Consider the following 57,671-nt stretch of genomic DNA (forward strand, 5'->3'; position numbering starts at 1 on the left):
CGATCGCACCGACACTCGTGTCCCGATATGTGGACACACCGTTATTATATAACGCTCCGGCGCAACACATCAGAATTAATGACATGAACTACTAGCAGCAGCACCCATTCTGTTTGCACTTCGGCTAGTATGAATTGAGAGCTTTACAAACAACCTCTTAAGTATGGTGTGCAGCGAGTCGTTGGAATGCCGACGGTGCTGGATTATCTGCGAGGTGCTGGCGGATCACCTCGGCACACGCACCCGAACTTAACAACGATGTATCAACTTCCAGGTCATATATGCCAGGGATGTGGACTTCACGTTGCCATAACTGAACCGGACGTGGCATCGAGGAGTCGGCTGCACTGATCACGTTCCATGCCGTGTTTTGTCGTCGTTCCATAATGCTCTCGATGGAGCAGCGAACGCTTACGAACAAGGTTAGCGATCGGCAACTCCATTAGCTGACGGTGTAGCATTATCAGCATAACTGCGCTCTCTGACAATTAAATCTTGATTAGAACCACTTGATGTGTTATTATCACTACCTAACTCCACACTTGAGAGAAATTCGTTGAATTCATCTTGGATAGCGATCGCTTTTTCTAATCCAAAAGAGTCCTGAGTTTGAATAAATTGACTCTCATCTATTGCTAAGGAAACTCTTCCTCTGAAATTGGATAAGTTTGCATGTTTCCATTTCTCACTTTATATAAGGTCAATGTAATCTTGCTAAACCTTACACCTTGATCGGTTCGATACTCTTCAAGATCAAATGGGTCTGAGCATGATAAATATCCAGAGTCAAGATTGCGATACCTAACGTCGTATTTTCCAGCTCTCACATTTTCAACCGTGAATTTTCCATTAGCAAGTATAAAAAACACCCGTATTGGTGTCGGTCGTTGAGAATCGAGTGAGAAGAGTTTGATAAATATATCTGAGTCATTCTGTGAATTGTCAATAGTTAAAGAAGAATAACCATCCGAAAATTTGAGTGGATACCCACTGATGTAGCTTGACTTTGTGGGAAAAGGGGAACCATTATCCGCAAATTTTGGCCGAACATATACAGGCTTCGCTAAAGGCGTTAATGCAGGATTGGTAACTGTTTTATTGGATGACAAACTTGGTATTGGCTTTTGTGAATCAAAATAGAGAAAGCCCACGATGAGCGCAACAGCTGCAACCAAGATACCACCCTGTATATAAAAGGGACGAACCAATAAAGACCATGTTTTCTTCAGGCGTTTAATTGGTACTCCCGTATCTATGGAAGTAAGAAGTTTACTAATTGCACTTCTTAATTTTGCTCCCTCGTCTTCTATGGAGTATCCGGGGGTATTTCTAAGAATTGAGGTATTTTCTGGTTGTATTTTATCTGCTAATTCATTAGCATCTGTGGCAACAGCGCGAGCAAGTTCGAGTTTCCCTTGTGTAGCAAAGACCCATGCTTGATAAGCTAACAAGCGTGCATTTACATCATTGGGTTGATTCGCCCGTTGTATCAGGATTTTATCTGAAATCTTGCTCAAAAATCAAATATGAGTCCTATAGATGTGTTAGCACCGTTAACAATTAATAAAAATGATCATAACTTTATTTTTTTAATATGTTGCTGCTTAAAGTGATGTTTTTCATTACATCAAAGCCAAGTCTTCTGGTGTATTACAGTTAAACAGCATTTCGGGTTCTACTAAGGGCAAAACTTCTATAGGATGTTGCCGAAGCCACTGCTGAAACGATCGCCCCCCTTGGTTGATAAACTCTAGGAGTTGTGGCAAACAGCGACGGCGATAGAAACCACACAGAGGTTCCCAGCCTTTGGGATGATCAGCTAAAGCTGCGATCGCATCATCTCCCACACTATCAAGTTTAGTTACCCAATTTTGCAACACCTCAACTCGCAACCTCGGCAAATCGCAAGCTAGCAGCAGCACCCATTCTGTTTGCACTTCGGCTAGTCCTTGGGCAAATCCAACTAGAGGCCCGTGGGCTAGAGATTCTCCAGACAAAGACACTTCCCCGATAAACTGACAACTAGGCAAAAGCAAGTCTTGATAGCGTTCTGGCCAGGGAGTTACTACATAAACAGCATCAGCACAGCTTTGAGCAATCCCACAAACTCGCTGCAATAACGGCACTCCTTGAATGGGAATCAAGGCTTTATCCTGACCCATGCGAGAACTTTTACCGCCAGCTAACACAATTGCTGTTAATTTGCAACAGGTAAAGCTAACAGCGCCACCTTCTTCATCTCTACCCACTCCCTACTCCCCTATTTTGACTTTCCTGCACTTGCTGCAATAAATCCTCTGCACTTTCTGCTGGTGCAAGACACTTCAAACCTTGGCAAACTAACCCAACGCTTCCCTGTGGTAAATCAGATGTGACGGCAAACAGAGACGTCGGTAAATACTTGGGGATCAAAGCGTTGATTTGCTCAGTTGTGCTGCGAATCAAGGTAGAGTTACGATACCAATCTAAAGCTGTAAATAAACTGGGGCAAGCCTGGGGAGCGCGATGCATCACACTTCTAAAAGCTTTTAAACCTTGTTCAGCTAAATCTAAATAATCTAGATTATCGGTGAGTAGGGACAGACGCACAAGGTTAGCGATCGCAACTCCATTCGCTGATGGTGTAGCATTATCCGCGTAACTCCGCTCCCGCACAATTAAATCTTGACTTGAATCATTAGATGTGTTATGATAACCACCTAATTCTACACTCCAGAGAAATTGGTCGAATTCATCTTGGATAGCGATCGCTTTTTCTAACCATTGCTTCTGCTCAGGGTTGGAAGCTTGTAAATCTAGCAAAGCTTTAATAAAAAAGGCGTAATCTTCGGATTGCGCTAAAACGCTTGGTTCACCTTGATAGTTGAGTCGGTGGAAACGCCCATCGACAAACTGATTTTCCAATATAAAATTCGCTGCTCGTGCTGCTAATTCCAGATATAACGGTTGTTGGAAAACCCCAGCAGCCCTAGCAAGCCCAGAAATCATCAAGCTATTCCAAGCGACAATCATCTTCGTATCTGTCACCGAGGGAATGCGACCTGGCCAGTTAGCAGTTTTTGCTTCCTGGTTATTACGAGCCGGCGGAAAAGTTTCTAGTGACTCAGAACTAACGCCATAGCGAGCGGTAAACAGCTTGCTCAGTGCCGTTTCCAGCGTTGCACTCAGTTGCCCTGAATAACGTCTTTGCAACACATTACGACTTTCAAAGTTGCCGTTAGGTGTCACCGTAAACTGTTCTAATTCCCTTAGTTCTTCAGGTGTTAACAGTTGTTGTAGTTCGCTGTAACTCCAGACGTAAAAAGTTCCTTCTTCTGGTTCTACCGCCGTGGATTCCGTGAAGCTATCGGCATCTTGAGCAGCATAGAAGTAACCTTCCGGCGCGGTCATTTCCCGCTTTAGCCATAATACAGTACCAGCAACTGCCCTCTCAAACGCTGGTTCTTGTACTCCTGTACTCCACAAAGAAGCCAGAAACTCCACAATCTGTCCATTGTCGTAGAGCATCTTTTCAAAATGGGGTACTGTCCAAGTCGGGTCAACAGTATAGCGATGAAAGCCACCGCCCACATGATCATAAATACCTCCCAGCGCTAAGTCTAGTCCCCGTTGGGTACAAACTTGCTTGCCATCATAGCGAGATTCAAAATTAAATCGAGTTCCCCGGAGTGCTAATTCTGTATAGGGAATCATCGGAAAACTGTTGCCAGATTCACTAGGAGTAATTACACCTGTACTGATTTCCCAACCTTGACGGAGTAATTCATGGTCTTCAAGCTCGGTTGTTGTAGAGTCTTGCATCACCGCAGACGTGAGCAGAGACTCAATAATTAGGGCTTTGCGTTGCTGTAAATCTTCTTTTTCTGTATCGTAATAACGGCGAAGGGTTTCCAACACCTGCAAAAATCCCGGACGACCATAGCGCGGGTCTACAGGGAAATAAGTACCAGCGTAAAACGGCACTAAATCTTCTGGGGAAAGAAAAATATTCAAAGGCCAACCCCCTTGACCGCTCATCAATTGCAAAGCCTGCATATAGATGCTATCGAGGTCAGGTCTTTCTTCCCTGTCTACTTTGATCGGAAGATAATTGGCATTCATGTAGTGTGCGATCGCAATATCAGAAAAAGCCTCGCCTTCCATGACAGTACACCAATGGCAACTAGAATAGCCAATGGAGAGAAAAATCGGTTTATTTTGCGTCCTTGCAATTGCAAGTGCTTCGTCACACCAAGGCCACCAATTAATCGGGTTTTCGGCGTGTTTGCGGAGATAGAGGCTCTTAGCTTCAGCAAGGCGATTAGTCATGATCAAATGCAAATAGTTGCCTTCTTTGCTCAGTCTACCGTGTTCCCAGGAATCTTACTGGTCTATATTGAACTTAACAAACAAAGGCTATAGTTGAGTTTATTTGCGCCGACTTACTTACACCTGTACAATTTATGAAACATTCTTAGTGAAAAGATCGCAATACCAAACTAACAATATTTGCTGGTGTTTCTCGCACAGGTGATGCTGTCTTTGTCTGAATTAAAATATTTGGGCTAAGTCCTGCTATCAGGTGGAGCAAGAAGGTGATGATGGCGGCTTGTACAAATTTTTCCAACATGGCACGTCTCTCTCTGAGTGGATAGCATTTCAAGTAAAACTGGTTATTCTAAATACACCTCGTACTATCGATTTACCGAATTTAACAAAAATAACTTAATAATTGCTGAGGGAAATCTTAAAAAAATGTTTCAAATATTACTGAATTCAGATATTACTGAATATTGAAGGTAATTCCCTAAGCAAGTCGGATTTCGCTTATCAGTCTAATCAGCACATCGCCAAGGTTGTGCAGCAAAGACCGAGACATAACATTGGCGACAATTGGAGTTTTTTGATTTGTTCTTCCCTAAATCGGGATATTCTCTTAGACAGCTTTTGCCGCTAAAAGTGCCCTTAGGGGTTAAATCTATTGCATAATCACCTTTTGCCCTTTGTTGGATAAGGCAGAATGGCAAAGATTTACTTCTATGTACCTGGGAAGAGTAGAGATCAGCCCCAGTTTCGTGCTGTCACCGATAAAATGTATTTATAAGTAGCCACAAACACGCTTCCATGATTCCTATCGTTATTGAACAATCGGGTCGAGGTGAACGCGCCTTTGACATCTACTCACGGCTGTTACGTGAGCGCATCATCTTTTTGGGACAACAAGTTGATAACAACATTGCTAACTTGATTGTTGCCCAACTGCTGTATTTGGATGCTGAAGACCCGGAGAAAGACATTTATATGTATGTTAATTCTCCCGGTGGTTCGGTGACGGCTGGTATGGGCATTTTTGACACTATGAAACACATTCGCCCTGATGTCTGTACAATTTGTACTGGATTAGCGGCGAGTATGGGCGCTTTCCTCCTCAGTGCTGGTGCTAAGGGTAAGCGGATGAGTCTACCCCATTCTCGGATTATGATTCATCAACCTTTAGGCGGCGCTCAAGGACAGGCGACTGATATTGAAATTCAGGCGCGGGAAATTCTGTACCACAAGCGGCGGCTAAATGACTATTTAGCTGAACATACAGGTCAACCAATTGAGCGGATTGCTGAAGATACTGAACGTGACTTTTTCATGTCGCCAGAAGAAGCTAGGGATTATGGTTTGATTGACCAAGTGATTGACCGTCACGCCGCCGGTAGCCGCCCAGCAGTTGCTCTTGTTAATTAATAGTCACGATTGGCAAATGGGGAATTACCACTTTTAATTCCCTTAAACCCTAAAAATAATCCCTCTTTATAAGTGAAGAGGGGTTATTTTTGGAATGGGTGGACTTGTTCAGGTACTTAATACCGATTTGGACAAATGACTAACTAAAATCCCGCTAGTAGTCTGTCCCATTAAATTTGCTGGGTTCGTAGTGAGCGCTTTAGCGCTCAAATCAAGGACTAATGTCCTTACTACGAACTTATTCATCCATCAAAGTTGGTCTGGTGGACTTGGCTGAGATTGGAGATATTGGAGGAATTCGTGCAATTCATCATCGGTCAGTAAAGAACGCGATGGCTTCCCATAATTTTTAATCAGATGCTCCCGTCCCTGCTCTATTGTCAAACCTAATCGCTGCATTTCAACATTAATTTTGGCAATCAGAACTTCGAGTAATATCGGTTGAGATACAAGGTATTGGAGGAAGTCCAACAATTCTTTATATGTCAGCAAAGGAAGCGATCGCTTCCCATAATTTCTTTTGAGATACTCCCGTCCTTGCTCTGCTATCCAGCCTAATCGCTCCGTTTCGACATCTATTTGAGCAAGTACTTCAGAAAAATTCACAGGTTCCATAACTTCGTTACTGTTTCAACAGCCTACGTCATTAGTCCTTACTAATGACTAATGACTAATGACAAATCAAAATCCCGCTATTGGGTCTGGCTCAGATTGGAGGTATTTGAGGAATCCGTGTAATTCTTCTTCAGTCAGCAAAGTGCGCCCCCGTTTGCCGTAGGTTTTAATCAGATGCTCTCGTCCCTGTTCTGGTGTCCAGCCTAAACGCTGAAGTTCGACATCTGTTTTAGCAATTACATCCGATAAATCTACGGGTTCAGCTTTCTTGTTTCTCTTTCCTTTCACTGACGGGGTGGCGATATCCTCTTGAGGGCTGTAACTCCGAGGTGTAAATGGTGTGACATTATTGACAGAAATTGCTGGAAAGCTTTGATTTTCCATCTGGTTATCAGAGAGTATTTCCAAGTTTTCAACTGGAGGATCAAATTCTAGCTCCCGGTTGGCAGTCACAGGAAGGTTTTGACCTAAATCCTGGCTATAGGTATCGCTTGCTGGCGGCACAGCATTACTGTACCCGTACTCTTCGTTATTGCTTGTTACTACTTCTGGTTTGATGTTCCGTACTTTAGAAGGCGGCAGAGATATTTCTTTATCGCTGACGACTGACCATTGACTACCGACAAAATCCCCATCTTTTGCAGAGGAATAGGCAGGAGGCTCATTTAATCCACTTTTGGTATTTAAGGAAGGGTTTAACTGCGCTGGGGAAATTGGATTTGAGATAAATGTCACTGATTCTGGTGGCGCATTTGTAATACCCAAAACTATCAGCGCCCTAGTTCTGGCTTGGTCTTCTGCTGCTTCTACTGTTTCTGCTGCGGCCATACCCGTAGCACGGGTTACGCCTTCAATTTGCACGCTTGCCCGGACAATATATTTTCCTTGATAAATTTGCACTAATTCTGAAATCAGATTGCCCTTGGGATACAAGCTCTGGAATTGAGCCAACATAATACTGCTACCAATCTAAATCTTTTGAATAACCGGGTCGATACCTGCCTATATGCTCAAGTGAGGTAAGCTGCCCTTACTTTAATTTACATCTATTCGATACCCAGGATGCCTGTCAATATTACATTTTTTCATTTTTTACCGAAACAGTACTGAATCCTGAGTCAGTGCTGAGTCGCCGTTCGCCTTTGGGAGAAGATTTGATTCTAAGCAAGCCTTAGCTCAAACTTCTCGCTGAGTCCTGAGGCAGTAAATAAATGATATGCGATCGCACTTTCTCTATTAAAAAGCGAAGACAAGTTATGGAAGTTGACTTCCACGTTGTCGATGGTGCTGTTAACCTCACAGGCTTTTGCACCCTTGTCAGAAGTAAAGGTCTAAAGTACCTAGAAAACGGTCGCGCTCAATTCTATGCCTTGATTGTATTTGGGGCAGTTTTGGGCTTAGTGATTGTCTTTGGTGTTACCTGATTTTTATAGGGGTGGACGAATGTCTACCCCTACATTATTTCTTGATTTCCTGGTTTGTTTACTAGATGCCCAGATTACGCAATAATTTATTTTATGGATTACTGTTATTAACTTTTTTCTACAACATCTAAACTCTTTTCTTGAGCTAGTGAGAAGTTATTTACAAAATATAGTGACTTTTATTTAATAAATTCCAAACTCAAGCCTTGTAATTGTATATTCTATATTGCAAACCATTTATCTCTACGTGCTATTTCCCCTACAGGAATTGTTTTAGATGCCACAATATTCTTACATATAGCTTCCGCTACGGCAACCAAAAATCCAGGATAGCGATCAGGGTGTTCGGCAATCTCCTCAGCAAGATCAATTGGCAAAGGGTTTTTTTCTCCTTTTCTAGCAACGCGACGTGCAAACAAGTAGGAAGCATATTCCTCTGATATTGCTCCTTTGGCATAACTTTGAGCAATCACTTCCAATACAGGATGCCAATCAGTTTCATTTTTTTGAAGAAGATCAAGTGCAAACTCCTGGCAAAGTTTTAATACTAATGGATCAGATTCAGTATACGCACTAAGATATGAAACATAAAGCTTTCTTTTACTTTGTTCTTTCGCACGTAAAGTAAATAAAGTAACAGTTCTTGCACCCAAAGTTTTTGGCATTGAATCTACATTAAGGTAGATCATGCGCTCGTGCAAGTCTTGTATTAGAGCAATTGTATCTTCTACAGAGCAATACAGACGCTGCCAGTTGTCAAGGGATAATTTTTCAATGTAAGAATCTATGGATATAGCCAAATTTTCTAAGGTTTTTGAACTACCCCAGGTTACAAGAACTAATGTAATGAACATGGCATCTACTTCGTTATTCACTTTATCTAACTGTTGCTGCCACCAACTTGGCCTACCAGCTTGCAATCTTGCATAACGTGTTCGTCGGCACAAAGATTTTGAGTGTTCAAGAAGTTCAGGGAATTCTTTGCATGTTTCACTTTTAGATTTAATTCCACTACCTATATTTGCAAGATGAAACAATGCCCAATGATCCCCACAAACTTCGCGAACTTTTTCAATAAGATTGTCCCAAGGAACAATATCAGTTGCCCATTCTTGGACATTGCGCTGTGATTCTTGTTGAGATGTTTCTACAATCTTGTAATACTTAGAAACCTGTGGAAATTCCGGGATAGAGTGGACACTATCTTTATTAAGAGCTTGCAAGAAATATCTACCATTATTAACTAGGTGTGAAATCTGATGTTTCCAAATTTCAGAAAGTGTAAAGTTTAAATTCCTTGCCTTGAAAGCTACTGCATATCGACTTGCATCAATCGAGTGACTGAATACCTCTATAAGGCTATTTATTTGAATGTTTCGACGATTATCAACTACAATATTTCTCTGTAAAATTTCATCTATAGTTAAAAGAAAGTTTTGTTCAGTCATTTCGCAATAATCAAATCGCCGCATTTTAAAAAGAAGACACACGCATTTTGCGCGATTAACCTCATCTGATAAAATCTTTTTTATATCAACTAAACTAATTTTATTCAAAATACCTAAATAGTATCCATATTCAAGCCAGTTACCTTGCTCAATAATACTTTGAGTATAAAAATATTTATTCCATAAATTTAAAATTTCATCTGATATGGCATTTGCTCTGATTAAATCTATTATTTCTAAAGCATAGTCTTTAGGAGGATTTTTCTCTAGACTCTTAAAGCAGTGATTTATTAGTTCTTCCTGTCCACAATCTTTTGGAAGTAATAGAGGGTTTCCTAGTCCAAGGCGGCGACTATTGGAGGGTAATACATATCTCAATCCAATCTCATCCAGTATCAGTTCAACAACAGCTTTAACAGACTTAGGATGTTGCTTAAATACCCAATCAGAAAGTAGAGTAGCTGCTAATATTCTTGGATGACTAATTAGTCGATATCCTTCCTGTTCAATTAAATCTTGTAACCTGTCAATGAGTGAAGGGAGTTCACCTTTGGTATAGCAGCCAGCATAAAATCTCGTAACGTTGAACCAGTAAAAATTACGTGCTATGGCATCAAAACGATCAGGTAATGTCCCCGTTTTTTCATTTCCAGTTGGAGAATAAGGAGCAGTATCATAAAGGTATCGCGCTGTGAAGTACTCTCGCAGTGGTTGAACTTCAAATTCATAAGTACCTTCAACACGTTGTACCAATGCCATTATCCGTTCAACCATACCTCTAAATAATTCGTCTAATAATGATTTAGAATGACCTTCATCATCAAGATATTTTGAAAGAAGTTCATAAAGTTTATCTTTGGAGATACTACCATTACCTCCCTGTTCTGCCTCTGTGTGAAGTATCCAAGCAAAATATCTTTGAACATTTATTAAAAGTTCTCGGTGGTCACGAACGATAGGAGTCTTTGCTGCTTCACGATCTAGAAAATGCTTTATATAATCATCGTAAAGAGCCGTTCGTTTTTCTGGAAGCGATAAACCTTGACTACGAATAAGGCTTAGTAATATTGTCAACTGCATTGGATTTTTAGATAAATCGCGCAGATGTGGTTGATTTAGCTTTTCTTTTATAACCTTTCTAATTTCCGCAGCTTCTTTATTATCAAGCTTTCGTGCCTTAATCCAATTGGTTGTATATTCATCAATCAGAGTACGAGTTAGCGAATCAAGCTGATAGTGTGGAAACTTATCCTGTGGAAGACCAGGAGAATTAGCAAACGCTGCTGGACGACTTGTAACGATTACTTGGAGTGATTCAGCAATTGATTCAAGACGATTGACACCATTAATAATTTCATTAACAACTTCTTGCCTTTTCGAGATATCAGCAACTTCATCAAGTCCGTCAAAAACTAGTAGAACTGGACTAAGTTTCATGACGGCACGTAGATCACTAACATCAAACTCACCACCACCCGAATCATGCCGTACCAAGGCAGCAAGAAATGATTCTAAAGATTTTTGCCAATTAGAAGGAAGTTCTTCTTCTTCATCAAGTGAAAAAGGATTTTTTTTGTCAAGCCAGGTTGCCAAATCTCTCAAATCAATTTTCAATGGTAGACGAACTGGAGAGTATCTATGTATTGGAGGCAATTTTTCTAACGTTTCGTCTTTATGATCTGTCGATAAAGAACGTAATACTTCATCATTGCCCAATACTCGCATCCGATGTACCTGGCACACATATTGAGTTATTGTCGATTTACCTTGTCCAGGCGCACCCTCGATAACTATTAGAGGGATATTTTTTTGAACCAAGATATGGAGTAAAAATGTTGCTGCACCAACTATCTCACGTTCTTCTGCTCTAATATTGGAATACAAATTAGCATCGTTCAAAGTAGTATTTGCTTGAGTATTTCTATCTCTTTCAACATTTGAAGCAATATCGTGATATATTCTATATAATTTAATTTCTTTCTTACCAGTAATATCTCTTTGTGGGGGAGAAATTGGAACATCTATGAATAAATCTAACAGCCTATTTTGCAGTTCTACTTGCCTGAATTTGACTTCTTGCTCTTGACAAAATTGATGTTTGACAAAAGAACGAATTGCATCAGACCTGCGCCCACTATTTTCTGAAAGCCTAGACTCAATAACTGATCGAATTAAGTCTGGGCCTGTCATCAACTCAGGATATACCCACTTTAGATCCCAAGAGCTATCCAGTCGGCGGTTTAAATCATCAAGCCACCAGCACATGGATGGTACACCAAGCTTATTAAGTAGTTGGTTAGCTTTATCTATGGAGCCTGAGTCAGGATGTGCAGTTCCCGGAACATTAGTAATCAAGACAAACTGAGTTGCTCCCTTGGGAATTTGCTTCTTAAGTTTTGGTGCTTCCTCTTCTAAAATTCCTACCAGCCATTTATGAGGATCAGGTAATGTAAACGGCCGTTTTACCCACTTAATTTGGTACATTATGAAACTGCGATCAGAATCTATTCCCAAATAGGCCACCGCATCTCGTCCCCCATCTGGTTGTGCAACCGGAAAACATTGGACGTTGGGATACTCTTTTGTCAGTAGTGCTTGGCAGAACTGCTGGAACTTTTCTGGGTTTAGATTCTCAAATGGGTAATTCATGTACCTATAATACTGAAGGGATATTATGCAAATTTATATACTCTCTCTGTCCTTGCAGAATTCAAGAGTATTGTTTCGGTAGTCCTTCTATTTTAGGGTAAATTTTTGACTTAACTGGAAGTATCCCAACCCACATTCCGCACTACCAAGTGTCAAAAGAGACTCCCAAGAGAAAAAATGGGGAATTGCCAATTTAATTAAATCAACCTAACGAGGAAGACTAAATCACCAAAAAGCTGTTACTTAATTACTAGTGACTTTTTGCCAAACATGATTTTGATAGCAGACAAATTGTGATGAATACAGCTAATTTTCCGTGGCTGACGACGATTATTCTGTTGCCGATAGCGGCATCGCTACTTCTTCCCATCATCCCCGATAAAGAAGGCAAAACAGTGCGCTGGTACTCCCTAATCGTAGGGCTGATAGATTTTGCACTAATTGTTTATGCTTTTTCTACCGGGTACGACTTCTCCAATCCCGATTTGCAGTTGGTGGAGAGTTACCCCTGGGTACCACAATTGGGTTTGAATTGGTCAGTAGGAGCAGATGGCTTGTCCATGCCCCTAATTATTTTGACTGGATTCATTACTACGCTGGCGATTTTAGCAGCTTGGCCTGTTACCTTCAAGCCCAAGCTATTTTACTTCTTGATTTTGGCGATGTATGGCGGTCAAATTGCCGTGTTCGCCGTCCAGGATATGCTGTTATTTTTCCTGGTGTGGGAACTGGAACTGGTACCGATATACTTTCTACTGTCGATTTGGGGAGGCAAAAGACGACAATATGCAGCAACCAAATTTATTTTATACACTGCTGGCGGTTCGCTGTTTATTTTGCTGTCTGCCCTGACAATGGCATTTTACGGCGATACGGTGACGTTCGATATGCGATCGCTCGCCCTCAAAGATTTCGCCCTGAATTTCCAACTTGCACTTTATGCTGGCTTCCTAATTGCCTACGCTGTCAAGTTGCCGATTATTCCCTTGCACACTTGGCTACCTGATGCCCACGGTGAAGCGACAGCCCCCGTGCATATGTTGTTGGCAGGTATTCTCCTGAAAATGGGTGGTTACGCCTTAATTCGGATGAATGCCCAATTGCTGCCCGATGCCCACGCTTTATTTGCGCCAGTGTTGGTGGTTTTGGGGGTAGTTAATATCATCTACGCTGCCTTGACATCCTTTGCCCAGCGCAACCTGAAGCGAAAAATTGCCTACTCCTCAATTTCTCACATGGGCTTTGTCCTGATTGGTATTGCCTCCTTCACAGATTTGGGTTTAAGTGGAGCAGTATTGCAAATGGTTTCCCACGGTTTAATTGGGGCGAGTTTATTCTTCCTTGTCGGTGCAACTTATGACCGGACACACACCTTAATGTTGGATGAAATGGGTGGTGTCGGTAAAAGGATGCCGAAGATTTTCGCAATGTTTACCACCTGTGCGATGGCTTCTTTGGCATTGCCAGGGATGAGCGGTTTCGTAGCAGAATTAATGATATTTGTCGGCTTTGCTACTAGCGATGCTTATAGTTCTACCTTCAAAGTCATTGTAGTGTTTTTGATGGCAGTAGGAGTGATTTTAACTCCGATTTATCTGCTGTCAATGTTGCGGGAAATTTTCTACGGAGAAGAGAACAAGGAATTAGTTTCTCACCAAGCTTTGATAGATGCTGAACCTCGTGAAGTATTTATCATTGCCTGTTTGTTGGTGCCAATTATTGGTATTGGTTTCTATCCAAAATTGCTAACTCAAATGTACGACACCACAACTGTACAATTGACGGCAAGATTGCGTAATTCCGTGCCGACATTAGCACTGCAAAAAGAAGAAGCAATAAAGGTTTCTTTGAGTGCGCCTCAAATCGGTAATTAGTTGCGATCGCTAGTTTAGTTTAAATAGTTATTACTTTGAGGGCGGGTTTTCTACCTGCCCTTTTTTGATGTGCTTGACCTATCAAAAACCTAACCCCGTAATACCATTTTACACAAACCTTGATACATATAGATTTCTCGTAGGGACGTTCCCAATCAATTAATGTAGAAGTTTCTGGAAAAAAGAAATGGATTGCTTGGGGAAAATAAACTTCTATAATTTCTTTCCAAAGACTATCAAAATCAGCGCGTAGGCGTAGCCCGTCGTAGACATCGCTAACATTTGTCATATTTATCGAAGTGGCTGATTTGGGTAACATTGATGTGGATTAAAGTATCCACACTCATTTTGCCTTAGTATAGCTACTTAATTATCGATACATTTCGTACAATCAAGCTACAATCAGATTTGGCAAAACCGCTCATGTTAAACTACAATCCGTTGCATTGTTTGCCATCTTCCGAAGAACTACCCGACTCAGATGATACCTCTGTGGATAATGAACTATAAAATTTAATTCCCGGCTTGCTGAAAACGATACTGGCTTTGGTTTGGTGCGATCGCTGGGATTGGTTCTTTGGTATTGACATGGGTATTTATTATCACCCAGAAAAATCAGCAATTGTCCCCGATGGGTTTCTCAGCTTAGGAGTTAAACGCTTCATTGATGAGGACTTACGCCTAAGTTATGTATTGTGGGAAGAAAATAAACCGCCATTTTTAGCACTAGAAGTTGTTTCTCAAATATATCGGGAAGAATATACTACCAAGAAAGAATTTTATGCCAAAGAATTAGGAATTTTGTACTACGTTGTGTATAGTCCCCTTCGTCGTAAAAATCCACCTTTGGAGGTGTATCATCCAGTTGATGGGGAATATATTTTAATGTCAGGAAATCCCGTTTGGCTACCAGAGATTGGTTTAGGGATTGGGCAAGAACGGGGAATTTATCAAGGTATTGTGCGGGAATGGCTTTACTGGTATGACGAGGAAGGGCAAAGATTGCTGATATCAGAAGAACGCATCAGGGAAGCGGAAGAACGCGCGGCTCTTGAAGAACAGCAACGTGTTACAGCAGAACAACAGGTGAAAATCTTAACTCAAAGGTTGAAAGCCCTTGGTGTTGATCCAGAAATTTAGTAATGGTAAGCGATGTCTACGACGGGCTACGCCTACGCGTCTACAACTGACGATACAGAAATTCTAGACTAAAATCTCACATTTGAACCGATCACCCGCCATAGGTTAGAAACCTACGGCTAATAGCCAAAGTCCTCTCAAGAGGACTAAACAAAAATTTCCGCAAGCAAAATGGCATTTGACTTACTCAAAAGGTCTGTTTGCTTTCTCATTTCAGTGTTTTCCGCCTCTCTGTTAATGATTCTTCCCTATTTGATTTACTTGGTGCCAAAACAATAGATTGTTTTTTGGTGGTTGCTACAACTTGCCGGAAGTACAACCACCAATATCCAATTTCAAAAATGGACACTTCTATTTTATGTTCACGGGTTCCGAACTTGAAATCAAGACTATTAAAGAATTACGCGACTTGTGTCGTAGATACGGCATCAAACCAACTGGAAATGCAGGATACAAAACCTCGTACATCGTAACTCTGATGGTATTTCCATTTTTAGCACTGCAACAAATGAAGCAAGGCAAAGGGTTAAAATTCCCTAATTTTAACGCTATCCAGATAATCAGTTCTGCTATAGAAGAGATGAATTCACCTACAGATGAGCAAGCAGAACTAATTCGGATAACGCTGGAGGGCAAGAAAATGAGCTATCCTGACCGATAGACCAGGAGAAGCTGCTGAACTTGCACAAGGCTAAGATGTCGCTTGAACAAGCTATTAATTTGTTGAGCCAAAACTAATCCCATTACCCTATCCCCCACATTTATTAAAAATATGGGGGATAATTTTTAGAGTATTAAGATAAATAAGGTGTGACCTACTGGCTTAGTTGGCGTGAAGATATCTTGAGCATAGTAACAAAGTATAAAAATATGCTCATATTTTTGTTTAAGTATTGCTCAATGATTTTGAGTATATACGAAGCATTTCGAGAACTATAAACCCTGCAACTATTCAATTTAGGTATTTATATGTTTCTGGTAACTGGAGCAACGGGAGGAATTGGTCGCAGAGTTGTGCGACTCCTACGGCAACGAGAACAGTCTGTGCGGCCATTTGTCCGCCTTAGCTCGCGCTACAGCGAGTTAGAACATCGGGGTGCAGAAATTTTCATCGGTGACTTGCTAGAGGAAAAAGATATCCAGAAAGCTAGTCGGGGTGTGCAGTATATTATCAGCGCCCACGGTTCTGATAGCGATGCTCTATCTTTAGATTACCGCGCTAATATTGAACTCATTGACCAGGCAAAAGCCAATGGCGTAGAGCATTTTGTTTTCATTTCTGTACTGGGAGCCGATCGCGGATATGAAGACGCTCCTGTGTTTAAAGCCAAACGAGCAGTAGAGCGATATTTGCAAGCTAGTGGCTTGAATTACACTATTTTACGCCCAGCTGGATTAGCATCTAACTTGCTGCCATTAGTAGAACGGTTTCGGGAAACAGGATTGTATCTGCTGATTGGCGATCGCAAAAACCGTACCTCAATTGTCAGTACTGATGATTTGGCAAAGATAGTGGTGGATTCTGTGACAATTGAAGGCGCTCGTAACCAGATTTTATCAGTGGGAGGACCGGAGATTTTATTACGAGAAGATATTCCCCGAATTTTTGGTCGGATCTTCACCAAAGAACCAGTAATAATTAACTCACCACTATTTGTCATTGATGGGTTACAGAGTGCATTGGGTTTATTTAATCCCCAAATCCAAAAAGCTTTGGGAACTTATCGCACATTGCTAGCAAATGAATTTTTCTGTACAAAAGATGAAATTGCCAATTTAGAGGGGATTTTTAACTTCCAGTTAGAGACATTAGAAAATTTTTTGCGGCGCTATTTAGCAGTTTGAATTAGGTCATGAGGCATGGGGAGAAAAGCTAATACCTAATGTCCAATTCCCAATTTCTAATTCTCAATGCCCAATACTTCTCTACGAGAGGCTACGCCAACGGCTTCGCTCAGTACAAGTGTCCAATACTTTTCTACGAGAGGCTACGCCAACGACTTCGCTCAGTACAAGTGCCCAATACTTCTCTACGAGAGGCTACGCCAACGACTTCGCTCAGTACAAGTGCCCAATAATCTAAAATTCTATGAAATCTTCCCTAGCTGCAAATGCTGCTCAAGCACGTCAGACAAAAGAGCGATTCGCCCAACCAGAGGAACAACTCACTTATGAATTGGGTAAAGCGGTACAGGAATTGCCACCCCTGTACACGAGATTATTAGCGGGAACAATGAGCGTGATTGTATTTGGGGCGATCGCCTGGGCGCACTTCTCGCAAATAGACGAAGTAGCAACAGCACCAGGGGAATTAATTGCTTCCACACAGGTAAGACCGGTGACATCCTTGGGTGGGGGATCAATTGTCGCCGTCAAAGTGCAAGAAGGCGATCGCGTTACTAAAGGTCAAATTCTGATTCAAAAAGATCCAGACTTGCAGAAAACCGATGTTTCCCGCCTAGCCAAATCTACTAAATTAATTCAAGACGATTTACAACGTTTGGATGCAGAACGTACCGGAGGCAAAACGACTGGGACGAAACTGCAAGATGAACTTTTAAGCTCCCGCCTGCAAGACTTCCAAGCGCGTCAAGGTGCGGCGGAAGCAGAAGCAAATCGCCAAATAGCACTGATTAATCAGGCCAAAGTCCGCTTGACTCGATTGCAAGACAACTCAGTTAATGCTAAAAGCAGCGTTGCGAATGCTAAAACCAACCTTGTCAACGCCGATAGCATCCGAATTAAAATTGAAAGTAATTTAGCTCTTGCACAAGAAAGGGAAAAAAGCCTACGCACTCTAATTACTCCTGGCGCTGTCCCTCGTGTCGATTATTTGGATGCCCAAGAAAAATTAACTCGTGCAAAGACAGAAATCACCAGAGCAAAAGATGAAGTTACCAACGCCCAGAATAAAATCACAGAGGCTGAAGATAAAGTCACATCATTAGAAAAAGATATTGCTGGCCAAGTGCAGGAAATTCGCCAAGCAGAACAAGCTTACAAAGCTGCACTCAGTCAGTCCCAGCGCGTAGCATCAGAACGCCAAAGTGAAATTTTGACCCAGTTCAACAAGCGTAAAGAAGAACTGACCACTATTCAAGGTCAATTAGATCAGGCAAGAAAGCAGCAAGCTTTGGAAACGATTGAGGCTCCCGTTGCTGGTACGATTTACAGAGTCAAAGCCACCAAGGGACCAGTACAATCGGGTGAAGAATTGGTGTCAATATTGCCGGAAGGGGAAGAAATGCTTCTAGAGGTAAAAGTTCTCAACCGCGATATTGGGTTTATTCGTCAAGGAATGAAGGCAAAAGTGAAAATGGCGACTTTCCCCTTCCAGGAATTTGGCATTGTGGAGGGCGAAGTCATGCAAGTCAGTCCGAATGCAATTGTTGATAAAGAATTAGGCTTAGTTTTTCCAACAAGAATTAAGCTAAGTAAACACTCCGTCAACGTGCGGGGTCAAGAAGTAGAATTTACACCAGGGATGACTGCTACAGGTGAAATTGTCACTCGTAAAAAGTCAATTTTGACCTTCATCACTGAGCCGGTGACACGGCGGTTCAACGAGGCATTTTCGGTTAGGTAGGTTTGGAGCCTCTCCTGTTTTCATCGCTATTTCAAAAGCGATCGCTGGGTTGGGCTACGCATGAGTAATCCTACAACCCACACCTAAAACGTAGGGGTAAAGCAATGCTCATTGGTGTCAACTTAAGAAAAAATCTGCTTTGAGAAGATGTTTTGCCCTCATCCCCTAACCCCTTCTCCCGACTTGGGATTCGGGGAACTAGAGAATTTGCTCCCCTCTCCCAAAATTGGGAGAGGGGCTGTTCTTGTGAGGGTCAAACCTCGAAAGTATGCCTTGCCTACATTCATTTATAATAGACGAGCGATCGCTCTACAGCTACAGTGGTTTTATATTTAATTCAACTCACCTACTGAGTAGTTTTGCAAAATGAAGATTATTCTCATCTTCATTATCATCATCGCTATCTACATTGGTCCCGCTCAGAATCTTCTCATAGTTTTGGAATTGCGACCATAATTCGGGATTGGCTAATCCGTTATTATCTTCGGCTGATGTCAAATATTTTGTCGTTTCTGTAATTGGCTCACCCATCAGAGAACCGACATTAGAATTATTAAAACTAGAAATTGTCTGTGATGTGAGATAATTTTTAGTTTGTGCATTCATGCGTAGCAGGTTATCGTCAGATATTGCCTGCCTTGCCAGAGAACTGACATTAGAAAGATTCAAACTAGAGCTTGTAGTTGGTGTATTATTTACTGCTGTATCTGCAATCACCTGACTCGCTAGAGAACTGACATTAGAAAGATTCAAATTAGAGTTTGTAGTTTGTGTACTATTTCCGGCGGTGTCTGCGACAATCTCACGGACTTGGGCATCAGTCAGTTTGGAGTTAGCACTAAGCATTAGGGCAACTACACCAGCAACGTGGGGAGCAGCCATCGACGTACCGCTATAAGTAGCATACTGATTATTGGGAACTGAGGAGTAGACGTTAACTCCTGGGGCTGTGACGTAGGAAATTTGATTCGTTCCAGAGCGGTTAGAGAAGTCAGCTAAATTATTATTTCTATCCACTGCCCCAACGGCAATTCCCGATTTGGATGCATAACTGGCGGGATAGTCTGGTGATGAGCCACTATCATTACCTGCTGCCATGACGACAATCACTCCTTTGCTGCTGGCATAGTCAATGGCTAACTCTAAAGTAGGATTGGAATAAGCACCTCCTAAACTGAGGTTAATTACGTTAGCTCCATTGTCCACAGCATAATGAATGCCCTTAGCGATGGAAGTGTAGGAACCGGAGCCAGAGTCATCTAAAACTTTGACGGGCATAATCTTGGCATTGTATGCAATACCAGTGACACCGTAGTTATTATTCTCGCCTGCGATCGTCCCAGAAACATGAGTGCCATGACCGTTGTCATCTAGGACATTATTATTATTGTCAACAAAGTTCCAGCCGTGGATATCATCAACATAGCCATTGCCATCATCATCTTTACCATTGCCAGCAATTTCCTTAGGATTCGTCCAGATATTATCCTTTAAATCTTCGTGGTTGTAGTCAACTCCAGTATCTACAACAGCAACAACAACACCTTTACCTGTGTATCCGTGTGCCCAAGCTTCCGGTGCTTTAATAAGGTCTGCTCCCCAATTATTGCCACCAAGAGCAGGAACATCAGCAAAGGTATTTTGACCAGCAGCTCTAGCCACTGCTGCTGCTGCATTAATTAAGCCATAGCCATTGGTGGAGTTATAATTCCCAGTGCTTAAAGCATTAGCAGTAGCGTTACTGCTATTTTGCGATCGCACATCAGCATTGGCTGAGTTATAGCTACTACGTCTGCTGATATTGAGGCTATAGTCATCTTTTGTATTAAAGGTATCTAATGAGGAGATTGAAGAGACATTTAGCTGTTTATTTGACAACAGATTGTTATTAGCATCATCATGGAGCATAAGTGTTTTCTTCTCAAAGATATCAATCGTTTTTTGACAGTTTGAAGCCTTAAAATCTTTAAAATAAAAAGATTTTAAGGTGTGAATTAGCTCTCTTGTCAATAATTACTATGGAATTTGATCACAAAATGCTAATTCTATTACCAAAAAGCAGAATCAAAACTGGAATTCTTGTTAACATATTAAGTAATAAAATAAATATTAAATTTGTAGTGGTGTAAGTATAAATTGGTGGGATAAAAAATTAATTTTGTTATGCTTCTAAACTTAGAAATTCCAAAGGTTTGAGAGGTTTTGCTGTTACCAACAATACTTTTCAAACATCTTCTTAGATGTGTCACAGCAGTAGGGTACGTTAGACTCCGTTAACGCACCTATTTTTATACGTTAAAAATAATTATTCCCAGTACATTTATCATACTGTTTGACTTTAATTATGATACAAATACGTTGGTAGGGCACGGCAATGCCGTGCCCCTACGCGAAATCTATATGTATCAGGGTTTTAGTGAAATGGTATTAGCTCACAAGTTTGCAACCAAATCAAATGGCGAATGAAGCATAACTCCATTCGCCAAAGACTATCCATCAAGTAGACACAATCTAAAAGCTAGTTAAATCTACTAAACATTTGCTTGCTGCCGTTGATATAATGACCAATACAAACCCTTTTGTTGCAACAACTCTGAGTGAGTACCGCGTTCGGCAATCACACCTTGCTCCAATACCAAGATCAAATCAGCACGTTTGAGGGGGGCAAAGCGGTGAGCAATCAGAAACACAGTACGATTAGCGGAAATTTTTTGGAGGTTTTGCAGTACTTGTTGTTCAGTTTCACTATCCAAAGCGCTGGTAGCTTCATCCAAAACTAAAATCGGCGCTTGGGAAAGAAATAACCTTGCTAGGGCAATACGTTGTCTCTGTCCGCCAGATAAAGCGGTACCGCGTTCACCAACATTGGTTTCGTAACCGTAGGGTAATTGACTGATGAAGTCGTGGGCTACTGCTAATCTTGCCGCCTCTACTACTTGCTCGGCGCTAATGTCGGGCGTACCGAGAGTGATATTTTCCAAAATGGAACCGTTGAATAAAAAGTCTTCTTGGAGAACTACACTAACTTGTTGCCGCAGTGAGGCTAAATCGGCACTTTTAATATCAAAACCATCAATCAGGATGCGTCCTGATTCAATTTGATAGAGGCGTTGCAATAGCTTAGACAGGGTACTTTTACCAGAACCGCTACGTCCAACAATGCCAACAAATTGCCCTGGTTCGGCACTAAAAGAGATTCCCCGCAGAATTGCTTCAAAGTTTGGCCGGTAGCGGAAAAAGACTTGCTCAAAGGTGACTTGTCCTTTAAGCGCTGGTAAAACTAGGCCAGTTCCCAGTTCAGCTTCTGGGGAGACGTTGAGAATATCACCAATGCGATCTACAGAAAGTAGCACTTGTTGGAGGTTTTGCCACAACTGTACTAAGCGCAAAAGTGGGCCTGTAACTCTACCAGACAGCATTTGAAACGCAACTAGCTGCCCGATTGTGAGCTTTTGGTCGATGACTAACTTGGCTCCAAACCAGAGAATCAGCATGGTGGACAAATTAGTGAGAAAGTCACCGATGTTGCTGCTGATATTGGAGGTGGTAGAGGCTTTAAAACCTGTGCGAATGAAGCGAGCAAATAAGCCTTCCCAGCGATCGCGGGCTACTGGTTCTGCTGCATGGGCTTTAACGGAGTGAATCCCGGTGATTGTCTCCACTAGAAACGATTGACTATCGGCACTCCGGTTAAAGGTTTCGTTGAGCCAGTTACGTAGAATTGGTGTTGCAACTATCGTCAATGTGGCAAATAGCGGCAGTACTGCTAAGGCGACAAAGGTAAGTGGGATGTTATAGTAAAACATCAATGCCAGGTATACCACAGCAAAGATGCTGTCTAGAATCACAGTTAAGGCTGTACCTGTGAGAAACTGACGAATTTGTTCGAGTTCCTGAACTCGTGCGATTGTGTCGCCGACGCGCCGCGACTCAAAATAAGCCAAAGGCAGACGCATCAGATGGCGAAATAGCTGTGCTGATAAACTCAAATCCAGACGACGAGCTGTATGGGTAAAGATGAATAAGCGCAGAATGCCCAGTATGGACTCAAATATGGCTACCAATAAAAGTGCGATCGCCATCACATCGAGAGTCGGCAAACTCCCCTGCACCATCACTTTATCAATGACGACTTGGGTAATTAGCGGTGTTGTTAACCCTAAAAGCTGTAAGGTAAAAGATGCTAACAATACTTCTGTTAGCAATCCCTTGTACTTCAAAACTGCTGGGATGAACCAACTCAGGTTAAATTTTTCTTGCTGGGATATCAGTTCTACTTGCCACAATTGTCCATCCCAAGACCCTTCAACTATCGACTGGGGCAAGCTTTCACAAGTCCGTTCAGGATTTAGAGGATTAGCGATAATTAAGCGATCGCCTTTAACTCCGTATGCCACAACCCAGGATGGACTCTGGGGTGAGTCAGAATTCCACAGCAATAACGCTGGAAATGACAGTTGTCGCAACTCACCCCAATTCACTTGTAACCGCCGCAACACTAACCCTAACTTTTCTGCTGCTTCCACAACCTGTTTTGGGCGTTCTCCTCGGAGTTGGCGCTGCACCCATTCCAGTTGCACAGAATTTTCTAACTGTTGCGCCACCATTGTTAAACAGGCTGCTGCGGTGTTCCAGCTAGCAACAAATGGATAATTTGAGATGATTATATTGGCGGTTGGGAGTCCTCTTTGGGGTTGGAGGCTGTGGGGGCTGGAAGTCCCCACTGAGGCTGGCCCTAGTACAGGAGTGGAAGAGAAGGAAAATGTCTCCTTGTCTCTCTCGATGCCCACTGGTAAGATTTGCCAGAACTCCTGAATTTGTGGGTGAGAAAATTCTGCCCACAGCGCACTATCCCAAGATACTAATATCACTTCTTTACTAGCAGCTACAGCTTTAAAATCCGCAGACAGCTTTTGTAAGTCACCAAACCAATCCCCCGCATCTAGGACTGCTAAAGGTTTGCTAACCCCCTCTTCTCGCAAGCGGACTTTCCCGGACACAATTAAGAATTGATAACCGCCGACATCATTTGACCAGATTTTTTCTCCAAGACGATACTGACGGGTTTGGGACTCATTTTGCAACTTGGATTGTTGTTCGGGAGTCAGCCAGCATAACGGTGGCTGATTCCAAGGCAAAGAAGCTAGCACTTTTAATCGTAAAGATTCATTATCCAGAATTTTTAACTCACTTGTAGCTTGACTGTCAGTTTTTGAATTTTCTCTGCTAGCCATTTCTCAAACAACTCATTTTGTAGTGCTTGCTTTAGTTGAGTATCTTCTAAAGACGCTGGCAGAAATTGTTCTACTCGAAACAAACCATAAGGTCCTTCTCCTTGGGGAGAGTCTTTGCCAACGATTTCTATGGGTCCGATCAATTGTCCAGGACTCGCCACATCAATAGCTGCCCGTAATATATCCGGCATACTTCCGCGGCTGATGATTCCCATCATCCCGTTCACAATTCGGTCATCTGCAAGTGAATACTCTTTAGCTAGTTGCTCAAAACTACCTCCTTCTTCAATTTGGGTTTGGAGTTCGTCTGCCAATTCTCGATTATCAACAACAATTCGGCACAGTACTAACCGATCCAAAAAAATTTTGCGTTCAATAAAATATTCTTGAAGTTTTGGTTCTGTCACTACAGCTTTCAGCTTTTCTAACTTGTAACCAAAAGTAACCGATGTGTGAAAGGTAGCGTAATCTGTATTATTGGTCTTTAACCATTCTTGAAAACTTTGAGGGTCAGTCAGTTGATTTTTCAGCCGAAAGTCAATAATTGCCTGTTCAGTTATTGCTGTACCAATCTCAACATCGTCTCGTGTTCGGATTTCTGACTCAATTACGTACTGGCGGAGAATATCCCCAATGAACTGTCCCAATTTTCCAGAGGCTTGCAGATATTTTACTGCTGACTCAATAGAAATTACTTGGCCATTAATTGTCAAAAATGGTAAAGATTCCATGAACTAATTATGTGAAAATGGTTAAACACTTATAGGACTTTTAAATTAAATCATATAGAAATCATCTGGTATTGATCGATAAATATGATAAAGATTCCATGAACAGATTACATCTAGATGGTCAACAAATTATCTAGCTAGGAAATAAGATAATTTTCCCTGATCACTCTTACAGTCTGGCAGGGAGAAAACAGGATTGAAAATCTCAGCTGTAAGGCAAAGGAAGTTCTGTAACCAAATCTTTATAGATTCAGAGAAATAATCAGGTAGGTAGATAGGTGAAAATAAACCAAAATCTATTAAGTATTGTTTCTTGCGAGTTTTCTACGCCAGTTGCTAAAAGTCAAGCCACTGCCTTGCTTTTGTTACTCAAGTTGTAGGAACTGACGTAGAAAAATTCTCTCAGGCGCGATTTTAACGAGTAATTGTTTACTCTCAGCGCTCTACTTAATGATACTTATCCATGTCCAGGCAAGTAGGACAGCCGCGATCGCACCGATTAATGTATTGAAAATATTTACTACTTCATTGGTCAGCCAAGTATATTTAGATTGCAGTGTTGCTCCAATGACGCTTTCGATGTTGGTGGCAATAAATGCTGCCAGCACACACCAAACCACTCCTAATAGATCAATTAAACCAACTGCCCAACCAACAAATGCGATCGCCACAGAAGCCACAATCCCAGCTAAAGTTCCCTCCAAGCTTACTGCCCCTTCTGTACCGCGAGGCACTGGTTGGAATGTGGTAATTAGAAAGGTGCTTTTACCATAAGCTTTACCAACTTCGCTAGCAGTGGTATCAGCCAGCTTGGTACTGAAACTCGCTACATAGCCTAACAATAATAGGGACTGGGGACTTGTACTGAGCGTTGCCGAAGTATTGAGAACTAAAAACTTGTACTGAGCGAAGTCGAAGTATTGGGGACTAGGTACAAAAAATCCCGAATTGAGCAATCCGACTCCCAAGGCACATAGCGCCCCAGTTAAGGCCGAACCCCAAACATTTTCTGGGCCTCTTGCCCCAGAACGCTTTTCAGCAATTCCTTCTGCTTCCTTCTGCGCCATACCGATGCGGGTAACACCAGAACCAACCAGAAAATAGAACATTACTACTACATATCCTTGCCAGCCTAGAATTCCCCAAATTAGGATGGCGAGTAACCAGGCGTGGAATAATCCGGCTGGGGTAAGCAGCTTTTTCGGAGCAATCCCAGCTAAACTCAATAGAATTGTGTTTAATGCTAATCCTACTAACCAGGGGTTGGCATAGTCAATTAAAGAAAACATGAAGAATCAATTGTAAGTAGTTTTGCCAAAATCTTACCAGAATAACTTGTTCCGAATCATCATTGACCGAAGAGGCAGAGGAGTAAAGATCGGGGGAATTTTCTTATTAAAAATATTATCAATTAAGTTATCTATCTTTGATCCGGTATTCAGTTATCCTTTCTTAAGGAAGGGTCGCTTAATCTTAATACGGTCTAAAAGTATTTTCACTACTGCTAAACTCCTGGAGTCTGTCAGCATCCAAGGGTGTAGAGGAACTGGCACTATTACTTCGCGTCCTACGGACATTTGCGAACTATTCGCTGGGACAATCATCAAATCATAAGGTGTCCAGATAGATGTAAAATCTAGCTGCCCCAATATTACAGCATCAGAATTTAAATCCTTGAGAAAAATGCTGTCGGGACGCATTTGTACGCAACCAGGACGCTGGGAAGCATAAGCAACCACAGTTCCATGATGGGGCGAAGAGATCGTGATAAACCTCTGCACGCGGTTAATTCCTCCTAGTCGCTGAACATAGTAACGGCTGACAATTCCTCCCATGCTGAAGCCTACTAAATCTAGGCCTTGTTCTGATGCAAAGGTAGCTGTAACATAATCAGATACCTGCTTTGCCAACTCATCAAGGCCGACATCACCATTATTTGGCACTAAATTCAGCGTATGTACAGACAAACCTCGTTGTATTAGGTAGTTCCTCATTTGATGGAAAACTGTCTCTGTGTCGTCAATGCCGTGTATTAACAAAACGGGATTGGATTGTTGATTTTCAATGTTCATTGACAAAATCTGGCTGAATTAAGGGCTGTATTTCACTTTTATAGCTAAATACTGCTCTCCAAACTGAAGCTGTTGCTTTTGGGATTCTTTAAAAGATATTTTTGCAGAACTGAAATGTTGATCAAGGTAGTATGTATAAAATTTAACTAATTAATCTCGCCATCTGCCATTGGGCTATGACACTCCTGCGACTGGTTGAGAGTTAACTGTTTGCTTGACTTCAATTAATACAAGCCTCCACACTCTGCGGTACCCCGCTCAGTACTGGGTAGTTGACTTAAGTATTTAGTAAACAAAGAAATGTTAATTTTTGTAAAGCTTGCTTTCAGAATCTTGCTCTTAGATACAGTAAAATTTAATAATTAATTCTCGGTTTATACAGGTTACAAGTGGCTGGAAGAAAACATTTGCCCTGTAGTTTTACTACAATGTTGATTAAGCACAAACCTATAAGGGTTGTCACCAGAACGGGGTGACACAAAGCAGAAAATGTAACATTTTGTCGTAATTTTTAACAATTACGGTTGAGTTTCAAATATAACACGCAGGAGTAATTGTAATGGATTTTATCAAAAAGTTAATTTCAGGTATTCTGGATTTCTTTACTGGACTGTTACGAGGGAAGAAGAAAAACAACGGCTACTTCTTAGAATTGGACGAAGCCAAAGATGCTGCTAAAGAGTTAGCATCGAACGCGAAGAAAGTAGCAGAGACAGTTACATCGAATGCTAAGAAAGTAACGGCAACAATTGCATCAGAAGCATCAGAAACACTATCTCCATCCAAGCCAGATTCATTGAACGGAACAAAAACCGCCGCAGATAAGGCTCAGGCAAAATCAGCTAAAAATCCCAAACCAGCCGATGTTCAGCTAGTCCAGACTGCTGAGGGTCTTAGAGTTGAACCGGGCAAAAATGCAAAAGCCGCAGCCGCCAAAGTACTCAAAGAGCAGCCAACTGAAACCACCTTTGCGCCTAAATATCTCGCTCCTTCGACTACTAGCTCTAATGGTCGTCGGCGTCCAGGGGCAAATATGAGTGCTTACTTAGATATGGCTCGTCAGATTAAAACGCCTAAGTAATTGATAGAGACCCTAAATTTACGGTTTCTAGAGATTAAACGTGAATATGCAAGGTTAAGATAACTTTGCCAGTTGTAGATGGGAAACTCTCCAAAGTAGGAGCGATCGCTTAATTTTCTCCACTACAACTGGATCTTTTAGGGTCGAGGCTTTCTCATCCAAAACTACCCGTCCTACCCGACTTCTGTTGATGGTGAACTCAAAGACGATTTCCTGGTTGTAGGTGCTGTTGTACCTCTGACAAAATCTCATTTTAGTTACCGATGTAGCCATCAGTTAGGAGTACAACACTCCGTAATCTCCCGGCTGGTGTGGGGAAATTTATGGCTGTACGAATGCCACTGAGCATTTCTGTGCTGCCAGCAGCTTGTAAAGTGTTAATGTAAGCCTTCAGGTTTTTTAATATTGCCTTTGATAGTGCGATCGCCTATTTTAATTTCCATGTCATCCACTGCCGCCTTATCGGGTAACGGAAAGATAAGTAGAGCGGCGTGAATAATTCAAGGTTTGTAGTAAGGACTTTAGTCCTAATTTAAGGGCTGTTCGCGAAGCGTTCCCGCAGGGTAGCCCTCTCTACAAGACCCTTCTCTACGAGACCCTTCTCTACGAGACCCTTCTCTACGAGACCTGCGCGAACGGCAAGCTCAGGGCATCGCGCTACGCGAACACTACGAAATCATCTCAAGATTTTTTACATTACTTAATCTACTTTGATTTATTCTCACCTACTTACTTATACACTGCTTCTAAAGGCTGTGTGAAGGGATTTTCAAAGCTTTGGATCACCTCAACTCGTGACAAGTTACCTGCAATTTTTGCTAGAACTTCTGTATGCTTGAGCGGAAAAACTAGTTGCTGTCCTTGAGGGGATTGAATGTACAAACCCCCTAGCTGTTGGTTTTGAACACTTAAATCGAGAGAATTAAAGGATTATCGATCTGTATTCATAGATTTGATAGCTTCCTTTGTGTGGAATATAAAGCTAGACTGACCATACTTAGATTTTTTCAAAAATCAAATCAGATTGCTATAAATTAATTAATCTAATGATGATTTATTTTATTGTTGGTTTAACCAACACCAATCCACTATATAAATGAAAAGCCGAGTCCCAATTAGTCTGTTCCCTACGAAACAGATGAATGTGAGACTTGATATGACTCAGCATTTCTGTTTGATCTAATGCTGTATCTGCAAAGGGCGTGAAATCTGACCAAATTTTGACTTGAGGTAGTTGCTGGTCAATCCAAGTCGATAAACTATTCCAATTAATTCTGATTGTATTTTGGCTAGCTTGGGGAATGATTTCTAAACCTTGCTGATATTCATAGCCGTTATCATCAAGTCTGAGAATGCAACGTCTACCAAGTAGGTGCAAATCACAAAACTGGGCATAGTCTTGTATTTGGGTTTTCCGTTCCAGTTTACCGCGCACGTCGCGATCTACGACTTCCTCAAAAATGGGCAACAATCCCACTACTCTTGCTGTGACTTCTGACCACTCAATACTGAGAGAACCGAGTTGATTTGCCTCATTGCAGCAAACAATAGTTGCTTGTGGGGTAGATGCTTGGAAATATTTGACTTGATAAACTTGAATTTGCTGAATTTGAGCTATTGTTGCCCAAAAACAGGGAATACTAGCCTGCTGTAGCTGTTCGCCATAAAATTTTAGTTCTCCTACTTGGCCAGTGCGGTACAACCTCCAGCTACGACTTGGTAGTATTAATCGTGCAGTGTAGGGGTCTAACTGCATAATCTGGGCAAATTTTCGAGACGCTTCTATTTTCATCTCGGTACTGAGTGGCTCTAAGACTAGTACGCCAAGTTCAGTATTATTCGGTTGGGCTGTTGCTTGGGAAATGGCTCTTTGTCTTTGTTCTTGCTCCATTTCTTGTAGCCCTCGCAAACTTTGACGTGCGAGTGACACTATTTTGCTATTCGTTGTATCTCGCAGCAGTTGCCGATAAATTTTTTCTGCATCTTGGCGCTTTTCAGATACTTCATGTAGCCGACCGAGATAATATTGTACCCAAGGATTTTCGGGCGATTCTTTTTGCAGCTGTTTGAGTAATTTAGCAGCTCTTTGATAGTCTTTATGCTCAAAAGCGATCGCAACTTGCTCAATCATCACTTAACTTTAAATATACGGTGGAGTGATGTCTCCCGCAAAAGTAGATTTGCGTGAGCTATAAATCATTTATACTTCACAAGATGCGGTAATCAAGGTTAATGCTACTACTGGGGCTGTAACTGCTCTCAGGATGCGGCGACCAAGGGAAACAGGTTGAAATCCAGCTGCTAAAGCATTCTCAATTTCTTGTGTTGTCCATCCTCCCTCTGGACCAGTAGCAATGATAATCTCGTCAGAGATGCTACTCAGCACCTTTTTTAAATGGGGATACTCTCCACGCGCTTCACAAATGTAACGGTGACTTGTCTGATTCGCGGTGACAGCAGTACTAAAAGCAACAGGTTCTAAAATTGTCGGCACAAAAGAGCGCTCTGATTGTTCGGCGGCTTCCGCAGCGATGCGCCGCCAGCGTTCGAGCTTTTGAGGACTAGGATTAAGCAAAGTGCGATCGCTCAATACTGGTGCAATACAAGTTACTCCCAACTCCGTACAACACCGCACCACTTCATCAAATCCATTGCCTTTCGGCAACGCCACCATTAGGGTAATCGATAGAGGTAATTCGGTTTCTACTGTCAGTGTTTCTAAAACCTCTGCTTGTTCCCCTGCTAGCTGCGCTAACCACCATTTTCCTTTACCATCCATTGCAATAAAGCGATCGCCTTCATGCAAGCGCAACACCCGCCCCAAATAATGCTGTTGTTCTTTGGTGAGCAAAATTTGCCCTTGTTGAAATTGAGAGGGTGCGATCGCAATTCTTTGCAGTTGAGACATTTTTCTTAATAAATTATTGCCCTGCTGTAGACATCTGCTGTCTAACCCAGGTACGGAAATCACGAGTTGCTGCTATTTGTCCAACTTTCTTGCTTTCTTGGATAAATCGGGGAATCTCCGTCACCAGCACAGGTGCAAAAGTTGAACTGCGATCGCTTTGCGAGTATTGTCCACTGTTAAGGGCGTAGATTCTCAACACATTTCCGTTATACCGCCAGAATTCTGGGACTCCCATTGAAGCATAAAGGGTCAACTTGTCTATCTTCGGTCTGGAGTATTCTACTTCCAATACTAGGTCTGGTGGTGGATCTGTATTGAGGTCAATATTTTCTTTGTTGCGGACTAAGAATTCATTTTGGATATAGTAACTACTGTCCGGCTCGCCTCCTCGCTCCAAATCATCCCGCGTCATAGTCAACGAGCCAGTGCTTTTAACTTCTAAACCAAATTCTTCACACAGCACAAGAACAAAACCTTCAATCAGACGGTTTGAATTCTCGTGTGGCATCTGCGGCGTCATAATTTCTACAATTCCGTTGTCATAAGCTAGCCTTTTAGTTCGCTCAGATCCCATATCTGCCAGCATCGCTTTGAATGTCTGCCAGCTGATGTTTTGCAGCACATCCCTAGTCTCTGCGAATTTTGCTGTCGTTACCATAGTTCAGTTTTCCTGTGAATGTGTTAACTAAACTGTATAACTTCCTTCTTGCTATTAAGATTATCTATAGCAATCCTATCTGATTTGTGAAAATTATCGGTGTCCAGATCCCCTACTTCTCAAAGAAGTCGGGGATCTCACTTTTCACAATGATTTAGGATTGCTATATTTATACGGCTTCTGAGTTGACATTGAATACAAACCTAACCCCCAACCCCTTCCCTACTAGCGTTGGGGAGTAAGCCTTAAAGCCTCTCTCCTAAAAGGAAAGAGGTTTGGAAGTGAGGTCATCATGGTTTAATTATCTTCGATTTTTCAGTTTACAAAAGATTCTGGAAGTAAGCTTCTAGCGCCTCACTCACCAATTGAGTCATCGGCTTACCTTGACTTTCTGCTACTTCCTTTAACTTACTATAAGCCTCAGCTTTCAAATTCACCCGATGACGCGATTTGCTTGCAGCTTTGGCTGTTTCCGGGTCGTAGGTGGCAGTAAATTCACGGATGGCATCAAAACCAATGCGATCGCAAAAATCACCAAAGCTTTCCTTCGATTTCCGAGATTTCTTAAAGTAAACAAAAATCGGTTCTAGGAAGCTTTCCAAGTCATTATGGTGCAGCTTTTCTGTGTAAGGTTGCGCCAGTCGAGTCTGATTTGGCGAACCCCCTAACCATAATTGGTAAGATTCTGGAGCGCTACCGACAAAGGCTAATTCTGCCAAGTAGGGACGAGCGCAACCGTTGGGACATCCTGTCATTCTTACCACAAAATGTTCATTTTGTAAACCTATTTTATCTAACAGGGCGCGAACCCGCTCCAAAATTCCGGGTATTGCTCGTTCTGATTCCGTGATTGCCAAGCCGCAAGTCGGCAAAGCTGGACAAGCCATTGCATACCGCACTAAAGGTTCGATTTTACTAGGGTCGTCTCCGATACCGTGACGGCTAAGAATGTCTTGAATACCTTGCTTGCTATCTGGTTCGATATCGTAAAAAATCAGGTTTTGGTTGGGTGTCAGGCGGATGGGTAAGTTGAACTGCTCGACAATTTCCCGCAAAGCGGTTTTTAATTGAAACGAACCCTCATTCTTGATTCGACCATTTTCAATGGAAATTCCTAAGAATAGCTTGCCATCACCTTGTTCATTCCAGCCGAGGAAGTCGTGATATTTAAACTCTGGTAGTGGTTTGAAGGCTTCAACTGGTTTACCGAAATATTCCTCAACTTGAGTGCGGAATTTATCTACGCCCCAATCGTTGATTAGATATTTTAATCTGGCATGACGACGATCAGTGCGATCGCCATAATCTCTCTGAGTCGCAACAATCGCTTTCACTATGTCGTAAACGTCATCTTTCGTTACATAACCGATGGGGTCTGCTAACCTAGCGAAAGTTTCTTCTTTACCGTGAGTTCTACCTAAGCCACCACCAGCAAAAATATTAAATCCTTCTAATTGTCCCTTCTTATTAGTAATTACTACCAACGTCAGGTCTTGGGAATACAAATCAACTGAATTATCCCCCGGCACCGTCACACTAACCTTAAACTTGCGGGGCATATAGTGCGTGCCATAAATCGGTTCTTCGTTGTTATGGATAATTGTGCCATTCCCATTCCGTTGTCGGGCTGCCTTTACCTCTGGATTTTCTTCGCCACTAATTGCTTTTTCCCCATCTAACCAAATTTCGTAATAAGCGCCTGTTTGTGGTGATAGCAACTCAGCAATATTTTGGGCATATTCCCAAGCATACTGATACTCTGGCCGATTCTTAAAAGGAGCTGGTGGTGCCATCACATTCCGGCTGACGTCGCCGCAAGCTCCTAAAGTTGAACCCAAATTATTGACAATGGTGGCAATTGCTGTTGTCAGATTCTTCTTTAAAACACCGTGTAGTTGGAAACCTTGACGGGTAGTTGCTCGTAACGTGTGGTTGCCATACTCATCAGCTAGTTTATCTAAAGCCAGATACAGTTGCTGGGGCACTAAACCACCCGGATTTTTTGTCCGCAGCATAAACTGGTAATCTTTTTCCTGTCCCTTGAGGCGGTTGTCGCGGTTATCCTGTTGGTAAGAACCGTGAAACTTCAAAAGCTGCACCGCGTCTTCGCTAAAATGGGTAGTATCTTGAAGGATCTCAGTTGCTACAGGTTCACGCAAAAAATTACTATTTTCCTTGATTCCTTCTACTTTGGAAGGCTTACGGCTAGCGATGGGGGAAGGAGCAGAATTAACCATTAGAGTTTATAGTGTTCTCAATAAAGCATTACGTAGACGCCGAATCAGCACCCTTCGGCTACTTAATCCCCGGTAATCCGGCCGGAATAATGAGGAATATCCTAATTTTACCACGGCAAAAGCCGGCTTTGTCAGGAATGTAACACTTAACAAAACCAGCTTTTTGGTGTGGTGAGTGAAGAAATGTTGAGCCCTGAGTACTTAAGTAAAGTATAGAATGACTGAGGACTGAATATTTTTTTATTTGAAGCGATCGCCAATACCACGATTAATGCTAACAGCAGAAACATCGCTATTTTGGTAGCACTAAGTCTAACTTTAGCATTATAGTATAGACGGGCAAGTTGTTAGCAACTTCTGATTCAATACCAGCACCTAACACTACTGAATCTCTATTACCTATAGGAGTTGGTGAGCCATTTTTTTATACAAAAGAATAACCACCGATTAAATAAGCATTATCGGACTTACGCAAAACTACGCGCTGTAGGGGCAATACCCTGGAGGAAGCTAAAGCTACATGAATTGCCCCTACCTGAGAATCAGGGTTTCGGCTATTATTTGCGTAAGTCCTGCATTAGTTCTATTAGCGATGGGCACATCCACGAAAAGTTCAGGGATAATGGCACTCGTGTTATCACTCCAGAGGACATTAGCGTGTGCAGAAAACGGCGTATTTCCCAATTTCATACTACCTGTGACTTACCACCAAATGTAGCATTATCGTTGATGCCTTATCTGCCACTGGTAACGCCAGTTGCAACACCAGCACTAACATAACTATAGGACTCGTATTTGATTTTTGAAAAAAATCAGTACACCCCAAAAAGGCTTCTTCCCATTGGGCTACGCTCACGGCAAGCCTACTCCCCACTCCCTGTCTACGCAAATAATTTCAAAAACCAAAGCAGACTGCTATGGCATCAGTAAGGAAGTCGGAGACCTTTTAAAGCTGGCACAATATTTATAACTAAAACTTAGCCAGTATATGGGAAATAAAATACATGATTAACAATTTTGCCAAGCTTTTCACACAGAATGAAAGAGTAGGCTGTAGCATCTGTTGCAACAAGCTATAGAGGAAATCTATAAAGTTAATTTTGAGCAATTCTTGTGGAGATTGAATAATGCTAACCGCTGCAAAAACGTTATCTGGTTTGATGGGTTTATGTGTCGGTGATGCATTGGGTGTGCCAGTGGAGTTTACTAGCCGCGCTGAACGAGTGAAATCTCCAGTGACAACGATGTTGGGTTATGGCAGATGGAATCAACCACTAGGAACTTGGTCAGATGACAGTTCGTTAAGCTTTTGCTTGGCAGAATGTCTTTGTAGAGGGTATTCGTTGGATGCTATAGCCAATTCCTTTTGGCGCTGGTACAAGGAGGCTTACTGGACTCCCCGTGGCGATGTCTTTGATATTGGTCAAACTACGCATACAGCAATTATGCGCCTGAAACAGGGAGTTGTTCCCCATCAGGCGGGCGGCAAGGTTGAAAATAGTAATGGCAATGGTTCGTTGATGAGAATCTTGCCGATGGCTTATTGTCACAGAAGCTTAACTTTAGGGGAATTGCTGGCGCGGGTGCATGATGTTTCGGCGATTACCCATGCTCATGCGCGATCGCAGATGGCCTGCGGCATTTATATTAGTATTGCAGTGGCGCTCTTGGAAGGGGCTGACCTGCAAACAGCTTATTTACAAGCATTGAAAGACATCCAAACAATTTATTCTGTGCGGGAATTTTTGTTAGAGAAGCCGCATTTTGGCAGAGTTTTCAGTGGTGAGATTGCCAAATTACCAGTTGAAGAGATTAATTCTGGTGGCTATGTGATTGATACCTTAGAGTCATCCCTGTGGTGTTTATTAAATAGCTCGTCTTATTCTGAGGCAGTACTAAAGGCTGTTAACTTAGGCGGAGATACTGATACTACCGCCGCCGTCACCGGTGGGTTGGCAGGAATTTACTACGGCGTGGAAAATATTCCTCAAAAATGGATGAACCAAATTGCTCGTAAGCAGGACATTATTAATTTGGCAGCTCGTTTTGAAGCAGCTGTTTACGCTTAGGAACTTCCAAATAAAAAAATATCCAAAAAACTGACGAAAAAACTCTCTCTTCCTCATTTCTCTGTGTCTGTGTGGTTCGTTTAATTTATTTCTTGGAAATCCCTTAGAGTTACTAGTTGAGAGTAAAGAGTGAGGAGTTAGGATTTTCATAACTCCTCACTCTTGATTTTTAACTTGCTGAGAAATCCACTGCAAGTAGGCTTGAGAACTGGCAACAATTGGTAAAGCAATAATTTCTGGCTCTTCATAGGAGTGCATTTCCTTAATTTTGGCCTCCATTGCCGGAAATTGCGCCAAATCAGTTTTAATCAGTAATTGCCATTCTTGCTCTTTATGCAGTTTCCCTTGCCAGGTGTAAATTGAGTGGATTGGTAACAAACTCACACAAGCAGCAAGTTTAGCCTCCACAAGGGCATTTGCAATTGCTTCTGCCTCCTGCATATTGCCAGTTGTCACCAATACCACACCATAGCCAGCAGGTGTCTCCATAACCTCTAAAGCGTTGTAGACAAGGAATAGACCTGACCATCAATCAGCAATCGTGTAATGCCTTTAGCTTGCAGATGAGTGCGAGCCTTATGGAGCATTTTACTATCAGGAACTTTAATCACGCGATCGCGCTTGGTAGAAAAACGCTTGGCGACGCGATGGTTATCAAACACCGGCAGAGTTCTTTGCTGGGTTTCCAGGGTGGGAATTTGCCCCAAGTCACCAAAGTCCTTCAGAGGTCGCGTAATTAATTCTGAGGAACGGTCAATTACCAAATAGCAAGTTTTGGGCAAATTCGCTACAGACAGAGGTAAGACTTGAACTGATGCTTCACCGGGTCTGCGTTTTGTAACTAAAGGTCTTTGCTCATCCAGGTCATCATCATCAAAGTCTTCTTCTTCAAAGTCGTCATCTTCTAAATCATCATCTTCTAAATCGTCCAAATCCTCTGATTCATCCAGCAAATCTTCGCCCAGCAGGTGCGCGAGGACGGCCGCTGCTGGATGTTCATCCTTTAGCGCCGGGATAGGGATGCTGACTATTTCCAGTGGCTTTGGCTCTGGAGTTTCTAATTTCTCTGTGACTCGGAGCTTCGGTTTTTCCGATGCCGAGGGGCGTCGCCGCACCCGTCTACTAGCGGCGATTGATTCCGCCGTTTCCTCTGAGTAAAGTTCCTGCTCTACATGAATTACCCGACGCCTCTGTGGCTCAACCTTTGGCACTTCCAAGGGTTGGCTTTCAGTGAGTGGAACTTCTATCTCCGGCTCTGGTTCACTCAGCAGGGGTAACTGCTCGTAACTTACCTGCGCCCTTCCTTCAGGAGTTCTCGCAGCCCGCTTTAAAGAGACCAAGTATTCATACTCATCTTCTGGCAAAGTGCTTTTGAGCAGGCGGCTAATTGTCGAGTTACTCACACCATAGCGGTCTGCCAAAGTTGAGGTTGTTTCGGCAGTCTCTCGATATAACTTCAGAATTTCTTGCTTGTCAGAGTCTGTTAATTTTCTCACGGTAGATACCAAAAATCTTTACTAAGCTCGTTTTCGTCCGCCGGTACGCCGCGTTCGTCTTAGTGATGCGTCATATTCTAAGACAGCGCCCATGCCAAATAACACTCCACTAAACACCCAAAACACTTCTAATATCTCCCCACTTTGATAATTGGGGCCTTGGGCGTATTTAAACCACATATCTGCAATGTAGAGCGAAAAGGCCGCTGCTGCAATCATTCGCCAAGACTGGGAAACTCTTCCCCCCCAAGAGGCTAACAGCAGAGTCGTAGCAATAATTAACAAAACCACATCGCTAACTACGTAAAACCAGTTCAAAATAGCGACTAGCAGTTCTGAGGGTTTTTCCTGTTGCATAGAAATCCACCATGCCAACAAACTACCGAACACTGCAATTCCTAACACAATTAGCCACTGCCATTTTTCCAGGTTGATTCGCCTGGAAGCCACAGCTAAAATCATGCCTGCGCCAAGTAATAGATAAGTCAGTACAAAAAATATATCCCCTAAAGACACATCCGGTTCATCTTTTAAAACTATTTCGGTATAGCCAAAAATTATCCCCCCAACGAAATAGGAAAGCATACCTAAGCTAATTAAGAGCCAAACATTCCGTCCACTGACGATTTGCGGACTTAGCCAATTCCTCAAGCATAAGATACTGGCACTCAAATAAGCTAAAGCTTCAAAAATATTTGTGCCAATCACATACCACTCGGCGCGGCTTTCTATGCCATTTGCTCCGGGAACTTTGGCACTAAATAACAAAAAGTATAACAGTGCCAGTACGCCCCAGCCAATATTAGCTAAGACAATGTTCTGAGTGGTGAAAATTGATTTAGAAAGGAACGAATTCTCGTAAGAGTTATTCATAGGGCTTGACTATGTAGATGCAACTCTGGCAGTATTTTGAGTTAAAAGACTGTGCCGCTAGGAGATTGTCTGCCAAGTAATACACAATCTGACACCAAAAGCAAGTGCCACTGGCAGGAACTTTAATTAAAAATTTCCATGCTACTGCCATAGTTTACCCAGTGGCGATTGATTTAGCCAACTGATAAACAGCGAGCGCTCTCCTTCTGGCATATCTTCTAACTTATAAATCACTTGTTTAGTAAAATTAGCGTTGCCAAAATACGCCTTTCCTAGTCGGTGCAGTTCTTGTAACAGGATAACTACATGATTTTCTTGCCAATCAGGTATTTTGGCTGTTGGCAAAGGATTAGTAGATACCAAATATTTAACTGCTTCTAGGGAAGATGCTTGGGGAAATTGCTTCTGCTTTAACACCTCCGCGATATCTTTTTCAAATAATGCAGCTTGCCTAGCACCTAAAAACTCTTCAATGTCGATAGAAACACCTTGCAACAGCAAAATACTGGCTTGGATTAAAATCCCCGTTTTCCCATGACCACCTGTGTCACTACCCAGCTGCTCTAAACGGATTTTACCCCAGACGCTAAAGCGTTCCGGTTCTTCCAGTAAAACACAGGCTTTACCCCGGTTCGTTAATTCTCTCCATAAGGCTCTAGCTTCTTCTTCTTGACTAGCTTTGAAGACACTAATCAAGCGAAAAGTCTGCCCTTGATAACTGAGAATCGGCACCTGCTGATCCCGTTTTGGGTGCTGAATGCTTGATATTTCAACATCCTGCCGTTTGAGAATAAACATGGCACTAGCAAATAACTCCTCACAGGGGCACTCTTAATATGGAATATATAATGGCATTTGGCAGCATCGCCAAGGCTGAAATTACCTAGCTTACTGTGGAAATGAACCTAGCGCTCGCCAGATCCTTCCCGAAGGTAGCCGCCCAGAGGGCATTGGCGCTAACGGACAAATAACCCCTTGAAAACACAATATTATATCTAAACCAATATCCCATCTGTTTCGTTTTCGGTGTAGATTGACTAACTAGCGACTAGCATCTTAGCCTTGCTAGTGGTAAATCTGCAATTTTCGATTGCTTCTTGGTAGGTGAGGACGATATAATAATCTAGGTGACTCCTTTGGGAGCCATTATTTTATGTTGGGCGCGTAGCTCAGTGGATAGAGCCACGGATTTCTAATCCGTTGGTCGCAGGTTCGAACCCTGCCGCGCCCGTTTTAAGTTAATACGAACTCTAAACAAGCCTTTTGATGGTAATTTACAAAATAGGCTTTGAGAGGTGAGGAGTTAGGAGTGAGGAGTTATGAATTTTTCACTTCCTACTCCTGACTCATAACTTTTGTTTATTCTGCGGCGGTAGAAGTCAAGGACATTGTTTCCCACAACACCATAGGAGGTGTTGTTAATACTGGCTGGTGTAGGGCAATCAGCCGGGCTAATATGTTCTTTAATTGGGTACGGGGTACGATATCATCAACAAAACCGTGCTGGAGCAAATCTTCAGCAGTCTGAAAATTATCGGGTAGTTTTTCCCGTAGGGTTTGCTCAATTACTCGCCGACCGGCAAAACCAATGGTTGCCTTGGGTTCTGCCAAAGTGATATCACCCAGCATCGCAAAACTTGCGGTAACGCCGCCTGTTGTGGGATTGGTCAAAACGGGAATATATAATAGTCGGGCGTCTTTATGACGCTGGAGGGCTGCGGAAATTTTCGCCATCTGCATCAGCGAGAGCATTCCTTCTTGCATCCTCGCACCACCGGAGGCGCAGACGATAATTACAGGATAACGCCGTTGAGTGGCTTGCTCAATCATGCGGGTGAGTTTTTCTCCCACAACGGAACCCATGCTACCACCCATGAAACGGAAATCCATAACCCCAAGGGCAATGGGCAAACCGTTGATTTGACCTAAACCAGTTTTAACCGCGTCTATTAAGCCAATTTTATCTTGTGTTTCTCGTAGGCGATCGCTGTAGAGTTTGCGATCGCGAAATTCCAGGGGATCGGTTGGGCGCAAATGCTCGTCCAGAGGTTTCCAGGTATTGTGATCTATCAATTGACGGATGCGTTCATCGCTGTCTACCCGATTGTGATGACCACATTCAACACAAACCATCTGATTAGCTTTCAAATCTTTTGTATATGCCAACACGCCACATTTAGAACATTTATGCCACAGACCATCAGCAATATCACGTTCTTGGCGTTCGAGGCTGGTAGATCCTGATTTGCGTCGATTTGCAAACCAATCAAATAGAGACTTTAAACCGCGTGATTCTTCGTTGTTAGCCATTTTTTATTTTATTTTAAGTGGGTATGAGGTTGAAAACATGTCAAGCCCTATCGTCGGGTTGTTCTTAGTCTTTTGTCATTTGTCTTTACTAATGACTAATGACTACATCGTTAAATTACGCTTTTAAGCAATTCATACCGGAATTTTCATCTTTGGTTGCCAGCTTAACGAAAATACTTATACCAATACAAGTCTTTTGCTCTTTTTTCAGCAGACTTAATTATATGGATGTACTGACAAAGCCATGAGAATACCAACCTCCAAATAAGATGCTTTCCCCCTCCCACCCAAATCAATTATTCCTATTGCTACGTCATAAGCAATCAGCATCTGTTGCACTAGTTGTACTTGCCAACGGTTAATCGTCGTTAAGAGGGTAATACAAGTCACAAGCTGAATATTATCAAAATATGAAGGGCAGATGGGGTAATGCTGGTTACAGTCACGAATTATAAAAATTTCTGACCAAAGCGGATTGGGCATTGGGCATTCGGCATGGGTTATTCCCCTTGTCCCCCTTGTCCCCCTTGTCCCCTCATCCCCTACTGCAATTCAAGACGCTGGAAAAAATAACCGCAGGTAGCTGGATAAAATGGCTTCGCCGCTAAACAGAGTGATCACAGATCCTAAAGCCAGAAAAGGGCCAAAAGGCATCTTTTGTCCTAAGCTTTGTCGCGATCGCTGTATAATAACAACGCTACCAACTAACGCTCCCAGCGCACAAGCAATAAAACTAGCCAAGAGCAAATATTTCCAGCCTAACCAACCTCCCATCATGGCTGCTAACTTGGCGTCACCTGCACCCATTGCAGCTTTCCCAAAGGCAATTGAACCTAATAAGGCGATCGCATCAAACAGCCATAAACCTAATACTGCACCGACTATCGCCATCATCAGGTGATTTACCAATGCCACGGAACTAGCTTCTGGTAAATAACCAACCACCATTTGAAACAAAATCCCTACCACTAAACCCGACTGAGTAAGTCGATTGGGTAAGGTCATTGTATCTAGGTCGATGAGCGATAGCGCCAATAACCAACTGCAAAAAGCCCAATAGCCTATTGTTAAAGTTGAAACTTGAAATACCAAAAAAACCAGTAAAAAAATTATGCCCGTTACCCCTTCTACCACGGGATAACGGACAGAAATTTTGCTTTTGCAATATCGACACCGCCCTCTTAACGAAATCCAGCCGAACACTGGTACATTGTCGTAAGCTTTTAGCTGGTTTAAGCATTTAGGACAACGAGAGGGCGGCCAAAGAATTGACAACCCAGCAGGTAGGCGATAAACAATAACGTTGATAAAACTGCCAATAGATGCACCCAAAGCAAAGACCATTACACTCGCCGGAACGGCGAACAAAATGTCCATACACTCATTTGTCCTTTGTCATTTGTCCTTTGTCATTTGTCCTTTGTCATTTGTCGTTTATCTTTTGTCCTTTGTCGAGAACTAATACTTCGGCTTACCTCGGCAACGCTCGGCACAAGTCGCTCAGTACAAGTGACTAATGAATAATGACTAATGACTAATGACTAATGACCAATGACTAATAGATATGCGATTCAATTTGACTCAAGGGCACAAAACATTCTTGAGGTAAGAGAACTGGTTGGTTAGTAAAAATAACCTTACCTCGATGATTCATGCGATTAATTGCTACACCAGAAGGTTGCCCAGCTATTTCGGGATGTACTTCACAGTGAGTGTAGTATATCTGCCCAGCAGCTCTGATTACGGCGGGATCAATCAAAGGCGGCTGGTTTTTTGGGGCGGTAAAATTTGCTTGTCCTTGTCGTAATGCGTACACTATCGACTGTTATTTGCTTGCTAGATTTCTCTTTAGTCTACCCGAAACTTATAGGAAAGGTTGCCAAATTGCCCAAGTTGCATTAATTATTAAATTATTTTCCTTCAATCGCTCTAATTAGTGCATCGCCCATAGCACGGCAACCTAAAAGATTTTTACCTGGAGAAATTATATCCCCTGTGCGCTCGCCATGCTCTAAAACTTGCAATACGGCTTGTTCAATATGGTCTGCTGGCTTTGGCTGGTCTAAACCGTAGCGTAACATCATCGCCGCACTCAAAACCTGTGCTAGAGGATTAGCTTTGTCAAGTCCGGCAATATCTGGGGCGGAACCGTGAACTGGTTCAAACACACCAGGACCAGAAGCACCCAAACTAGCTGAGGGTAACATCCCAATACTACCTGTGAGCATGGCAGCAGCATCAGAGAGAATATCACCAAATAAATTGCCTGTAACTATGGTGTCGAACTGCTTGGGAGCGCGTAACAACTGCATAGCAGCATTATCGACATATAAATGAGAGAGTTCAATATCTGGATATTCTTGTGAAAGTTGGGTGATGCGATCGCGCCATAACTGAGATACTTCTAATACGTTCGCCTTATCCACCGAACAAAGTTTTCCGCCGCGTTTCCGTGCTGCTTCAAAGGCCACCCGCCCAATACGTTCAATTTCTGACTCTGTGTAAACCATTGTATTTACACCGCGTTTCTCACCAGTTTCCGTAACAAAAATACCCTTGGGTTTACCGAAGTAAATGCCGCCAGTGAGTTCACGCACCACCATAATATCCACGCCTTCCACAACTTCACGTTTCAAAGTCGAGGCGTCGATTAGCTGGGGCAAAATTTTCGCTGGGCGCAAATTTGCAAATAGTCCCAAACCTGCACGTAGCCCCAGCAAACCTGCTTCTGGGCGTAAATTAGATGGTAGGGAATCCCACTTATAGCCACCAATCGCAGCGAGTAACACAGCATCACTATTACGGCAAGTCTCTAAAGTGACAAATGGTAGGGGTTCGCCTGTAGCGTCAATTGCGGCACCACCCATAAGGGCTTCTTGGAATTCAAATTGAATATCAAATTGCTTCCCTACGACTTTCAGCACATTTACCGCCACTGCCATAATTTCAGGGCCAATGCCATCGCCGGGAAGTAGAGTAATGTGGTAGTTCTGGGTCATAGCTGGTTATTACTGGGTAAATGCTTGCAGATCAAATATCATACCCAGCAAAATGTACCGATGGAGTTTTTAATTTATTTAGATATGTGTTGTCTGAATCGCCCTTTTGATGACCAGACACAAGAACGGATTCGTTTGGAAACTGAGGCGGTGCTTCGCATTTTGGCTATTGTTCAAATGGGTGATTGGCGGCTGTAAGGAAGCGAAACCTTTGATGATGAGCTTCGGAAAACTCCTGAAGGAGCAAGAAAACGGCAGATGCAGATTTGGGCTGCTTTAGCGATGAGCAAAGTCGATATAACCCAACAAATCGAGTCTCGTAGTAGGAAACGAAACTTGCTCAAAAGGGGTTTAAAGATTACGATGCGTTGCATATTGCTTGTGCAGAAGCTGGCAAAGCCGATGTTTTGCTCACAACTGATGACAGAATGTTACGTTTGGCTGCAAGGCACAAAGACTTGCTACAAGTTAGGGTAGAGAACCCGCTTCAGTGGCTCAGAGAGGTTACAAATGATCGATGTGAGTAAGTTGACTCAAACTGAAATTCAGAAATTAGGAATAGATACGCTGAGTTTAGCTATTGGCCCAGCAGGAATGGGGCTATTTATGCATCAATTCGATATAGGCAGGGGTGATTACACGCGAGATAGGGATGAAATATTGGGAAATCCTACTATTGAGGAAATAGTTACCCGAATCGAAGAAAGGCGAATATCGCAGATTGAAAGTTCACATGTTCTGCCCAAAGTTACAAATATGAAAATGCTAGATGTAACTAAACTTTCTCAGGCTAAGATTAGGCGGTTGGGAATAGAAGCGCTAACTAAAACCCTTGGTCATGATGGCATGGTGCGATTTATGCAGCAATTTAAGAGGGGTAGTGGAGATTATACGTGAGATCGGGATCAAATATTAGGAGATATCACCCTTGAGGAAATCTTCGCCAGTATTGAGGAGGGACGACAACAGCCTTAAATAAAGGTTAAATTCTACTCAGCAGTTATTAGTTAGCGCATCTATGCAACTTTGGACACCCAATCAACCCCTTAAAAACGGCAGATTCATCGTTGAAAAAGTGCTTGGTGGTGGTGGCTTTGGTGTCACCTATAGCGCACTAGAACAGCGCACGGGTAAATTATTTGCCATCAAAACCCTCAATCCGATACAGCAAAGTCAAGGTGACTTCCACGAAAAGCAAGAACAATTTGTTAACGAAGCGTTACGGTTACGAGGTTGTCAGCATCCCCATATTGTCAAAGTCCATGAAGTGATACAAGAAGCTGGATTGTGGGGAATGGTGATGGAATACGTTAATGGGGATGATTTAGGAGTTTACGTTGATAAGCACGGACACTTATCAGAGGATGAAGCATTACGCTATATCAATCAAGTTGGACAAGCATTAGAATGTGTTCACCAACAAGGCTTTTTACATCGGGATATCAAGCCGAATAATATTATTTTGCGCGATGCAAAACAAGAAGCAGTTTTGATTGACTTTGGTCTGGCGCGTAAGTTTACCATTGGTAAAACCCTCAGCATGACCAATTCTAAAACAGAAGGCTATGCACCAGTGGAACAGTATGAAAGGCAGGGACGTTTTGGAACTTCTACTGATGTTTATGCTTTAGCTGCAACTTTGTATAGTTTATTGACTGGTAGAATTCCTATACCTGCTAATTATCGAAAAGATGGCGATATTCCCTTAAAAGCGCCAAAGCAGTTTAATTCTGACATTAGCGATCACGTGAATAATGCGATTATCAAAGGAATGGCGTTAGAACCGCAAGATAGATCGCAGACGGTACGAGAATGGTTAGAATTACTTAAGCCCAGGCCAAAATCGCAAATCCAAAATCTAAAATCCTCAAAGATGGACTACACCCGACTGCGTGATTTGCTCGCAGCAGGGGAGTGGAAAACAGCAGATCAGGAAACAAACCGAGTTATGCTGACAGTAGTAGGGAGAGAAAAGGCCGGTTGGCTTAATTCTGAAAGCATTGATAGTTTTCCTTGTGAAGACCTCCGCATTATTGACCAACTTTGGGTAAAGTATAGCAATGGACATTTTGGCTTTTCAGTGCAAAAGCGCATTTATCAAAGTCTGGGGGGAACCAGACATTACGACAGCGAAATTTGGGAAGCGTTTGGCGATCGCGTTGGTTGGAGAAATACGGATCGATGGATTATCATAAAAGATGTAGTTTTTGGTATGGAAGCACCATTAGCCCACCTTCCGTTTGTAAAAGATACTTTTTCTCTCGCGTCAAGACTTGTAAACTGTAACATATAAGGCTTACAGATTTTTCAAAAGATTTGTTAACACCTCCCTTTCTACGAAGCCTTGCGGCTTCTGGCTTTCCGATACCTGGAACTGCGCTTCCTCCTCATCCTCGCCTTGCTTTTGTAGTACGCTACCGACAAACTGCGGGTTATAACAGTTAGCAAAAATAAATTTTTCCGCTACTTTTTCTATTTCTCCATTATTGGCTTCCCACTCATCCCAAGGAAGTCGCATTTGTCCTGGAGAGGATCGGAAATAACTTGACACTAAAGCAAGGTTTCATTTGCAAATATTTTCTAAATAGCAAAATACTAATTAAAAAGTAGATATGGCAGATGGTAGAGGTTCGCCTGTAGCGTCAATTGCTGCACCACCGATGAGGGCTTATTGCAATTCAAACTGAATATCAAATTGCTTCCCTACGACTTTTAGCACATCTACAGTTAAAGTTAAATTACATATCAATGTATTGGAAATGGGGCTTTAGACTATTAATTGTATTCTTGGGGCTGTGGCTAGTGTTGGATCTGGGTTCCCGCCTGGGAGCAGAGATTTTTTGGTTTCAGGAAGTCGGCTATCTCCAAGTATTTCTGTTGAGGGTGGTAACTGGTGGTGTTTTGTGGTTAGTGGTGGCTGGGATCACTGCTGTCTATCTACTGCTAAATCTGGCTCTCGCACAACGGCTAAAATATCCCCAGTTTTTGAAGATTGAGGAAGTCAGGCGTGAGGAAGCAGAACTGGGGAGTGAATTAACAAATTTTCTCAGTCCTCGTTATCCAAGACGCAACGAAACCCGGATACTTGCACCGCAACGCTTTCAACCATTAAGATTGCGCTGGTTATTACCCCTAACTCTCTTACTGAGCTTATTGATCGGGTTGATGCTGGCTCACTATGGTCAAATTACTCTTTTCTACTGGCATTCTCCAGTTAATAACGCTAGTCTACCGATTCCGTCCCGATTTCGACCAGAGACAATCTGGCAACTCTTAAGGCAAATTGTCTCTCAAGTCTGGGATCTCGGTTTAATTGTAGTCGGCGCAATCGCAATTTTAATCTATCCCCAATTTTTATTAACAGCGATCGCACTTTTGTTCTGTCCCATTTTTGCGTTCATCCTATTCCAACACTGGCCAAAGGTGCTGCAATATTTCCACCCCACCCTTTTCAACAGCACTGAGCCTTTATTTGGTCGAGATATCAGCTTTTACATATTTTCCTTACCCTTTTGGGAACTGCTAGAACTCTGGCTGATGGGATTATCTTTGTATGGCTTCGTCGCCGTTACTCTCACTTATCTCCTGTCAGGCGACAGTTTGAGTCAGGGAATTTTCCCCGGTTTTTCGCCCCAGCAGCAGCGTCATTTATCCGGGATGGGTAGCTTGTTGATGCTGGTAGTGGCGCTGAGTTATTGGCTGAGTCGCTATGAACTGGTGTATTCTACCCGTGGAGTTAGTTATGGTGCCTACTATACGGATGTGACAGCCCAGTTGCCAGCTGACACCGTTTTGTGCATCCTAGCAGTAGCGATCGCCTTTTACCTACTTTGGCGAACATTTTTCTGGAAACCCAAATCTCAGTATCGTCCTTTGGTGTTTTGCGGGTTAGGGGTTTATCTAATAGTGGTTGCAGTGGCTGAGGTTGTTCTACCTAGTGTGGTGCAATATTTAATTGTTCAACCGAATGAGTTGCAACGAGAGCAACCCTACATTCAGCGTACTATCGCCTTGACTCGCCAAGCATTTGATTTAGATGCGATCGATTCCAGAATTTTCAACCCGCAAGGAAGATTGACTGAAGCTGATATTCAAAAGAATGACTTGACAATTCGGAATATTCGCCTGTGGGATCAGCGACCATTGTTAGAAACTAACCGTCAGTTGCAACAAATTCGGCCTTACTATCGGTTCCCTGATGCCGATATTGATCGCTATACTCTCAAAACAGATGTAACTTCACGCCGACCATCAGCCACCCAAAAGCCGCCAGAACCAACAGAACGGCGGCAGGTACTGATTGCCGCCCGAGAATTAGACTACAGTGCCGTACCACAGGAAGCTCAAACATGGGTTAACCGCCGCCTTATTTATACCCACGGTTTTGGGTTTACTGTTAGCCCAGTTAATACAGTTGGCCCGGGTGGGCTACCAGAATATTTTGTGAAAGATATTAGCGGTAATAGTAGCGCCCTCACAACTTCCAATGAAGCGATTCGTGAAAGCATTCCCATTGGACAACCGCGAATTTATTACGGTGAAATCACTAATACTTATGTGATGACTGGCACAAAAGTTAGAGAGCTAGACTACCCTAGTGGTAGTGACAATGTTTACAACTCTTACGATGGTTTGGGTGGCGTTGAAATTGGTTCAGGATGGCGACGCTGGCTATTTGCAATGTATTTGAAAGATTGGCAGATGTTACTGACACGGGACTTTTTGCCAGATACAAAGGTGCTACTTCGGCGAAATGTCAAGCAAAGAATTGAAGCGATCGCACCCTTCCTGAAATTTGACAGCGATCCCTATTTAGTAGCTACTGCGAATCAAGATTTCCCAAGTAATCCCAGTTATCTTTACTGGATTGTTGATGCCTACACGACGAGCGATCGCTATCCTTACTCAGACTCTGGTAAGGATGGGATCAACTACATTCGCAACTCGATCAAGGTAGTGATTGATGCCTATAACGGCACTGTTAAGTTTTACATTGCCGATCAGAGCGATCCGATCATTGCCACTTGGTCAGCGATATTTCCCCAAATGTTTAAACTGCTCAGTACAATGCCAGTAAATCTCCGTAGTCATACCCGGTATCCGGTGGACTTTTTCAAAATTCAATCTGAGCGGTTGATGACCTATCACATGACTGACTCCCAGGTATTTTACAATCGGGAAGACCAGTGGGAAATCCCCAACGAAATCTATGGTAGTGAAACACGTCCGGTAGATCCGTACTATTTGATTACTAGTTTACCCACCGTACCCTTTGTTGGCGCAGCCTCTCGTAGAGAAGAATTTATCCTGCTTCTGCCCTATACTCCCAAACAACGGACTAATTTAATCGCTTGGTTAGCGGCGCGATCAGATGGCAAGAACTACGGTAGGCTAGTTCTATATGTCTTTCCTAAGGAACGCCTAGTTTTCGGTCCAGAGCAAATCGAGGCGCGGATTAACCAAGATCCAGTAATTTCCCAGCAAATTTCTCTGTGGAATCACCAGGGTTCGAGAGCTATTCAAGGGAATCTACTAGTAATTCCCATTGACCAATCGCTGCTCTATGTCGAGCCAATCTATCTAGAAGCCACACAGAATAGTTTACCAACTTTGGTGCGCGTAGTGGTGGCTTACGAAAACCGGATTGTGATGGCACAAACCTTAGAACAAGCATTGCAAGGAATTTTTAAACCAGAAGTTACACCAGCCCCTGCGATTATCCGTCCCTTTGAAGAAGCAGCCCCGCCAAGTTAAGCGATTTTAAAACTAAATAATTAAAAATTTATCGTAACAGCCATAGTTTAATGATTCAAGATATGTAATGGACACTAAAACTTAATGGACATGGTACAAGATAACCAACTAGAGATTCGCCACGTTAGTCCGAAAGTGAGGGAGTTGATTAAAGTATACGCAGATGTTAATAACTGTACGCAAGTTGAGATGTTGGAACGCATTGTTTTGGAGTGGAACGCCCAACAAAGCGAGAGCGAACGACCGCCAGGAGACGAAGATGAATAACTTTGTGCTACAATCCTTAGTGCGATTCTAGCGAGACGCTTTGATCAGAATGCTGCTTGAAGACCCTGAAAGATGTGTCCGACGTCAGACCGAGATATATGAGCTTCAGACACTTTTTTGTACAAACGTGGTCAGGATGGGAACCTGAAAAATCAGGATATTAAAACAGTGATATTTTGTGAATCTCCGTCTCTTTATATCTGAGAGTGTGGATAATTCGGCTCTCTAGTTCAAGAAGGATTTTCTAGAGATCGGGTCTTGTTTGAGGGATTGAATGAAATCACTCAAACTCATCATGCTGCCCGTTAAGGTGAATTTGGGAGTGCCATTTTGAGCAACGATTCTCACTTCACCCTCTTGGATCTGAATCTTATTTTTAATCCTATCCCATAGAGTATCGAAGCTCTGATCATCCTTGCAACCATTGGCTTCAAGGAATCTTTGGCGCACTTCTGTTTTCAGTGCTAGTGCTTCTGCTGCTTGAGTACGCGCTTCAAAGTGCTTAATGACATCTTGATAAGCACTCTCCCTGAGAGTTTTGTTTTCAGCCTGAACTTGCTCTAACTGAGTTTTTATGGCTTGCAGTTGGGACGCTAAAGCAGCTGATTTGTGATATTCAACTTTTAAGGCTTGCTTTGCATTCGCTAACAAGGTTTTATAATCTAGCTGATCTTGATTTTTTTCAGATTCCACTTTCATCTCTTGATCAACAGATTTTCGGTGATCCACTCTCGTCAGTTATATAACAAAAACTGGCGAGAGTTTAGTAAGCATTCTCGGTGTTATCTGAGTATTACTTATTTCACCAACAATGGTGATTCCGAGTGAGGATTCTCCTTGATACTACTCACACAAAAACTAATGTGGGAACGGATAGCTCGCTCATAAACTTCAGTTTGGTGAGTACGTACCCCTACAGGCTGATAGATTAAGTTAACTTCTGGGAATTCTGACCAATACATTAAAAAGATGTCTTTCGCTGGAGTAATAATTTCATAATTATTCTCTTGTCTTTTCTTTCTGAGTTTACAATTGTTTAGTTGTAATTTTTCTCTGAATAGTTTTTCAAATTCTGAAATTAAATCTGAAGTATTTTTCATGGTTTATACACGTTAAAACGTGTTAAGGATGCAAAGACTATCTGGTGATATTAGAAAGTATGACACTTCAGATACCTCTTACAATATAGTGTATCAGTTATCCGGTATTTTAGAAGGGGATTCAGACGCAGGGTCACTCGTTGGCGCAGCCCAAAGTAGACAGGACTTAGGCAAACAATAGCCTCAACCCTGATTGTTGAGTAGGGGCAATACCCTGCGGTCAGCTAAAGCTACATGAATTGCCCCTACCTGATGTAGTTTTGCGTAAGTCCTATAGAGAATCAGGCTGTGCGATCGCCGCAACCTGTTGATCACGATTTTAGTTGGCACAAATCGGCTATTTATTAACTTATACTTACTAAAAGTTTGGTTGCTTGTGATCTTACTGTCAGTGTAGCTAGTACAGACGCAAGTTTGCCTACCTTTAACCAGTTGCTGTGATCAAGTTGTCTATCCCGTGTCTGTTTAATTGAGATGGTACCTGGATTGACGCGCCTGCTGTACTAGTTAGCAGAGACACCCTGTATAGTTACACCACTAAATCATCTTCTCTTTAGAGCCTTGTGGGGCAATCAGTAGCTAGATGCTACAGCCTGGACCTTCAAGACCCTCGGTAAAGCTGATTAATTCCAAGTACTCTGGATTTTCTAGCAACTGTTTAGCAGCTAGCAATCCGGCGATGCTCCAAGTTTGATAAATTCTCGCTTCTTTACCAATCAAACGACCATTGTTGCCATCGTAGTATTCTGGAAATTTATCCTTAAATAAACGCCTTTCGGCAATGGCGATCGCTGCTTGGGCAAGTTCTGTTCGATCTGTTTTCAGTGCCGCAGCAGTAAATAACCATAGTAAAACTGGCCAGTTACCGCCGTTGTGATAAGACCAAGCGCTGTTCTTAGAGTCACATCCTGTAACAATTCTCCACTCTAAACCTTCCAAAGCTGGAAAACAGATTTTAACAGGCATATAGCCGATCAAGTCTTGCCAGCGTTGGGCAAATAAATTCATAATGCTTTGAGACTCTGTGTCACTTGCTAAAGAAGCTAAGATTGCCATCAGATTTCCCAGAGCAAAAAAGCGAAAATCTATCCGTCCCGGCCCCAAATTTCCCGCTAAATATCCTCCGGTTTCGGGTAACCAATCGGTTAACCAACTGGGGATTGATTCTGAGTGGATGTTGAATTTATTAACAATTTCTTTACCAAATTCGTTACCCTTGTAACGATAGATTTCTCCCAATCGCTTCAGATCCAGCCAATAATAGTTGCGGATATGATATTTCAAAGATCCCAATCGCCTATTGAGTTTGCTAAGATAGCTCTCGCCATCCCCATCTGGTAAAAGCAATTCACTAGCAGCTCTGAGGGACGCATAGAATAAGACCTGAATTTCTAGAGGATGTTCGTAGACTCCCATACGACGGTCAATCATAAACGCGCCATCGGGAACTAGCATTGTTGGGTACATGGAAAAGCGATGTACTAGGCAAAGATCCAAAATTAGCTTGATTCCTTGTTGAAAATCTGGCTGACGTGCTAGAGCCAAATCGCCTGTAGCTTTTTCATAAGCCCGTAGCAGAAGAATCCACCACATACAGGAATCAATTGGGGGAACGCGAGCGATCGCCTGCTCACCAAAATCAGCGACCAAAAATTCTTCATTCCCATTAAAATGTACTTTGAAACTTGCAGGCATTAACCCTGCTCCCGGTTCAAAGCAGTCTATCTGCTTTTCATGACTTTGTAATTTCAGTGTTTCTACTAAAAAGTTATGGACAATCTCTGGTTTGCCGGCCATGAGAAACACCAAGGCAGAAGGGACAAAATCGCGGAGGAAGCACTGGTCATAATTGAGTGCATCTAATTCCGGATCGTGGGCGGCTACAGTCCCAATGGGTTTTCCCTGGTAATAAATTATGGAATTTTCCAACAATTTCCAGGCTTCTGCTAAGAGCAGACTGTTATTATCGATCGCGCTAGTCATGGACGTCTAATTCCACTAATGGTATGTATCGACTCTCTTGTGGAAAATACGCAACCCTTACTTCAAGCTGACCAGTTTTCCCGGAAGTCAGCATCCAAAGTCAATCTACCATCTACAAACAACGTTTATCCGGTGATGTCGGCAGCTTCATCCGAACTAAAAAAGTACTGCGGCTGCCATTTCCTCAGAGAAACCAGCACGCCCGATTGAGATGTAACTTTCCGCTCCGGCGTAGCCCATCGTAGACATCGCCTTTTTTTACTATTTTCAATCTATCCAGACTTGATTCATTGCTGTGTCTGCCGCAGCTTTAGGGTCTTTGCGGTAATCGATGGCGATATTGCACCCTTATTGAGCAAGTCTGATCGCGATCGCCTGACCGATACCTGATGTTGCACCTGTAATTAAGACCTTCTTTCATTGTAACCCTATCATATTTCTTTGCGAAGTTTCCTTTACTTGAATTTACACTCAGTTAAACAATTTTGGATTTTAGATTATTCCTTTAATCTAAAATTGGTATTGTCAACCCCAAGGGAGGGAATTCAAAATTTTAAAATAGTCTTTTATGATTTGGAATTTCTTAAACCAATTCTCAAAAATCAGGCTACAGATCCAAGAGATGGAAACTTAGCTTGAATCTGATGCCTCTTAATTACAAATTACGTTAGCGAGTCTTGTCTGCGACACCTACTCGCGTTCGACCATGATTACGAATTACTAGTACAGCTTGGCGTAAATAAACCATCCATTTCAAATCAATGAAACGCATACGGTGTATACCTGTTTGAATCTTAAATTTTGAATTCCGCCTTACAGTACTAGTTGGTAAGCTGTTCCCCATTTAACTTGCATAATTAAGGCGGGCAAGACTTCGGCGTGAGCGCTCAGTCGAACGCTGCCCACCTCACAAGAGTTTGATTTAATTCGATTGTGTAGTTTAGATGTTATTTAGCTTATTATTAGTCCTAGCGCAAATTCGCTGGCATCTCTTCAGGAACTACTCAACAACTTGATTTTTATGTTCCAAGGCAAAGCGGTTGTCTGCCACAGGAATTTTACAGTGAACTACGTAATAGTCATCATCTAACAAAAATAAAACTTCCTCCCCAACTACCGTAGTTTCGGCTGTTCACTCCATTACGAGTCGTCCCATATAAGACCCTGCTCCCGGACGAATTCTAATTGTGACTTGTCCGCCATTTCTAGTTGTGATTAGTCCGGCATATACAGCCGCATTGCAAATTGAGGAATCGTCCGTATAAACGTCAGTGCCCCATACCTTGAAAATAGAAGCATTTGGCGGACAAATGAATGTGAAATCTTGGTTTAGCTGTCCACGTAGATTTGAGGCTGTGCTATTCCATTGCAGTGATCCTGGTGATCGTTTTGAACCAAGCAAAATAAAACTTCCTCCCCAACTACCGTAGTTTCGGCTGTTCACTCCATTAGGAGTCGTCCCCTAGTAAAACCCTGCTCCCGGACTAATTCTAATTGTGACTTGTCCCCCATTTCTAGTTGTGATTAGTCCGGCATATACAGCCGCATTGCAAATTGAGGAATCGTTAGTAATAAAAATATATTTTTATCCTTAATCCTTAATTATTTAATATCTGCTACTGGGAAAAATTAGAATATCTATTGCTTCGCCTACTACCAATCCCAAGACCGCTATGACTGTTAAAACCCAAAAGGAATCTAGCTTGTTGAAGCCAGAAAAGCGCATTTCCAAATCACCTAAAAGCGTAGTTGCTAAGGGTATGAGAAAAAGGCTGAACAATAATGACCAAGTTGCTACTAAAGCAATTGATATACTTAAAAATAATATGACAATTAAGGTTTGAGAGCCAAATTCAACTAAACGCTCCAACCAAGAAATACTCTTTCGCACTACAGCTATAACCATAGCAGCAACAAAAGCTCCGACTAACCAAATAATATGATTAGTCGCAAGATACCATCCCAGAAGAGTGTAAGCCAATAAGAGTAATATTAAAGGCATCAAAGGAATCCTGTTAAAAAATTCCACATTCATATTGCCAAGGCTTGTAAAAATACCAAGTTAATCTCTTAATTTGAATCAAGAATTGTTACTAATCAGGCTTCTAAATATACCAGCTTTGCTCAGGATATTCCTCTATCTACAGAGCAATTTTAAGGACATACTCTTTAGTCGTAACAATATATAGCCCTACTTAATCATTTGTGAACAACACTTAGACAAGTCGGCAATCTCAGCCCTTAGACGCTTATAAAGTCTGTGGCAACAACGACTTGCTAAATCAGAAATTTTATGCTTAGTACACGTCATCGTAAAAGGGGTTCGGAAATATTCAGACTTGATGTTGGGTTTCACTTCCCTACAGGACGCTAACCTTCTACCCAATTTACGAATGATTAAATTCCATAGCCTTTTGGGGTGTTCTGTACTTAGTAATCTAATTTAACTTTGTTTGATGCGATCGCTTGTAGCTTAAAATTCAGACAATCAGGCTTATCCAGCTATAGGAAGATATTTTTCTCCGTAGTCACATTAGTGTTCTAAGTTATATACATGACATTTTTACACTGAATTAATCATAATAGTGAGTAGGTTGTAAAATACTATCAATGTGTGAATAAATTGACTTTGACTCTCGTCTATTTGCCATAAAATTTAATGACGAGGTGGTTATAATTCACCGTGTACAAGTTTGACAACTGTCCACAATACTGTTGCATACCTCAAGCTCATGGTAATATTATTTTATTCTCAGGAGATATTATTTTATACATCAAGTTTTAATCATGCTGAAACAGCTAGTTAGGTGTGCTACCTCCAAAAAACAAAAAATTATTCAACCCACCCCGGAAATCAACAAAAGCCCGAATGTGCAAAGCACAGAGCTTTTGAAACTCTGCTTATACAAAGGTACTAAAGAGCTAAGAAAGCCATTTTTTAGGAATCATGGCAGCCAGCTAGGAAGGTATAAAACCCTCTGATAATGGCAAAAAATTAGACAATAGTAAATAGAAAAGTTTTGACCCGGTGTCAATTGTTTTTTGTATATCTAAAAATATCAAAAAGCCGACTTTGTGTTGTCAAGAATACATTCATATTGTCTGTTGTCTTGAGATGTTGTTTCTCTTGATGGTTAGTTACCTATATAAAAGTCCTATTTGATTGGTGGAAACTTAGCTTACCATCGACCAAATGAGGCAACCTCTTAAATTTAAGAACTTATTTCAGACTCTAGATCAATCCTGATTTAGTAACGACTTAATTATTAACAACGTAAGCAAGAGTAACAGGAAAAACATGAATATCATTGTTCATTTGTTTGGAGCGATCGTTCTCCAAGTATCTGCATTGGCTGCGATGTCTAGCATGGCAATGTCTGATGATCTGCCTTTACGTGTCTATACTCAGGAAACTGCTGCTGCTTCTCAACAGAAAATAACGCAGAGGATTTGCTCTTTAGATCCCATTGATAATTTATTACCTCCACTACAAATTAAGGCAAGTAATTCTTTGCTTTCTTACCTTGCTGAACAAGGTTTTACACAGAATAAAGAGGGTTCTTGGGTCTGTTATGCAAACGATCCCAAAAAAGAAGGGCGTTACTTTACTCTCTTTAAAGTTAAACAAGTTGATGGCAGACTCATCGCAAGTTCTTTCTTAGATGAAGGCAGTCTGATTCAGGGGCAAGAAAATCGTAGCTTAGACTTCTTTATGATGCTGATTCAGCATCATCTGAATACTAGTCAAGAGAACCGTCAAGGTATACGTAGGTATTTAGAAGCTTTCGTTTCCTTAGTAAAGCAAGGCAAGATAAAACCTACGCGTCGTGGGTTTCTTTTCGACCAACCAAACCGGGCATTGGTCTTATATCACACACTCTCATCAGGAAATCTCAAAGGTACAGGAATCACGATCAACATTTCTTTACCTAAGAGTTGAATTGGGGAGTAGGGAAGCAGAGGGAAATAACCAGTACCCAATGCCCAATTAAATTGCTGTCGTTTAGTGGAGGTGCATTTTGCCTAAATCAATTGTTCAAAAAATTGCGATGCCGAAAGTAGTTCGCTTCGCCACCATTGCATTTTCATCTGTTGCAATAGTACTCACTACATGTCAATCTGTTTTTGCACAGCTCAATATTGGACGCTATGGTATCCAACAAGGACTGGAGTCTGAGTATCTCCAGTACCAAATCAATAACCAGAATTTGAGCCAGATGCGAGTAATTCCTGGATGTGATGTGGGATTTGGTTTGAGCTGCAATAAAACTGGATCGGTAGTTCAGCAATTAGTTGATTTAAACGGCGGGACTAACTATCAAAACCTCCTGATACAAGCAGCTGGCGGGGAGAAAAACTTCCAGAATTTCGCTAGCTTTTACGGTAACAATCCCAATCTCTCTGCGGTGCCTTTCGCCTCATTTTGGAGAAACCAATCCCCGGCAATTATGGATGGTTCTCAATACCTTCTTGGGGAAAGTTTTAGTCGCAACCCAGTAGAAGGACTCGGACTTGTAACCAAGCAGTTCTACTGGTCGCCGTACTCAGGAGTCGATAATTCGGTCAGCCTCCGTAATGGATTAATAGACTTGAAATTGTCATACGGACGACTGCTGTTTGAGGAAGCCTCAAAAATTTCCAACATCAAAGAGCAGATTCAATCTCTTGAACTGTCGCCAGAGATGAGGAATTTTTATTTAAATAAAATCTCTACAGGCTTAGATGCATTGAGTTCTGGAGATCAGAAGCAACTCCAACAGAAGATTTTTGAAGTATTATCCTTTCCATACTCCGAAGATGGTGGGGAACTCGGACGCCCCAATAACGCGATTCCAGCAGAATTCAATCAGATATTGGGAGAAGATATCGCCGGAGATATTTTGCTGAGTGACAATCCACTAGCCTTGGATGAAGAAGAAATGGACCTCAATACTTTCCCTGACTCGGTGGGAGATGTTTTGGTACAACACAGTTCTGATTCTTTTCCACTCTGGCCAATAATCGGAATTGGGGGTCTTGCTTTAATTCTGCTTCTACTACTGAATGGCAATAGTTCTTCAGCTCAAGCATCTGTTTCTTCAGGAAATATACCTATACTTACACCTATAGATACACCTTTGTCTCTCACCAGCAAAGGCGAATGCGATCTGACTCCCAGTGGTAATGGTTCTGATCACACACAGATCATTGAGATTCCATGTAATGTTACTCCTAAAACCCCTACGGAAGTTAAGAGGGTAGTGGAGCCATCAATGATCAAAGCGCTGGTATTGCTAATTGTTCTACTATGCATAGTCCGTTACAAACATCGGTCTTTAAAAATCCGTAATTCGTAATTATTACAGCAGTTTTCGTACATATCAAAACCTCACCCCTAACCCCTCTTCGTGAGTTCGCAGAGGGGAGATACAAGCGCAGCTTTATCGGGGTGAGGTTAAGCTGTACCTC

The 57,671-nt window shown here is 42.2% G+C and carries 55 protein-coding genes, 1 tRNA gene and 3 pseudogenes; 18 read left to right on the forward strand and 41 right to left on the reverse strand.

The features are described from left to right. Nucleotides 1-157: 157 nt before the first annotated feature. The 5 genes from ACYTXL_RS00095 to ACYTXL_RS00115 all read right to left on the reverse strand — a co-directional run bounded on the left by ACYTXL_RS00095 (nt 158) and on the right by ACYTXL_RS00115 (nt 4,609). Nucleotides 158-385, reverse strand: a complete 228-nt coding sequence (locus ACYTXL_RS00095; protein ID WP_461922955.1) for a phosphotransferase-like protein — start codon at nt 383-385, stop codon at nt 158-160. Nucleotides 386-635: 250 nt separating this feature from the next. Further along, the gene (locus ACYTXL_RS00100) at nt 636-1,517 is read right to left on the reverse strand and encodes a hypothetical protein (RefSeq protein WP_461922956.1); all 882 of its coding nucleotides are present in this window, start codon (nt 1,515-1,517) and stop codon (nt 636-638) included. Nucleotides 1,518-1,622: 105 nt separating this feature from the next. Next, the gene (locus ACYTXL_RS00105; protein ID WP_461922957.1) at nt 1,623-2,249 is read right to left on the reverse strand and encodes a molybdenum cofactor guanylyltransferase; all 627 of its coding nucleotides are present in this window, start codon (nt 2,247-2,249) and stop codon (nt 1,623-1,625) included. Continuing rightward, on the reverse strand, nt 2,242-4,308 hold the full coding sequence (locus ACYTXL_RS00110; RefSeq protein ID WP_461922958.1) for a thioredoxin domain-containing protein: 2,067 nt from the start codon (nt 4,306-4,308) through the stop codon (nt 2,242-2,244). Before ACYTXL_RS00110 ends, ACYTXL_RS00105 begins: the two co-directional genes overlap by 8 nt. A gap of 145 nt (nt 4,309-4,453) precedes the next feature. Continuing rightward, nucleotides 4,454-4,609 carry a hypothetical protein gene (locus ACYTXL_RS00115; RefSeq protein ID WP_461922959.1) on the reverse strand — a complete coding sequence of 52 codons (156 nt, stop codon included), beginning with the start codon at nt 4,607-4,609 and terminating at the stop codon, nt 4,454-4,456. Nucleotides 4,610-5,079: 470 nt separating this feature from the next. On the opposite strand from ACYTXL_RS00115, the gene clpP reads away from it, so the two are divergent. Continuing rightward, nucleotides 5,080-5,715: an ATP-dependent Clp endopeptidase proteolytic subunit ClpP gene (gene clpP, locus ACYTXL_RS00120; protein WP_292790179.1), complete on the forward strand. Its 636-nt coding sequence runs from the start codon at nt 5,080-5,082 to the stop codon at nt 5,713-5,715. 249 nt (nt 5,716-5,964) lie between these two features. On the opposite strand, the gene ACYTXL_RS00125 is transcribed toward clpP, so the two are convergent. Together ACYTXL_RS00125 and ACYTXL_RS00130 are read right to left on the reverse strand one after the other, a co-directional pair. Next, nucleotides 5,965-6,330, reverse strand: coding sequence for a hypothetical protein (locus ACYTXL_RS00125; protein WP_461922960.1), 366 nt, complete (start codon nt 6,328-6,330; stop codon nt 5,965-5,967). Nucleotides 6,331-6,396: 66 nt separating this feature from the next. After that, entirely contained in the window at nt 6,397-7,284 is an 888-nt protein-coding gene (locus ACYTXL_RS00130) for a hypothetical protein (protein ID WP_461922961.1), read from the reverse strand. A gap of 257 nt (nt 7,285-7,541) precedes the next feature. Between ACYTXL_RS00130 and ACYTXL_RS00135 the strand changes: the two genes are divergently transcribed. Beyond that, entirely contained in the window at nt 7,542-7,754 is a 213-nt protein-coding gene (locus tag ACYTXL_RS00135) for a hypothetical protein (RefSeq protein WP_461923016.1), read from the forward strand. Between the two features lie 221 nt (nt 7,755-7,975). On the opposite strand, the gene ACYTXL_RS00140 is transcribed toward ACYTXL_RS00135, so the two are convergent. Continuing rightward, a complete protein-coding gene (locus ACYTXL_RS00140; protein ID WP_461922962.1) occupies nt 7,976-11,851 on the reverse strand; it encodes an NACHT domain-containing protein in 3,876 nt (1,291 codons plus the stop codon). Between the two features lie 296 nt (nt 11,852-12,147). Here ACYTXL_RS00140 and ACYTXL_RS00145 point away from each other — a divergent pair, with 296 nt between their 5' ends. Further along, nucleotides 12,148-13,725 carry an NAD(P)H-quinone oxidoreductase subunit 4 gene (locus ACYTXL_RS00145; RefSeq protein WP_461922963.1) on the forward strand — a complete coding sequence of 526 codons (1,578 nt, stop codon included), beginning with the start codon at nt 12,148-12,150 and terminating at the stop codon, nt 13,723-13,725. Nucleotides 13,726-13,744: 19 nt separating this feature from the next. Here the strand turns inward: ACYTXL_RS00145 and ACYTXL_RS00150 are convergent, their stop codons facing one another. Beyond that, entirely contained in the window at nt 13,745-14,014 is a 270-nt protein-coding gene (locus ACYTXL_RS00150; protein ID WP_461923017.1) for a hypothetical protein, read from the reverse strand. 134 nt (nt 14,015-14,148) lie between these two features. On the opposite strand from ACYTXL_RS00150, the pseudogene ACYTXL_RS00155 reads away from it, so the two are divergent. The 5 genes and pseudogenes from ACYTXL_RS00155 to ACYTXL_RS00175 all read left to right on the forward strand — a co-directional run bounded on the left by ACYTXL_RS00155 (nt 14,149) and on the right by ACYTXL_RS00175 (nt 18,451). Further along, a pseudogene (locus ACYTXL_RS00155) lies at nt 14,149-14,865 on the forward strand (Uma2 family endonuclease). Nucleotides 14,866-15,223: 358 nt separating this feature from the next. Next, the gene (locus ACYTXL_RS00160) at nt 15,224-15,526 is read left to right on the forward strand and encodes a hypothetical protein (RefSeq protein WP_461922964.1); all 303 of its coding nucleotides are present in this window, start codon (nt 15,224-15,226) and stop codon (nt 15,524-15,526) included. Nucleotides 15,527-15,834: 308 nt separating this feature from the next. Continuing rightward, nucleotides 15,835-16,710 carry an SDR family oxidoreductase gene (locus tag ACYTXL_RS00165; protein WP_461922965.1) on the forward strand — a complete coding sequence of 292 codons (876 nt, stop codon included), beginning with the start codon at nt 15,835-15,837 and terminating at the stop codon, nt 16,708-16,710. A 38-nt stretch (nt 16,711-16,748) separates the two neighbouring features. Beyond that, a complete protein-coding gene (locus ACYTXL_RS00170; RefSeq protein WP_461922966.1) occupies nt 16,749-16,943 on the forward strand; it encodes a hypothetical protein in 195 nt (64 codons plus the stop codon). A gap of 11 nt (nt 16,944-16,954) precedes the next feature. Then, nucleotides 16,955-18,451 carry an HlyD family efflux transporter periplasmic adaptor subunit gene (locus tag ACYTXL_RS00175; RefSeq protein WP_461922967.1) on the forward strand — a complete coding sequence of 499 codons (1,497 nt, stop codon included), beginning with the start codon at nt 16,955-16,957 and terminating at the stop codon, nt 18,449-18,451. A 342-nt stretch (nt 18,452-18,793) separates the two neighbouring features. On the opposite strand, the gene ACYTXL_RS00180 is transcribed toward ACYTXL_RS00175, so the two are convergent. From ACYTXL_RS00180 to ACYTXL_RS00200, 5 genes are all read right to left on the reverse strand, one after another. Beyond that, nucleotides 18,794-20,359, reverse strand: coding sequence for a S8 family peptidase (locus ACYTXL_RS00180; protein WP_461922968.1), 1,566 nt, complete (start codon nt 20,357-20,359; stop codon nt 18,794-18,796). 623 nt (nt 20,360-20,982) lie between these two features. Continuing rightward, complete coding sequence (locus ACYTXL_RS00185; protein ID WP_461922969.1) at nt 20,983-23,685, reverse strand: type I secretion system permease/ATPase; 2,703 nt, start codon at nt 23,683-23,685, stop codon at nt 20,983-20,985. Next, nucleotides 23,634-24,416: a peptidylprolyl isomerase gene (locus ACYTXL_RS00190; protein WP_461922970.1), complete on the reverse strand. Its 783-nt coding sequence runs from the start codon at nt 24,414-24,416 to the stop codon at nt 23,634-23,636. The genes ACYTXL_RS00185 and ACYTXL_RS00190 overlap by 52 nt, the downstream gene beginning before the upstream one ends. A gap of 443 nt (nt 24,417-24,859) precedes the next feature. Continuing rightward, nucleotides 24,860-25,705 carry a DUF92 domain-containing protein gene (locus tag ACYTXL_RS00195; protein ID WP_461922971.1) on the reverse strand — a complete coding sequence of 282 codons (846 nt, stop codon included), beginning with the start codon at nt 25,703-25,705 and terminating at the stop codon, nt 24,860-24,862. A 153-nt stretch (nt 25,706-25,858) separates the two neighbouring features. Continuing rightward, on the reverse strand, nt 25,859-26,488 hold the full coding sequence (locus tag ACYTXL_RS00200) for an esterase/lipase family protein (protein WP_461922972.1): 630 nt from the start codon (nt 26,486-26,488) through the stop codon (nt 25,859-25,861). A 559-nt stretch (nt 26,489-27,047) separates the two neighbouring features. On the opposite strand from ACYTXL_RS00200, the gene ACYTXL_RS00205 reads away from it, so the two are divergent. Then, nucleotides 27,048-27,569: a hypothetical protein gene (locus tag ACYTXL_RS00205; RefSeq protein WP_461922973.1), complete on the forward strand. Its 522-nt coding sequence runs from the start codon at nt 27,048-27,050 to the stop codon at nt 27,567-27,569. A 54-nt stretch (nt 27,570-27,623) separates the two neighbouring features. Here ACYTXL_RS00205 and ACYTXL_RS00210 read toward each other — a convergent pair whose 3' ends face one another. The 10 genes and pseudogenes from ACYTXL_RS00210 to ACYTXL_RS00255 form a co-directional block, all read right to left on the reverse strand. Continuing rightward, nucleotides 27,624-27,821, reverse strand: a complete 198-nt coding sequence (locus ACYTXL_RS00210; protein WP_461922974.1) for an after-VIT domain-containing protein — start codon at nt 27,819-27,821, stop codon at nt 27,624-27,626. A gap of 1 nt (nt 27,822) precedes the next feature. Then, the gene (locus tag ACYTXL_RS00215; RefSeq protein WP_461923013.1) at nt 27,823-27,975 is read right to left on the reverse strand and encodes a hypothetical protein; all 153 of its coding nucleotides are present in this window, start codon (nt 27,973-27,975) and stop codon (nt 27,823-27,825) included. Next, nucleotides 27,947-28,012 carry a hypothetical protein gene (locus tag ACYTXL_RS00220; RefSeq protein ID WP_461923014.1) on the reverse strand — a complete coding sequence of 22 codons (66 nt, stop codon included), beginning with the start codon at nt 28,010-28,012 and terminating at the stop codon, nt 27,947-27,949. The genes ACYTXL_RS00215 and ACYTXL_RS00220 overlap by 29 nt, the downstream gene beginning before the upstream one ends. 286 nt (nt 28,013-28,298) lie before the next feature. Further along, nucleotides 28,299-28,451, reverse strand: coding sequence for a hypothetical protein (locus ACYTXL_RS00225; protein ID WP_461922975.1), 153 nt, complete (start codon nt 28,449-28,451; stop codon nt 28,299-28,301). Nucleotides 28,452-28,623: 172 nt separating this feature from the next. Next, entirely contained in the window at nt 28,624-29,700 is a 1,077-nt protein-coding gene (locus tag ACYTXL_RS00230; protein ID WP_461922976.1) for a tetratricopeptide repeat protein, read from the reverse strand. 69 nt (nt 29,701-29,769) lie between these two features. Beyond that, the gene (locus ACYTXL_RS00235) at nt 29,770-30,477 is read right to left on the reverse strand and encodes a 16S rRNA (uracil(1498)-N(3))-methyltransferase (protein ID WP_461922977.1); all 708 of its coding nucleotides are present in this window, start codon (nt 30,475-30,477) and stop codon (nt 29,770-29,772) included. A gap of 13 nt (nt 30,478-30,490) precedes the next feature. Beyond that, on the reverse strand, nt 30,491-31,135 hold the full coding sequence (locus ACYTXL_RS00240; protein ID WP_461922978.1) for a Uma2 family endonuclease: 645 nt from the start codon (nt 31,133-31,135) through the stop codon (nt 30,491-30,493). 320 nt (nt 31,136-31,455) lie between these two features. Beyond that, a complete protein-coding gene (gene sir, locus ACYTXL_RS00245; protein ID WP_461922979.1) occupies nt 31,456-33,372 on the reverse strand; it encodes a sulfite reductase, ferredoxin dependent in 1,917 nt (638 codons plus the stop codon). A 240-nt stretch (nt 33,373-33,612) separates the two neighbouring features. Beyond that, nucleotides 33,613-33,832, reverse strand: a pseudogene (locus tag ACYTXL_RS00250) (hypothetical protein); the annotation flags it as partial. A gap of 119 nt (nt 33,833-33,951) precedes the next feature. Further along, nucleotides 33,952-34,154 (reverse strand): annotated as a pseudogene (locus tag ACYTXL_RS00255) (hypothetical protein); the annotation flags it as partial. 345 nt (nt 34,155-34,499) lie between these two features. On the opposite strand from ACYTXL_RS00255, the gene ACYTXL_RS00260 reads away from it, so the two are divergent. Continuing rightward, nucleotides 34,500-35,441, forward strand: a complete 942-nt coding sequence (locus tag ACYTXL_RS00260; RefSeq protein ID WP_461922980.1) for an ADP-ribosylglycohydrolase family protein — start codon at nt 34,500-34,502, stop codon at nt 35,439-35,441. Between the two features lie 156 nt (nt 35,442-35,597). On the opposite strand, the gene cutA is transcribed toward ACYTXL_RS00260, so the two are convergent. The 4 genes from cutA to ACYTXL_RS00280 all read right to left on the reverse strand — a co-directional run bounded on the left by cutA (nt 35,598) and on the right by ACYTXL_RS00280 (nt 38,608). Further along, nucleotides 35,598-35,930, reverse strand: a complete 333-nt coding sequence (cutA, locus tag ACYTXL_RS00265; RefSeq protein ID WP_461922981.1) for a divalent-cation tolerance protein CutA — start codon at nt 35,928-35,930, stop codon at nt 35,598-35,600. Nucleotides 35,931-35,935: 5 nt separating this feature from the next. Next, nucleotides 35,936-36,937: a transposase gene (locus ACYTXL_RS00270; protein ID WP_461922982.1), complete on the reverse strand. Its 1,002-nt coding sequence runs from the start codon at nt 36,935-36,937 to the stop codon at nt 35,936-35,938. 21 nt (nt 36,938-36,958) lie between these two features. After that, complete coding sequence (locus ACYTXL_RS00275) at nt 36,959-37,810, reverse strand: hypothetical protein (RefSeq protein WP_461922983.1); 852 nt, start codon at nt 37,808-37,810, stop codon at nt 36,959-36,961. A gap of 141 nt (nt 37,811-37,951) precedes the next feature. Beyond that, the gene (locus ACYTXL_RS00280) at nt 37,952-38,608 is read right to left on the reverse strand and encodes an Npun_F0813 family protein (protein ID WP_461922984.1); all 657 of its coding nucleotides are present in this window, start codon (nt 38,606-38,608) and stop codon (nt 37,952-37,954) included. A 360-nt stretch (nt 38,609-38,968) separates the two neighbouring features. Between ACYTXL_RS00280 and ACYTXL_RS00285 the strand changes: the two genes are divergently transcribed. After that, nucleotides 38,969-39,041: transfer RNA gene (locus ACYTXL_RS00285), tRNA-Arg, on the forward strand. Between the two features lie 128 nt (nt 39,042-39,169). On the opposite strand, the gene accD is transcribed toward ACYTXL_RS00285, so the two are convergent. The 5 genes from accD to leuB all read right to left on the reverse strand — a co-directional run bounded on the left by accD (nt 39,170) and on the right by leuB (nt 43,119). Then, nucleotides 39,170-40,120: an acetyl-CoA carboxylase, carboxyltransferase subunit beta gene (accD, locus tag ACYTXL_RS00290; protein WP_461922985.1), complete on the reverse strand. Its 951-nt coding sequence runs from the start codon at nt 40,118-40,120 to the stop codon at nt 39,170-39,172. A 216-nt stretch (nt 40,121-40,336) separates the two neighbouring features. Next, nucleotides 40,337-40,603, reverse strand: coding sequence for a hypothetical protein (locus tag ACYTXL_RS00295; protein WP_461922986.1), 267 nt, complete (start codon nt 40,601-40,603; stop codon nt 40,337-40,339). Nucleotides 40,604-40,672: 69 nt separating this feature from the next. Then, nucleotides 40,673-41,497, reverse strand: coding sequence for a prepilin peptidase (locus ACYTXL_RS00300; protein ID WP_461922987.1), 825 nt, complete (start codon nt 41,495-41,497; stop codon nt 40,673-40,675). A 178-nt stretch (nt 41,498-41,675) separates the two neighbouring features. Further along, a complete protein-coding gene (locus ACYTXL_RS00305; protein ID WP_292790102.1) occupies nt 41,676-41,936 on the reverse strand; it encodes a hypothetical protein in 261 nt (86 codons plus the stop codon). 94 nt (nt 41,937-42,030) lie between these two features. Further along, nucleotides 42,031-43,119, reverse strand: coding sequence for a 3-isopropylmalate dehydrogenase (gene leuB, locus ACYTXL_RS00310; RefSeq protein WP_461922988.1), 1,089 nt, complete (start codon nt 43,117-43,119; stop codon nt 42,031-42,033). Between the two features lie 24 nt (nt 43,120-43,143). Between leuB and ACYTXL_RS00315 the strand changes: the two genes are divergently transcribed. The 3 genes from ACYTXL_RS00315 to ACYTXL_RS00325 all read left to right on the forward strand — a co-directional run bounded on the left by ACYTXL_RS00315 (nt 43,144) and on the right by ACYTXL_RS00325 (nt 45,412). Then, nucleotides 43,144-43,317 (forward strand): hypothetical protein, encoded by a 174-nt coding sequence (locus tag ACYTXL_RS00315; protein WP_461922989.1) that lies wholly within the window; start codon nt 43,144-43,146, stop codon nt 43,315-43,317. A gap of 312 nt (nt 43,318-43,629) precedes the next feature. Beyond that, on the forward strand, nt 43,630-44,016 hold the full coding sequence (locus tag ACYTXL_RS00320) for a hypothetical protein (RefSeq protein WP_461922990.1): 387 nt from the start codon (nt 43,630-43,632) through the stop codon (nt 44,014-44,016). Nucleotides 44,017-44,137: 121 nt separating this feature from the next. Further along, entirely contained in the window at nt 44,138-45,412 is a 1,275-nt protein-coding gene (locus tag ACYTXL_RS00325; RefSeq protein WP_461922991.1) for a protein kinase domain-containing protein, read from the forward strand. A 3-nt stretch (nt 45,413-45,415) separates the two neighbouring features. Here ACYTXL_RS00325 and ACYTXL_RS00330 read toward each other — a convergent pair whose 3' ends face one another. Then, complete coding sequence (locus ACYTXL_RS00330) at nt 45,416-45,637, reverse strand: hypothetical protein (RefSeq protein ID WP_461922992.1); 222 nt, start codon at nt 45,635-45,637, stop codon at nt 45,416-45,418. A gap of 230 nt (nt 45,638-45,867) precedes the next feature. Between ACYTXL_RS00330 and ACYTXL_RS00335 the strand changes: the two genes are divergently transcribed. Together ACYTXL_RS00335 and ACYTXL_RS00340 are read left to right on the forward strand one after the other, a co-directional pair. Then, nucleotides 45,868-48,873: a UPF0182 family protein gene (locus tag ACYTXL_RS00335; RefSeq protein WP_461922993.1), complete on the forward strand. Its 3,006-nt coding sequence runs from the start codon at nt 45,868-45,870 to the stop codon at nt 48,871-48,873. Between the two features lie 84 nt (nt 48,874-48,957). Continuing rightward, nucleotides 48,958-49,140, forward strand: a complete 183-nt coding sequence (locus tag ACYTXL_RS00340; protein ID WP_292790110.1) for a hypothetical protein — start codon at nt 48,958-48,960, stop codon at nt 49,138-49,140. 225 nt (nt 49,141-49,365) lie between these two features. On the opposite strand, the gene ACYTXL_RS00345 is transcribed toward ACYTXL_RS00340, so the two are convergent. From ACYTXL_RS00345 to ACYTXL_RS00375, 7 genes are all read right to left on the reverse strand, one after another. Next, a complete protein-coding gene (locus ACYTXL_RS00345; RefSeq protein WP_461922994.1) occupies nt 49,366-49,833 on the reverse strand; it encodes a hypothetical protein in 468 nt (155 codons plus the stop codon). A gap of 104 nt (nt 49,834-49,937) precedes the next feature. Continuing rightward, nucleotides 49,938-50,240 carry a hypothetical protein gene (locus ACYTXL_RS00350; protein ID WP_461922995.1) on the reverse strand — a complete coding sequence of 101 codons (303 nt, stop codon included), beginning with the start codon at nt 50,238-50,240 and terminating at the stop codon, nt 49,938-49,940. 183 nt (nt 50,241-50,423) lie between these two features. Continuing rightward, the gene (locus ACYTXL_RS00355; RefSeq protein WP_461922996.1) at nt 50,424-50,570 is read right to left on the reverse strand and encodes a hypothetical protein; all 147 of its coding nucleotides are present in this window, start codon (nt 50,568-50,570) and stop codon (nt 50,424-50,426) included. A 249-nt stretch (nt 50,571-50,819) separates the two neighbouring features. After that, a complete protein-coding gene (locus tag ACYTXL_RS00360) occupies nt 50,820-52,223 on the reverse strand; it encodes a glycoside hydrolase 100 family protein (protein WP_461922997.1) in 1,404 nt (467 codons plus the stop codon). Between the two features lie 1,132 nt (nt 52,224-53,355). Next, nucleotides 53,356-53,667: an LCCL domain-containing protein gene (locus ACYTXL_RS00365; protein ID WP_461922998.1), complete on the reverse strand. Its 312-nt coding sequence runs from the start codon at nt 53,665-53,667 to the stop codon at nt 53,356-53,358. Between the two features lie 18 nt (nt 53,668-53,685). After that, entirely contained in the window at nt 53,686-53,802 is a 117-nt protein-coding gene (locus ACYTXL_RS00370; protein ID WP_461923015.1) for an LCCL domain-containing protein, read from the reverse strand. 27 nt (nt 53,803-53,829) lie between these two features. Further along, nucleotides 53,830-54,258 carry a hypothetical protein gene (locus ACYTXL_RS00375; RefSeq protein ID WP_461922999.1) on the reverse strand — a complete coding sequence of 143 codons (429 nt, stop codon included), beginning with the start codon at nt 54,256-54,258 and terminating at the stop codon, nt 53,830-53,832. A 1,263-nt stretch (nt 54,259-55,521) separates the two neighbouring features. Here ACYTXL_RS00375 and ACYTXL_RS00380 point away from each other — a divergent pair. Continuing rightward, nucleotides 55,522-56,163 carry a hypothetical protein gene (locus ACYTXL_RS00380; RefSeq protein WP_461923000.1) on the forward strand — a complete coding sequence of 214 codons (642 nt, stop codon included), beginning with the start codon at nt 55,522-55,524 and terminating at the stop codon, nt 56,161-56,163. Nucleotides 56,164-56,242: 79 nt separating this feature from the next. Then, the gene (locus ACYTXL_RS00385) at nt 56,243-57,559 is read left to right on the forward strand and encodes a hypothetical protein (RefSeq protein ID WP_461923001.1); all 1,317 of its coding nucleotides are present in this window, start codon (nt 56,243-56,245) and stop codon (nt 57,557-57,559) included. The last annotated feature ends 112 nt before the right edge of the window (nt 57,560-57,671 follow it).

The organism is Nostoc sp., from assembly GCF_054880495.1.

Excerpts from the sequence above, each read along its gene's own strand:
- ACYTXL_RS00340 (WP_292790110.1), top strand. The coding sequence starts at position 48,958 with ATGGACATGGTACAAGATAACCAACTAGAGATTCGCCACGTTAGTCCG.
- ACYTXL_RS00325 (WP_461922991.1), top strand. The coding sequence starts at position 44,138 with ATGCAACTTTGGACACCCAATCAACCCCTTAAAAACGGCAGATTCATC.
- ACYTXL_RS00375 (WP_461922999.1), bottom strand. The coding sequence starts at position 54,258 with ATGAATGTGGAATTTTTTAACAGGATTCCTTTGATGCCTTTAATATTA.
- ACYTXL_RS00360 (WP_461922997.1), bottom strand. The coding sequence starts at position 52,223 with ATGACTAGCGCGATCGATAATAACAGTCTGCTCTTAGCAGAAGCCTGG.
- ACYTXL_RS00210 (WP_461922974.1), bottom strand. The coding sequence starts at position 27,821 with ATGAGATTTTGTCAGAGGTACAACAGCACCTACAACCAGGAAATCGTC.
- accD (WP_461922985.1), bottom strand. The coding sequence starts at position 40,120 with ATGGCTAACAACGAAGAATCACGCGGTTTAAAGTCTCTATTTGATTGG.
- ACYTXL_RS00195 (WP_461922971.1), bottom strand. The coding sequence starts at position 25,705 with ATGTTTTCTTTAATTGACTATGCCAACCCCTGGTTAGTAGGATTAGCA.
- ACYTXL_RS00190 (WP_461922970.1), bottom strand. The coding sequence starts at position 24,416 with ATGGAATCTTTACCATTTTTGACAATTAATGGCCAAGTAATTTCTATT.
- ACYTXL_RS00295 (WP_461922986.1), bottom strand. The coding sequence starts at position 40,603 with ATGCCCAATCCGCTTTGGTCAGAAATTTTTATAATTCGTGACTGTAAC.
- ACYTXL_RS00230 (WP_461922976.1), bottom strand. The coding sequence starts at position 29,700 with ATGATTGAGCAAGTTGCGATCGCTTTTGAGCATAAAGACTATCAAAGA.
- cutA (WP_461922981.1), bottom strand. The coding sequence starts at position 35,930 with ATGGAGACACCTGCTGGCTATGGTGTGGTATTGGTGACAACTGGCAAT.
- ACYTXL_RS00130 (WP_461922961.1), bottom strand. The coding sequence starts at position 7,284 with ATGTTGGCTCAATTCCAGAGCTTGTATCCCAAGGGCAATCTGATTTCA.
- ACYTXL_RS00140 (WP_461922962.1), bottom strand. The coding sequence starts at position 11,851 with ATGAATTACCCATTTGAGAATCTAAACCCAGAAAAGTTCCAGCAGTTC.
- ACYTXL_RS00380 (WP_461923000.1), top strand. The coding sequence starts at position 55,522 with ATGAATATCATTGTTCATTTGTTTGGAGCGATCGTTCTCCAAGTATCT.
- ACYTXL_RS00180 (WP_461922968.1), bottom strand. The coding sequence starts at position 20,359 with ATGCTCCATGATGATGCTAATAACAATCTGTTGTCAAATAAACAGCTA.
- ACYTXL_RS00160 (WP_461922964.1), top strand. The coding sequence starts at position 15,224 with ATGTTCACGGGTTCCGAACTTGAAATCAAGACTATTAAAGAATTACGC.
- ACYTXL_RS00145 (WP_461922963.1), top strand. The coding sequence starts at position 12,148 with ATGAATACAGCTAATTTTCCGTGGCTGACGACGATTATTCTGTTGCCG.
- ACYTXL_RS00335 (WP_461922993.1), top strand. The coding sequence starts at position 45,868 with ATGTATTGGAAATGGGGCTTTAGACTATTAATTGTATTCTTGGGGCTG.
- ACYTXL_RS00110 (WP_461922958.1), bottom strand. The coding sequence starts at position 4,308 with ATGACTAATCGCCTTGCTGAAGCTAAGAGCCTCTATCTCCGCAAACAC.
- ACYTXL_RS00330 (WP_461922992.1), bottom strand. The coding sequence starts at position 45,637 with ATGCGACTTCCTTGGGATGAGTGGGAAGCCAATAATGGAGAAATAGAA.
- ACYTXL_RS00185 (WP_461922969.1), bottom strand. The coding sequence starts at position 23,685 with ATGGCTAGCAGAGAAAATTCAAAAACTGACAGTCAAGCTACAAGTGAG.
- ACYTXL_RS00280 (WP_461922984.1), bottom strand. The coding sequence starts at position 38,608 with ATGTTTATTCTCAAACGGCAGGATGTTGAAATATCAAGCATTCAGCAC.
- leuB (WP_461922988.1), bottom strand. The coding sequence starts at position 43,119 with ATGACCCAGAACTACCACATTACTCTACTTCCCGGCGATGGCATTGGC.
- ACYTXL_RS00150 (WP_461923017.1), bottom strand. The coding sequence starts at position 14,014 with ATGACAAATGTTAGCGATGTCTACGACGGGCTACGCCTACGCGCTGAT.
- ACYTXL_RS00260 (WP_461922980.1), top strand. The coding sequence starts at position 34,500 with ATGCTAACCGCTGCAAAAACGTTATCTGGTTTGATGGGTTTATGTGTC.
- ACYTXL_RS00240 (WP_461922978.1), bottom strand. The coding sequence starts at position 31,135 with ATGGTAACGACAGCAAAATTCGCAGAGACTAGGGATGTGCTGCAAAAC.
- ACYTXL_RS00165 (WP_461922965.1), top strand. The coding sequence starts at position 15,835 with ATGTTTCTGGTAACTGGAGCAACGGGAGGAATTGGTCGCAGAGTTGTG.
- ACYTXL_RS00115 (WP_461922959.1), bottom strand. The coding sequence starts at position 4,609 with ATGTTGGAAAAATTTGTACAAGCCGCCATCATCACCTTCTTGCTCCAC.
- ACYTXL_RS00095 (WP_461922955.1), bottom strand. The coding sequence starts at position 385 with ATGGAACGACGACAAAACACGGCATGGAACGTGATCAGTGCAGCCGAC.
- ACYTXL_RS00135 (WP_461923016.1), top strand. The coding sequence starts at position 7,542 with ATGATATGCGATCGCACTTTCTCTATTAAAAAGCGAAGACAAGTTATG.
- ACYTXL_RS00170 (WP_461922966.1), top strand. The coding sequence starts at position 16,749 with ATGTCCAATTCCCAATTTCTAATTCTCAATGCCCAATACTTCTCTACG.
- ACYTXL_RS00200 (WP_461922972.1), bottom strand. The coding sequence starts at position 26,488 with ATGAACATTGAAAATCAACAATCCAATCCCGTTTTGTTAATACACGGC.
- ACYTXL_RS00125 (WP_461922960.1), bottom strand. The coding sequence starts at position 6,330 with ATGGAACCTGTGAATTTTTCTGAAGTACTTGCTCAAATAGATGTCGAA.
- ACYTXL_RS00350 (WP_461922995.1), bottom strand. The coding sequence starts at position 50,240 with ATGAAAAATACTTCAGATTTAATTTCAGAATTTGAAAAACTATTCAGA.
- ACYTXL_RS00205 (WP_461922973.1), top strand. The coding sequence starts at position 27,048 with ATGGATTTTATCAAAAAGTTAATTTCAGGTATTCTGGATTTCTTTACT.
- sir (WP_461922979.1), bottom strand. The coding sequence starts at position 33,372 with ATGGTTAATTCTGCTCCTTCCCCCATCGCTAGCCGTAAGCCTTCCAAA.
- ACYTXL_RS00175 (WP_461922967.1), top strand. The coding sequence starts at position 16,955 with ATGAAATCTTCCCTAGCTGCAAATGCTGCTCAAGCACGTCAGACAAAA.
- ACYTXL_RS00235 (WP_461922977.1), bottom strand. The coding sequence starts at position 30,477 with ATGTCTCAACTGCAAAGAATTGCGATCGCACCCTCTCAATTTCAACAA.
- ACYTXL_RS00275 (WP_461922983.1), bottom strand. The coding sequence starts at position 37,810 with ATGAATAACTCTTACGAGAATTCGTTCCTTTCTAAATCAATTTTCACC.
- ACYTXL_RS00320 (WP_461922990.1), top strand. The coding sequence starts at position 43,630 with ATGATCGATGTGAGTAAGTTGACTCAAACTGAAATTCAGAAATTAGGA.
- ACYTXL_RS00300 (WP_461922987.1), bottom strand. The coding sequence starts at position 41,497 with ATGGACATTTTGTTCGCCGTTCCGGCGAGTGTAATGGTCTTTGCTTTG.